General features: G+C 70.8%; 49 protein-coding genes (2 of these 49 running past the window's edge). 27 read left to right on the top strand and 22 right to left on the bottom strand.

Features of this window, described 5'->3' with window-relative positions; translation table 11 throughout:
- The 4 genes from ACFVSU_RS09180 to ACFVSU_RS09165 form a co-directional block, all read left to right on the top strand.
- On the top strand, window positions 1-1669 hold the 3' portion of the coding sequence (locus ACFVSU_RS09180; RefSeq protein WP_387141197.1) for an ABC transporter ATP-binding protein. The gene continues 455 nt to the left of window position 1, outside the view; only the last 1669 of its 2124 coding nucleotides appear in the window; its start codon lies beyond the left edge, outside the window; its stop codon occupies window positions 1667-1669.
- 54 nt (window positions 1670-1723) lie between these two features.
- Window positions 1724-2737, top strand: coding sequence for an aldo/keto reductase family protein (locus ACFVSU_RS09175; protein WP_387141194.1), 1014 nt, complete (start codon window positions 1724-1726; stop codon window positions 2735-2737).
- 3 nt (window positions 2738-2740) lie between these two features.
- Window positions 2741-3220 (top strand): NUDIX domain-containing protein, encoded by a 480-nt coding sequence (locus ACFVSU_RS09170; RefSeq protein ID WP_387141191.1) that lies wholly within the window; start codon window positions 2741-2743, stop codon window positions 3218-3220.
- 149 nt (window positions 3221-3369) lie between these two features.
- Window positions 3370-3732 carry a VOC family protein gene (locus ACFVSU_RS09165; RefSeq protein WP_387141188.1) on the top strand — a complete coding sequence of 121 codons (363 nt, stop codon included), beginning with the start codon at window positions 3370-3372 and terminating at the stop codon, window positions 3730-3732.
- A 43-nt stretch (window positions 3733-3775) separates the two neighbouring features.
- Here the strand turns inward: ACFVSU_RS09165 and ACFVSU_RS09160 are convergent, their stop codons facing one another.
- The gene (locus ACFVSU_RS09160; RefSeq protein ID WP_387141185.1) at window positions 3776-4162 is read right to left on the bottom strand and encodes a hypothetical protein; all 387 of its coding nucleotides are present in this window, start codon (window positions 4160-4162) and stop codon (window positions 3776-3778) included.
- A 19-nt stretch (window positions 4163-4181) separates the two neighbouring features.
- Here ACFVSU_RS09160 and ACFVSU_RS09155 point away from each other — a divergent pair, with 19 nt between their 5' ends.
- A complete protein-coding gene (locus ACFVSU_RS09155; protein ID WP_387141182.1) occupies window positions 4182-5648 on the top strand; it encodes a PLP-dependent aminotransferase family protein in 1467 nt (488 codons plus the stop codon).
- A gap of 3 nt (window positions 5649-5651) precedes the next feature.
- Here ACFVSU_RS09155 and ACFVSU_RS09150 read toward each other — a convergent pair whose 3' ends face one another.
- From ACFVSU_RS09150 to ACFVSU_RS09130, 5 genes are all read right to left on the bottom strand, one after another.
- Window positions 5652-6182 carry a ribonuclease H gene (locus tag ACFVSU_RS09150; protein WP_387141179.1) on the bottom strand — a complete coding sequence of 177 codons (531 nt, stop codon included), beginning with the start codon at window positions 6180-6182 and terminating at the stop codon, window positions 5652-5654.
- 10 nt (window positions 6183-6192) lie between these two features.
- Entirely contained in the window at window positions 6193-6678 is a 486-nt protein-coding gene (locus tag ACFVSU_RS09145) for a GbsR/MarR family transcriptional regulator (protein ID WP_387141175.1), read from the bottom strand.
- A 9-nt stretch (window positions 6679-6687) separates the two neighbouring features.
- A complete protein-coding gene (locus tag ACFVSU_RS09140) occupies window positions 6688-8307 on the bottom strand; it encodes an ABC transporter permease (RefSeq protein WP_387141172.1) in 1620 nt (539 codons plus the stop codon).
- Complete coding sequence (locus ACFVSU_RS09135) at window positions 8304-9227, bottom strand: ATP-binding cassette domain-containing protein (RefSeq protein WP_387141169.1); 924 nt, start codon at window positions 9225-9227, stop codon at window positions 8304-8306. The genes ACFVSU_RS09140 and ACFVSU_RS09135 overlap by 4 nt, the downstream gene beginning before the upstream one ends.
- A 78-nt stretch (window positions 9228-9305) precedes the next feature.
- Entirely contained in the window at window positions 9306-9875 is a 570-nt protein-coding gene (locus tag ACFVSU_RS09130; RefSeq protein ID WP_387141167.1) for a hypothetical protein, read from the bottom strand.
- Window positions 9876-10058: 183 nt separating this feature from the next.
- On the opposite strand from ACFVSU_RS09130, the gene ACFVSU_RS09125 reads away from it, so the two are divergent.
- Genes ACFVSU_RS09125 through ACFVSU_RS09105 form a run of 5 tightly spaced genes read left to right on the top strand, consistent with a single transcriptional unit; the run spans window position 10059 to window position 14879 of the window.
- Window positions 10059-10769, top strand: coding sequence for a GntR family transcriptional regulator (locus ACFVSU_RS09125; protein ID WP_387141319.1), 711 nt, complete (start codon window positions 10059-10061; stop codon window positions 10767-10769).
- A gap of 10 nt (window positions 10770-10779) precedes the next feature.
- Entirely contained in the window at window positions 10780-12306 is a 1527-nt protein-coding gene (locus tag ACFVSU_RS09120) for an MmgE/PrpD family protein (protein ID WP_387141164.1), read from the top strand.
- Complete coding sequence (prpB, locus tag ACFVSU_RS09115; protein ID WP_387141161.1) at window positions 12306-13205, top strand: methylisocitrate lyase; 900 nt, start codon at window positions 12306-12308, stop codon at window positions 13203-13205. Before ACFVSU_RS09120 ends, prpB begins: the two co-directional genes overlap by 1 nt.
- Before the next feature lie 23 nt (window positions 13206-13228).
- Window positions 13229-14419 (top strand): bifunctional 2-methylcitrate synthase/citrate synthase, encoded by a 1191-nt coding sequence (locus ACFVSU_RS09110; protein ID WP_387141158.1) that lies wholly within the window; start codon window positions 13229-13231, stop codon window positions 14417-14419.
- Window positions 14420-14423: 4 nt separating this feature from the next.
- Window positions 14424-14879: a hotdog fold thioesterase gene (locus tag ACFVSU_RS09105; protein ID WP_387141155.1), complete on the top strand. Its 456-nt coding sequence runs from the start codon at window positions 14424-14426 to the stop codon at window positions 14877-14879.
- A gap of 166 nt (window positions 14880-15045) precedes the next feature.
- Here the strand turns inward: ACFVSU_RS09105 and ACFVSU_RS09100 are convergent, their stop codons facing one another.
- The 3 genes from ACFVSU_RS09100 to ACFVSU_RS09090 all read right to left on the bottom strand — a co-directional run bounded on the left by ACFVSU_RS09100 (window position 15046) and on the right by ACFVSU_RS09090 (window position 19152).
- Entirely contained in the window at window positions 15046-15858 is an 813-nt protein-coding gene (locus ACFVSU_RS09100) for a hypothetical protein (protein ID WP_387141152.1), read from the bottom strand.
- A gap of 114 nt (window positions 15859-15972) precedes the next feature.
- A complete protein-coding gene (locus tag ACFVSU_RS09095; RefSeq protein ID WP_387141149.1) occupies window positions 15973-17571 on the bottom strand; it encodes an alcohol dehydrogenase catalytic domain-containing protein in 1599 nt (532 codons plus the stop codon).
- 3 nt (window positions 17572-17574) lie between these two features.
- Window positions 17575-19152: a long-chain-fatty-acid--CoA ligase gene (locus ACFVSU_RS09090; RefSeq protein WP_387141146.1), complete on the bottom strand. Its 1578-nt coding sequence runs from the start codon at window positions 19150-19152 to the stop codon at window positions 17575-17577.
- Between the two features lie 194 nt (window positions 19153-19346).
- On the opposite strand from ACFVSU_RS09090, the gene ACFVSU_RS09085 reads away from it, so the two are divergent.
- Window positions 19347-20576 carry a TetR/AcrR family transcriptional regulator gene (locus ACFVSU_RS09085; RefSeq protein ID WP_387141143.1) on the top strand — a complete coding sequence of 410 codons (1230 nt, stop codon included), beginning with the start codon at window positions 19347-19349 and terminating at the stop codon, window positions 20574-20576.
- A 15-nt stretch (window positions 20577-20591) separates the two neighbouring features.
- Here ACFVSU_RS09085 and ACFVSU_RS09080 read toward each other — a convergent pair whose 3' ends face one another.
- On the bottom strand, window positions 20592-22082 hold the full coding sequence (locus ACFVSU_RS09080; RefSeq protein ID WP_387141140.1) for an aldehyde dehydrogenase family protein: 1491 nt from the start codon (window positions 22080-22082) through the stop codon (window positions 20592-20594).
- A gap of 150 nt (window positions 22083-22232) precedes the next feature.
- Between ACFVSU_RS09080 and ACFVSU_RS09075 the strand changes: the two genes are divergently transcribed.
- Entirely contained in the window at window positions 22233-22844 is a 612-nt protein-coding gene (locus tag ACFVSU_RS09075) for a TetR/AcrR family transcriptional regulator (RefSeq protein ID WP_310286134.1), read from the top strand.
- Between the two features lie 112 nt (window positions 22845-22956).
- Here the strand turns inward: ACFVSU_RS09075 and ACFVSU_RS09070 are convergent, their stop codons facing one another.
- From ACFVSU_RS09070 to ACFVSU_RS09050, 5 genes are all read right to left on the bottom strand, one after another.
- Complete coding sequence (locus ACFVSU_RS09070) at window positions 22957-23724, bottom strand: endonuclease domain-containing protein (RefSeq protein ID WP_387141137.1); 768 nt, start codon at window positions 23722-23724, stop codon at window positions 22957-22959.
- Window positions 23725-24060: 336 nt separating this feature from the next.
- Window positions 24061-25059, bottom strand: a complete 999-nt coding sequence (locus ACFVSU_RS09065) for an NAD(P)H-dependent flavin oxidoreductase (RefSeq protein ID WP_387141134.1) — start codon at window positions 25057-25059, stop codon at window positions 24061-24063.
- Complete coding sequence (locus ACFVSU_RS09060; RefSeq protein ID WP_387141131.1) at window positions 25052-27262, bottom strand: 3-hydroxyacyl-CoA dehydrogenase NAD-binding domain-containing protein; 2211 nt, start codon at window positions 27260-27262, stop codon at window positions 25052-25054. The genes ACFVSU_RS09065 and ACFVSU_RS09060 overlap by 8 nt, the downstream gene beginning before the upstream one ends.
- Window positions 27263-27304: 42 nt before the next feature.
- Window positions 27305-28507, bottom strand: a complete 1203-nt coding sequence (locus ACFVSU_RS09055; RefSeq protein WP_310249275.1) for an acetyl-CoA C-acetyltransferase — start codon at window positions 28505-28507, stop codon at window positions 27305-27307.
- 11 nt (window positions 28508-28518) lie between these two features.
- On the bottom strand, window positions 28519-29664 hold the full coding sequence (locus tag ACFVSU_RS09050; protein WP_387141316.1) for an acyl-CoA dehydrogenase family protein: 1146 nt from the start codon (window positions 29662-29664) through the stop codon (window positions 28519-28521).
- A gap of 198 nt (window positions 29665-29862) precedes the next feature.
- Between ACFVSU_RS09050 and ACFVSU_RS09045 the strand changes: the two genes are divergently transcribed.
- The 5 genes from ACFVSU_RS09045 (at window position 29863) to ACFVSU_RS09025 (ending at window position 35225) form a co-directional block, all read left to right on the top strand.
- Window positions 29863-30624 carry an SDR family oxidoreductase gene (locus ACFVSU_RS09045; protein WP_387141127.1) on the top strand — a complete coding sequence of 254 codons (762 nt, stop codon included), beginning with the start codon at window positions 29863-29865 and terminating at the stop codon, window positions 30622-30624.
- Window positions 30621-31829, top strand: coding sequence for an acyl-CoA dehydrogenase family protein (locus ACFVSU_RS09040; protein ID WP_387141124.1), 1209 nt, complete (start codon window positions 30621-30623; stop codon window positions 31827-31829). Before ACFVSU_RS09045 ends, ACFVSU_RS09040 begins: the two co-directional genes overlap by 4 nt.
- Window positions 31826-32914, top strand: a complete 1089-nt coding sequence (locus tag ACFVSU_RS09035; RefSeq protein ID WP_387141121.1) for a phosphotransferase family protein — start codon at window positions 31826-31828, stop codon at window positions 32912-32914. The genes ACFVSU_RS09040 and ACFVSU_RS09035 overlap by 4 nt, the downstream gene beginning before the upstream one ends.
- 132 nt (window positions 32915-33046) lie before the next feature.
- Window positions 33047-34225, top strand: a complete 1179-nt coding sequence (locus ACFVSU_RS09030) for a thiolase family protein (protein WP_387141118.1) — start codon at window positions 33047-33049, stop codon at window positions 34223-34225.
- A 172-nt stretch (window positions 34226-34397) separates the two neighbouring features.
- Window positions 34398-35225 carry a hypothetical protein gene (locus tag ACFVSU_RS09025; protein WP_387141115.1) on the top strand — a complete coding sequence of 276 codons (828 nt, stop codon included), beginning with the start codon at window positions 34398-34400 and terminating at the stop codon, window positions 35223-35225.
- A 3-nt stretch (window positions 35226-35228) separates the two neighbouring features.
- Here the strand turns inward: ACFVSU_RS09025 and ACFVSU_RS09020 are convergent, their stop codons facing one another.
- A complete protein-coding gene (locus ACFVSU_RS09020; protein WP_387141112.1) occupies window positions 35229-35459 on the bottom strand; it encodes a DUF1232 domain-containing protein in 231 nt (76 codons plus the stop codon).
- 255 nt (window positions 35460-35714) lie between these two features.
- On the opposite strand from ACFVSU_RS09020, the gene pulA reads away from it, so the two are divergent.
- The gene (gene pulA / locus ACFVSU_RS09015) at window positions 35715-41729 is read left to right on the top strand and encodes a pullulanase-type alpha-1,6-glucosidase (RefSeq protein ID WP_387141109.1); all 6015 of its coding nucleotides are present in this window, start codon (window positions 35715-35717) and stop codon (window positions 41727-41729) included.
- A 45-nt stretch (window positions 41730-41774) separates the two neighbouring features.
- Here pulA and ACFVSU_RS09010 read toward each other — a convergent pair whose 3' ends face one another.
- Genes ACFVSU_RS09010 through ACFVSU_RS09000 form a run of 3 tightly spaced genes read right to left on the bottom strand, consistent with a single transcriptional unit; the run spans window position 41775 to window position 42724 of the window.
- On the bottom strand, window positions 41775-42122 hold the full coding sequence (locus ACFVSU_RS09010) for a hypothetical protein (RefSeq protein WP_387141106.1): 348 nt from the start codon (window positions 42120-42122) through the stop codon (window positions 41775-41777).
- Window positions 42119-42505, bottom strand: a complete 387-nt coding sequence (locus tag ACFVSU_RS09005; protein WP_387141103.1) for a bleomycin resistance protein — start codon at window positions 42503-42505, stop codon at window positions 42119-42121. The genes ACFVSU_RS09010 and ACFVSU_RS09005 overlap by 4 nt, the downstream gene beginning before the upstream one ends.
- Window positions 42506-42544: 39 nt before the next feature.
- Entirely contained in the window at window positions 42545-42724 is a 180-nt protein-coding gene (locus tag ACFVSU_RS09000) for a hypothetical protein (protein WP_387141100.1), read from the bottom strand.
- Between the two features lie 205 nt (window positions 42725-42929).
- On the opposite strand from ACFVSU_RS09000, the gene ACFVSU_RS08995 reads away from it, so the two are divergent.
- The gene (locus ACFVSU_RS08995) at window positions 42930-43262 is read left to right on the top strand and encodes a YciI family protein (protein ID WP_387141097.1); all 333 of its coding nucleotides are present in this window, start codon (window positions 42930-42932) and stop codon (window positions 43260-43262) included.
- A 52-nt stretch (window positions 43263-43314) separates the two neighbouring features.
- On the opposite strand, the gene ACFVSU_RS08990 is transcribed toward ACFVSU_RS08995, so the two are convergent.
- Window positions 43315-47151 carry a choice-of-anchor I family protein gene (locus ACFVSU_RS08990; protein ID WP_387141095.1) on the bottom strand — a complete coding sequence of 1279 codons (3837 nt, stop codon included), beginning with the start codon at window positions 47149-47151 and terminating at the stop codon, window positions 43315-43317.
- Window positions 47152-47358: 207 nt separating this feature from the next.
- Between ACFVSU_RS08990 and ACFVSU_RS08985 the strand changes: the two genes are divergently transcribed.
- The 3 genes from ACFVSU_RS08985 to ACFVSU_RS08975 all read left to right on the top strand — a co-directional run bounded on the left by ACFVSU_RS08985 (window position 47359) and on the right by ACFVSU_RS08975 (window position 50296).
- Window positions 47359-48531 (top strand): acyl-CoA dehydrogenase family protein, encoded by a 1173-nt coding sequence (locus tag ACFVSU_RS08985; protein WP_387141091.1) that lies wholly within the window; start codon window positions 47359-47361, stop codon window positions 48529-48531.
- Between the two features lie 25 nt (window positions 48532-48556).
- A complete protein-coding gene (gene mmsB, locus ACFVSU_RS08980) occupies window positions 48557-49456 on the top strand; it encodes a 3-hydroxyisobutyrate dehydrogenase (protein WP_387141088.1) in 900 nt (299 codons plus the stop codon).
- Between the two features lie 63 nt (window positions 49457-49519).
- Window positions 49520-50296 carry an enoyl-CoA hydratase-related protein gene (locus tag ACFVSU_RS08975; RefSeq protein ID WP_387141085.1) on the top strand — a complete coding sequence of 259 codons (777 nt, stop codon included), beginning with the start codon at window positions 49520-49522 and terminating at the stop codon, window positions 50294-50296.
- Between the two features lie 94 nt (window positions 50297-50390).
- Here ACFVSU_RS08975 and ACFVSU_RS08970 read toward each other — a convergent pair whose 3' ends face one another.
- Window positions 50391-50927 (bottom strand): MarR family transcriptional regulator, encoded by a 537-nt coding sequence (locus ACFVSU_RS08970; RefSeq protein ID WP_310286104.1) that lies wholly within the window; start codon window positions 50925-50927, stop codon window positions 50391-50393.
- Between the two features lie 181 nt (window positions 50928-51108).
- Between ACFVSU_RS08970 and ACFVSU_RS08965 the strand changes: the two genes are divergently transcribed.
- From ACFVSU_RS08965 to ACFVSU_RS08955, 3 genes are all read left to right on the top strand, one after another.
- Complete coding sequence (locus ACFVSU_RS08965; RefSeq protein ID WP_387141081.1) at window positions 51109-51885, top strand: electron transfer flavoprotein subunit beta/FixA family protein; 777 nt, start codon at window positions 51109-51111, stop codon at window positions 51883-51885.
- Between the two features lie 9 nt (window positions 51886-51894).
- Window positions 51895-52860, top strand: a complete 966-nt coding sequence (locus tag ACFVSU_RS08960) for an electron transfer flavoprotein subunit alpha/FixB family protein (protein WP_387141078.1) — start codon at window positions 51895-51897, stop codon at window positions 52858-52860.
- A 264-nt stretch (window positions 52861-53124) separates the two neighbouring features.
- Window positions 53125-54663 (top strand): cytochrome b/b6 domain-containing protein, encoded by a 1539-nt coding sequence (locus ACFVSU_RS08955; RefSeq protein WP_387141075.1) that lies wholly within the window; start codon window positions 53125-53127, stop codon window positions 54661-54663.
- Window positions 54664-54673: 10 nt separating this feature from the next.
- On the opposite strand, the gene ACFVSU_RS08950 is transcribed toward ACFVSU_RS08955, so the two are convergent.
- Entirely contained in the window at window positions 54674-55354 is a 681-nt protein-coding gene (locus ACFVSU_RS08950; protein ID WP_387141072.1) for a pentapeptide repeat-containing protein, read from the bottom strand.
- Window positions 55355-55482: 128 nt separating this feature from the next.
- On the opposite strand from ACFVSU_RS08950, the gene ACFVSU_RS08945 reads away from it, so the two are divergent.
- Window positions 55483-56748, top strand: coding sequence for a histidine kinase (locus ACFVSU_RS08945; RefSeq protein WP_387141069.1), 1266 nt, complete (start codon window positions 55483-55485; stop codon window positions 56746-56748).
- Window positions 56736-56832, top strand: the start of a protein-coding gene (locus ACFVSU_RS08940) for a response regulator (protein ID WP_387141066.1). It continues 614 nt past the right edge of the window; the window shows 97 of its 711 coding nt (coding positions 1-97); the start codon lies at window positions 56736-56738; its stop codon lies beyond the right edge, outside the window. The genes ACFVSU_RS08945 and ACFVSU_RS08940 overlap by 13 nt, the downstream gene beginning before the upstream one ends.

Genomic DNA, 56832 nt, shown 5'->3' with positions numbered 1-56832 from the left:
CCGCGTGCTGCTCATCGTGCTGGGGCTGTACTTCGCCTCGTCGCTGCTGATGTGGCTGCAGGGCTACGTCATCAACGTGATCATGGTGCGCGTCATGTGGCGTCTCCGCGAAGAGGTCGAGGCGAAGATCAACCGCCTGCCGCTTCGCTACTTCGACCGCGTGCAGCGCGGCGAGCTGATCTCGCGCGTCACGAACGACATCGACAACATCACGCAGATGATGCAGCAGTCGCTGTCGCAGGCCCTCACGAGCGTGCTGACCGTGATCGGCGTGCTCATCATGATGCTGACGATCTCGTGGCAGCTGACCCTCGTGGTGCTGGTGAGCTTCCCGCTCATGGGCATCCTGTTCGGCGTCATCGGGCCGCGCTCGCAGAAGGCGTTCGGCATCCAGTGGCGCAAGGTCGGCCGGCTCAACGCGCGTGTCGAGGAGTCGTTCTCGGGGCATGCGCTCGTCAAGGTGTTCGGCCGCGAGCAGGCGTCGCGCGAGGCATTCCGCGAGGAGAACGAGGAGCTGTACCAGGCCTCGTTCAAGGCGCAGTTCCTGTCGAACATCATGATGCCGGCGATGATGTTCATCGGGAACCTCACCTACGTGGGCATCGCGGTCTTCGGCGCGCTCATGGTCGCGGGCGGCCAGCTGCGCCTCGGCGACGTGCAGGCGTTCATCCAGTACTCGCAGCAGTTCACGCAGCCGCTGGCGGAGCTCGGCGGCATGGCGGCGGTCGTGCAGTCGGGCACGGCCTCGGCCGAGCGCGTGTTCGAACTGCTGGACGAGCCCGAGCAGGAGCCCGACGCCGAGGACGCCCCGGCGCTCGTCGAGGGCGACGGCACGATCGAGTTCCAGGACGTCGCGTTCTCCTACTCGCCTGACCGGCCGCTCATCCACGACCTGTCGTTCCGGGTCGAGCCGGGGCAGACGGTCGCGATCGTGGGTCCGACCGGCGCAGGCAAGACGACGCTCGTCAACCTGCTGATGCGCTTCTACGAGCTCGACGGCGGTCGCATCCTCCTCAACGGGCAGAACATCGCCGACCTCACGCGCCGCGACATCCGCGCTGAGACCGGCATGGTGCTGCAGGACCCGTGGCTGTTCGCCGGCACGATCCGCGAGAACATCCGCTACGGCCGGGCCGACGCCACCGACGACGAGATCCTCGCCGCCGCGCGGGCGACCTACGTCGACCGGTTCGTGCACTCGCTGCCCGACGGGTACGACACGCTCCTCGACGAGGACGCGTCGAACATCTCGGCGGGCGAGAAGCAGCTGATCACGATCGCGCGCGCGTTCGTGGCGCAGCCCTCGGTGCTCATCCTCGACGAAGCGACGAGCTCCGTCGACACCCGCACCGAGCTGCTGCTGCAGCACGCGATGGCGGCGCTCCGCGAAGGACGCACGTCGTTCGTGATCGCGCACCGCCTGTCGACGATCCGCGACGCCGACCTCATCCTCGTGATGGAGAACGGCGGGATCGTCGAGAAGGGCACGCACGACGACCTCATCGCGGCGAAGGGTGCCTACTTCCGCCTCTACAACTCGCAGTTCGAGCAGGCCGCGGCCGATCTCGACGAGGAGGCCCGAGCCCTGTCCATCGACGCGGAGTCCGGCGAGCGCACCGAGTCCGCTGAGGACGACGCCACCGAGGACGAGACCGCACCGGTCGTCTGATCCGAGCGACGCTGCCCGTCCCGATGCACCCATCGGGGCGGGTAGCGTTTTCTCATGGTCAATTACCGGTACCTCGGAAACAGCGGTCTCAAGGTCAGCGAGATCACCTACGGCAACTGGGTCACCCACGGCTCGCAGGTCGGCGACTCGGCCGCGATCGCGACGGTCCACGCGGCGCTCGACGCCGGCATCACCACGTTCGACACCGCGGACGTCTACGCCAACACGGCCGCCGAGGAGGTCCTCGGCAAGGCGCTCTCGGGCCAGCGCCGCGAGTCCCTCGAGATCTTCACGAAGGTCTACTTCCCGACCGGCCCGCAGGGGCCGAACGACACCGGCCTCAGCCGCAAGCACATCTTCGAGTCCATCAACGGGTCGCTCACGCGCCTCGGCACGGATTACGTCGACCTCTACCAGGCGCACCGCTTCGACTACGAGACGCCGCTCGAAGAGACCTTCCAGGCCTTCGCCGACGTCGTGCGCCAGGGCAAGGCGCTCTACATCGGCGTCTCGGAATGGACGGCCGAGCAGCTGCGTGAAGGCCACGCTCTCGCCAAGAGCTACGGCGTGCAGCTCATCTCGAACCAGCCGCAGTACTCCGCGCTGTGGCGCGTCATCGAGGGCAAGGTCGTGCCGGCGTCGGAGGAGCTCGGCATCTCGCAGATCGTGTGGTCGCCGATGGCGCAGGGTGTGCTCTCGGGCAAGTACCTGCCGGGTCAGCCGGTGCCGGAGGGCTCGCGCGCGACCGACGACAAGAGCGGCGCCCGTTTCATCCAGGGCTTCCTCCGCGACGACGTGCTCGAGGCGGTCCAGCGCCTGAAGCCCGTCGCCGAGCAGGCGGGCCTGTCGATGCCGCAGCTCGCGATCGCGTGGGTGCTGCAGAACAAGAACGTCGCGTCCGCGCTGGTGGGGGCATCCCGTCCGGAGCAGCTCGCCGAGACCGTCAAGGCCTCGGGTGTCGTGCTCGACGCCGACACGCTCGCGGCGATCGACACCGCCCTCGGCGACGTCGTGTTCAGCGACCCCGAAGACACCTACACGGTGTCGCCCAAGACCCGTATCGTCTGAGCCGTGATCACCAGCGCCGGCATCCTGCTCTACCGGATCGCGCCCGAACCCGAGGTGCTCATCGCACACATGGGCGGGCCGTTCTGGGCCAGCAAGGATGCCGGCGCGTGGTCCGTCCCCAAAGGCGAGTTCACCGAGGGGGAGGAGAGCGCGCTGGATGCTGCGCGCCGCGAGTTCCGCGAAGAGCTCGGTATCGACCCGCCTGAGCCGCCCTACGCCGAGCTCGGCACGTTCGCGTATTCGTCGGGCAAGCGCGTGACCGTGTTCATCGCCGACGGCACCGGGTTCTCGCTCGACGGCCTCGAGTTCGGCGAGTTCGAGCTCGAGTGGCCGCCGCGCTCCGGCAGGACGGCGCGCTTCCCCGAGGTCGACCGCGCGGAGTGGACGCCCCTCGGCACCGCGCGCGACCGCCTGGTGAAGGGTCAGCGTCCCGCGATCGACGCCCTCGAGCGCCATCTCGCCGAGGCCGCGTCCGCCGGCTGACCCGCCTTTCCCGCGAGAGTGCAGCTGGTCGCCGAGAGGGTGGGTGCTTCCCCACCTCTCGTCCACCAGCTGTACTCTCGCGGTCTCTTGCGGGCCGGGCGAGCGCGGCGGAGACTGGCCGGGTCCGAACCCGAACGAGAGGAACCCCCATGGCTCACGGCGACATCACGCACATCGACATCCCGGTCAGCGACTTCGGCAAGGCGACCGCGTTCTACTCCGACCTGTTCGGGTGGCAGATCGCCGAGGTCCCCGGGTTCGAGGGGTATCCGATGTGGCAGGCGCCCAACAAGGTCTCGGGCGGTGGCCTCGCCCCGCGCGAGGACGGCTTCACCCAGCCCCGCTCCTACGTCGAGGTCGACTCGATCGACGACGCCGTCGCGAAGGCGAAGGCCGCCGGCGGAGAGCTGCTGCGCGAGAAGGGCGAGATCACGCCGACCAGCTGGTGGGCCGTCATCAGCGACCCCGACGGCAACGCGGTCGGTCTCTTCGAAGGCACGATGGAGGGCTGACACCGGTCCGTCCCGCCGCGCTCTCGTGAGATCTCGCGGCGGGTCAGCTGACGCGGAGCCGCGGTGCGCGGAGGGATGCTGCGCCCCGCACGCCTGCGCCGCGAGCGTCGTCACCCCGCACGATCACGGCGGGGTGTGGCGACCCGACCTCGACGACGTCGCCGACGCGCGCGTCGCGCAGCGCGGGCTCGGTGCGCAACCGCGTGGTGAGGGAACGGACGAGCGGCACCGGCGAGGTCGGCGCGAGGACGGATGCCTCTGCCCCCGACCGCGGCGCGAGCGCCTCGTCGATCTCGGCGAGCAGTCCGACGAGCGTCGCGTCGTGGCAACGCGCGTCGTCGTCCCCGATCCACTCCAGAAGCTCTCCAATGGTCCAATCGGAGAGAACTGGACTGCTGTCGTGGGCAACGGTGGCGAGTGTGCGGAACATTGGACCAGAATGCGGTGCTATGACGACCGTCGACAGGGCCAATGAGCGGCTGGTGGACCACAGGGTGGCCCTCGGCGGCACGGTGGAGGCATCCCGCCTCGCCGGACGCCTGGGCCGGTGGGCGCACGGCGACGGCACGCTGACGGTGCGACTGGCGCAGGCGATCGCCGCGCTCATCGAAGGTGGCGAGCTGCGCCCGGGCGATCGGCTTCCCGCCGAGCGGGCCCTCGCCGGTGCGATCGCCGTCTCGCGCGGAACCGTCGTCTCCGCCTACGGGCTGCTCAGCGACGACGAGCTCGTCGAGCGACGGCAGGGCAGCGGCACGCGCGTCGCGGGACCGATCGGCGCCGCTGTCCCCTCCCGGGAGCGGACGGCGCGCGGCGAGGGCCTGTTCTCTGCCTCGCCCTCCGGCATCGACCTGCTGCGCGCCGTGCCCGCGATGCCCCAGCTCGTCATCGATCTCGTCCGCGCCCACACGCCCACGCTCGACCCGGTCACGCTGGCCGAGACCGACCCGGCGGGCCTGCCCGTCCTGCGCGCCCGGCTCGCCGCGCTCTTCGAGGAGGAGGGCACGCCGGCGACGCCGGCGCAGATCCTCGTGACCCACGGCGCCCAGCAGGCGATCAGCCTCGTCGTGGACGAGCTCGTCTCGCCCGGCGACGTCGTGCTCACCGAATCGGTGACGTGGCCCGGCCTCGCAGACTCGGTCCGGCGACGGGGTGGCCGTGTGCACGGTGTCTCGATCGGTCCTGATGGGATCGACGTCGACGAGCTCGAAGCCGCGATCGTGGCGCTGCGGCCGGTTCTCATCGCCGTCAACCCGCACCACCACAATCCGACCGGCACGCGGCTGCCCGCAGCATCCCGTCAGCGCATCGCCGACCTCTCGGCGGAGTACGGCGTGCCGGTGCTCGAAGACCGGGTGCTCGCCCACGTCTCGTTCGACGGGGTGGTGCCGCCGACGCTCGCCGCACTGCGGCCGGATGCGCCGGTGATCGTGGTCGACTCGCTGTCGAAGTGGTCGTGGTCAGGACTGCGCATCGGGTGGGTGCGGGCCGACCCGGTGCTGGTCCGGCGCCTGCGCGGCGTGCGTCAGCTCGTCGACCAGTCGACCAGCGTTCCCGCCCAGCTCCTGGCGCTGGATCTGGTCGACGAGGCCCGTGCGCTGCGGCTCGACACGTCGCAGACGCACGCGGCGGCGTCGGCGCACCTCCTCGAGGCGATGGCCGAGCACCTCCCCGACTGGGACGTGACACCGCCTCGCGGCGGTCTCGCGTTCTGGGCACGCCTTCCGGTGGGGTCGGCGACCGCCCTCGCGCGCGTCGCCGCGATGCGCGGCGTCGCGGTCGCAGGCGGCACCGAGTTCACGGCATCCGTCGTCTACGACGACCACATCCGCGTGCCGTACACCGCGCCGGAAGCCGTGCTGCAGGAGGGCGTGCGCCGCCTCGGCGAGGCGTGGCGCGACTACCGGGCGCAGCTGTAGCGGTCAGCGCCCGTTCTTCGGGCGGGTCGAGACGTCGATGCGGTCCTGCGCACCGAGCGACGACCATGCGCTCGCGGTGCCCTTGGCCGCGTGCTCGGAGGCGCGCACTGCGCGCTCGTCGGCCCAGGCGTTGAGCACGTGGCCGGAGTGTCCGCGCACGTGCTCGAGCTCGACGTCGGGAAGCCCGGCGGCCCGCCGCGCGTCGCGCGCGACGATGAGCTGCTCGAGGATGTCGACGTTCTTCGTGGGCGCGCCCGTCGATGTCTTCCAGCCGCGGCGGCGGTGGCCGTCCATCCACTTCGTGTACGTGTCGATCGCGTACTTGGAGTCGGCCTGGATCACGAGGTTCGCGACGTCGCCGTGGTCCTCGATGGCCTTGAGCAGGCCCATGAGCTCGCCGACGTTGTTGGTGCCCGAGGGGATCGCGCCGGCTGCCCAGTGCCCGTCCTCGCCGACCCACGCCCACCCCGTCGGTCCGGGGTTGCCCTTGCAGGCTCCGTCGGTGGCAACGATGTAGCGGGTCGCGTCGGTCACTCGGGCAAGGCTACCCGGCCGGGGTCCCCTCCTCCGACCCGTCGCGCCCCGCCCGCCACTCGGCCGCGAGCTGCGGCATCCGTTCCGCGAGGTAGCGGAGGAAGTCCGCGATCTCGTGCGCCCGCGCGGCTGACGCCGGAGCCCCGGGGTTCTCGTCGGCGATCCGGTCGAGCGACGCCGCCAGGGTCCCGTACAGCGGTGCGTTCGCCGTGATCATGCCCGACCACGAGTCCTCGGCGAGATCGTAGCGGTCGCGCCGATCGCCGGGGCGCGAGAGCCGGTGGATGAGGCGCATCGAGACGAGGTAGCGCACCGCGCCCGACACGGCCGCCGCCGACACGCCGAGGCGGTCGGCGAGGTCGGCGGCGGTGTACCCCTCATCGGGCGAGCCGGCGAGGGCCATCATGACCCGCGCCGGCATGCGCGGCATGCCGACCGCGGTGAGCATCGCCGCAGCCTGCTCCGCCGCCTCGGCGCCGGGGTGCTCGTTCGTCATCGCGGTCGCCTACCCGGCCGAGGCCAGCTCGCGCCGCCGCATGAGGGCGAGGGATGCTGCCGCCCCGACTCCGACGGCGAGCACGAGCCACCACATCCCGCGCAGGTCCACTTCGCTGCCGCTCGGCACCGGCGCGACCGAGAACGGCGACAGGTTCGTCACCCATTCCGGGAGGCCGAGGAGCGGACCGAAGAGGCCGAAGACGATCGCGGCGGTGACGAGGGTCCACCCGAGCGGGATCGTCCACCGCGGGGCGATCGCGAAGACGAGAGCGGTGAGGACGAGGAACACGGATGCGGCGATCACCTGCCCCCACGCCGCGACGAACGCATCGCCGGTCAGGGCGGCACCGTTGTCGAGGTTCGCGGCGCCGGCCCACGCCCCGACGAACGCGGCGGCGCAGGTCAGGACGATCGCAATGAACCCCACCACGACGTAGTCGGCGAGCCACCGCACCCGCTGTACGGGGGTCGCGAGGACTGGCTCGGCCGTGCCGTGCGCCTCCTCCTGGCGAGCGCGGGCGACGGTCTGCACGCCGGCGCAGGCGGCGAGGAGCCCCACCATGGTGAAGAAGACGACGATGACCGCCTGCTCGAGGTCGGCCTCGGCCGAGAGCGCCTTGAGCATGTCGGCGACGGCCGGGTTGTCCGACCCCATCTCGTTCACGACCGCGCCGAGCGAGGTCGAGAGGGCCCCGGCGAAGAAGGCGCCCGCCATCCAGCCGATCGTCGATCCGGTGGCGAGGCGCGTGACCAGCGCCGTCGGCGTCGACAGGGTCGCGCCCGCGGCGGCGCGCCCCCGCCGCTCGGGCACGATGCTCGCGCCGAGGTCGCGCACGGTCTGGAGCGCCAGGGCCACCCCCGCCAGCACGACGAACGCGGCCAGGCAGAGGAACGCGGGCCACCACAGGTTCTCGTCGAAGGCGCGGGTGTTCTCGGCCCAGCCGAAGGGCGAGAGCCACGTCAGCCACGAGCTCTGCATGTGGGTGAGGTCGTCGCTCGGGGTGCCGAGGGCGTTCCCGATCCCGGCGATGAAGTAGGTGACGACGAGCACCCACACCGCCAGAGAGTTCGCTCCCCGCGACGTCCGCATGAGCTGTGCCGCCAGGAGCGCGACGCCGAGGTACGTCAGCCCGCCGCACGCGGCCGTGAACCCGGCGAGCCACGACCCCTCGGCGGGCGAGCCGCCGGCGAGGAAGGCGGCGGCCACGAGGATGCCCAGCACGACGTTGGCGAGCACGCCGTGGACGATCGTCGCGACCGTCGGCACGGCCCTGCCCGCCGTCGTCGCCGCGACGGGTTCGAGCCGCCCCGCCTCTTCGTCGCCACGCGTGTGACGCACGGCGAGGAACGTGCTCATGAACGCGGGCATCATCACAAGGAAGGGCATCAGCAGGAAGACGATGAACGCCTGCTCGCCCGGCCCGGAAGGCAGCCCGCGGAACAGCAGGATCACCGGGTTGGCCATGACGGTGGCGAGCAGCGCCGTGCGCTCCTGCTCGGTGCCGTAGGTGTTCGCCGCGCCGGAGAGCCCGGCGAACGCGAGCGCCATGGTGCCGAAGATCCACAGCGTCAGCTGCAGCCAGTCCCGCCGCAGCCGCTGCGCGAGCAGCGTCGACAGTCGCCTCATCGTCCGTTCCTCTCCAGCACGGCGAGGTCGTCGCCGTAGTGGCGCAGGAACAGCTCCTCGAGCGACGGCGGCGCGACGCGCAGCCCCGCCACCCCGAGGCGCGAGAGCTCGGGGAGGACACCCGAGACCTGATCGCTGTCGACCGTGAAACGCACGCGGCCGTCTTCGACCAGCGCGTCATGGGCCGCCGCGAGCGTGGCCACGGGCGCAGCATCCGTCCCCTCGAACGAGACCTCCGTGCGCGTGAGGTGACGCATGTCGGCGAGGGTGCCCGATTCGACCACGCGCCCGGCGCGGATGATCGAGACGCGACCGCACAGCTGCTCGACCTCGGAGAGGATGTGGCTCGACAGCAGCACGGTCGCCCCCGCGGCGTGGACGCGCGAGACCTCGCGGCGGAACATCACGTCCATCAGCGGGTCGAGGCCACTGGTCGGCTCGTCGAGGATGTAGAGGTCGGCGGGCACCGCGAACGCGGCGATGAGCGCCACCTTCTGCCGGTTGCCCTTCGAGTAGGCGCGGCCCTTCTTGCGCGGATCGAACTGGAACGCCTCCATGAGGCGCGCCTTCTCGTCGGCGTAGGCCTTGTCGTGGCGCGCGGCGCCGCGCAGGCGCGCGAGGAGGTCGATCGCCTCGCCGCCCGACAGGTTCGGCCACACGCTCACATCGCCGGGGATGTACGCGACGCGCCGGTGGATCTTGACGGCGTCGCGCCATGGCTGGAGACCGAAGACGGATGCCTCGCCCCCGGTCTTGCGCGCGAGTCCCAGCAGGATCCGGATCGTGGTGGACTTGCCCGCCCCGTTGGGTCCGAGGAACCCGTGCACCTGGCCCTCGTCGACGGCGAGGTCGAGTCCGTCGAGGGCGTGGACGCGGCCGTAGTGCTTGGTGAGGCCGCTCGTGCGGATGACTGTGGTCATGGCGCTGAAGCTACGCCGATTTCACAAAGTTATGAATACTCCTCACGCTTTCCTCACGGTGTCCCGTGCGGAGGCTGTTCAGGGCGTCGTGAATTCGATGAGATCGGCGCAGAAGTCGCGGCCCATCGTGTCGCTGCGCCCACGCGGGTGGTCGCCGATGAACTCGACGAAGTCGCCGTTCTCGTCCACCTCTACGGTGGCGGTGTTCGCGCCGGCGTCGTGGAACGCGACCCGGCCCAGATCGTCGGTCCAGAAGACGTTGAAGCGGTCCATGAACGTGACGGTGAGCCCTCCGATGTCGTTCGGCACGAGCCTCTGGTCCTTGCTGTTGACCCGCTGGTCGTAGTGGTACGCGAGGTCGGTGTCGACGTTCGTGTACGAGCCGACAAGCGTCGCGTTGTATCCGCCGTACTCCTGTCCCTGCCGCTCGGTGAGCCGGAACGAGCCGACCTCGTGCTCGACCCACTCCACCGGGAAGTGGAGCATGCCGTCGCAGAGGTCGGGATCGTGTGCGGTGAAGCTCTCCTGATGGAGCTCATCGAAGTGATCCACGTGGCCAGGTGCGGCGGACGCGGTGGCGGTCGCGCCCAGGCCGAGGATGACTCCCGATACGGCTGCGATCGTGGCGGCCGCCCGCATGTGCTTCATGGCAACTCCTTCGTTCAGCGCCCCGGTGATGCGGAAGCTACACCTGTCGGCCGCGCGCCGACATCGGGCGAAATCCCTACGGAGGTCGTTTGTATACGCATAACGCCGGAATGGCATCACCAGTAGGTGTGCGAGACATTTATGTATACACTGGCCGAGGTGTCGAACGAGGAGGTGATGCGAGTGCGGGCCAGTGACCGCGCATACGCGACCCTCCTCGACGAGATCCAGTCCGGCGTCCTGCGGCCCGGCGCCGTGCTCGGCGAGGTCGAGCAGGCCGCTCGTCTCGGCGTCAGCCGCACGCCGCTGCGTGAAGCGCTCGGCCGACTCGCGGCCGACGGGCTCGTCGCGCAGCAGTCGCCACGCGTCACCGTCGTCACCGCGATCGACGCCGACGACATCCGCGAGATCTTCGAGGTGCGCCGCGCTCTCGAGGAGTCCGCCGCGCGGCTCGCCGCAGAACGCGGAGAGGCCGCGGCCTTCGCGGAGCTCGCGCGCGAGTTCGCCCGGGTCGATCTCGACGGCCACGATGCGGGCGCGGACGGACGCGACGCCTACTACGCCCTCATCGCAGATTTCGACCTCGCCCTCGACGCCGCCGTCGCGAACGACTACCTCACCGCAGCCCTGCGCACGGTGCGCACGCATCTCGTCCGGGTGCGACGGCTCGCACGCGACAATCCCGCCCGGCTCGCCGCATCCGTCGCCGAGCACCGGCTGATCGCGGCGGCGATCTCTGCGCGCGACGCGGATCTCGCCGCCCACGCGACGCACGTCCACCTGCACAACGCGCTGCACAGCATCCTCGAATCCCTCACCGCCTCGACAAGCTCCGCGACCGGTGCACCCGCTGCCCCGGTCGCCGAGCCTGTCGAAGCGCGCCCCCGACTCTGAAAGGCCGGCCATGACCGTCATCCACCACCTCCGCGTCCACCGCAGCGACGAGCACCTCGCGCGCGAGGGGCAGCTCGCGTGGCACATCGCCGAAGTCGCCGCCGACCCCGTCGAGGTCGACGCGGATGTCGTCGACATGATCATCAACCGCGTCATCGACAACGCGGCGGTGGCGGCAGCATCCCTCACCCGTGCTCCCGTGAGCGCCGCACGCCAGCAGGCTCTCGACCACGCGGTGTCGGTCGGCGGCTCGGGGGCCACGGTGTTCGGCTGCGCGCTCGACCGCAAGACGAGCCCGGAGTGGGCGGCGTGGGCGAACGGCGTCGCGGTGCGTGAGCTCGACTACCACGACACGTTCCTCGCGGCCGACTACTCGCACCCGGGCGACAACATCCCGCCGATCATCGCGGTCGCGCAGCACGTCGGCGCCGACGGCGCCGCGCTCGTGCGCGGCCTCGCGACGGGCTACGAGATCCAGATCGACCTCGTGCGCGCCATCAGCCTGCACAAGCACAAGATCGACCACGTCGCCCACCTCGGCCCGTCGGCCGCGGCCGGCATCGGCACCCTCCTCAGCCTCGACGTCGAGACGATCTACCAGGCCGTCGGCCAGGCGCTGCACACCACGACCGCAACGCGCCAGTCCCGCAAGGGCGAGATCTCGACGTGGAAGGCGCACGCCCCCGCGTTCGCGGGCAAGATGGCGGTCGAGGCCGTTGACCGCGCGATGCGCGGCGAGACCTCGCCGAGCCCCATCTACGAGGGCGAGGACGGCGTCATCGCCTGGCTGCTGGACGGACCGGATGCCGCGTACGAGGTGCCGCTGCCCGGTCAGGGCGAGCCCAAGCGGGCCATCCTCGACTCGTACACGAAGGAGCACTCGGCCGAGTACCAGGCGCAGGCGTGGATCGACCTGGCGCGCAAGCTCCACGGCGAGCACCCGGAGCTCACCGACCCGGCACGCGTCGAGGAGATCGTGCTCCACACGTCGCACCACACGCACTACGTCATCGGCTCGGGCGCGAACGACCCGCAGAAGTACGACCCCACCGCATCCCGCGAGACGCTCGACCACTCGATCCCGTACATCTTCGCGGTCGCGCTCCAGGACGGCGGCTGGCACCACGTCGACTCGTACCTGCCCGCGCGGGCAGGGCGTGAGGACACGGTCGCGCTGTGGCACAAGATCACGACGGCCGAGGATGAGGAGTGGACCCGCCGCTACCACTCGGAGGACCCGGACGAGAAGGCGTTCGGCGGCCGCGTCGAGATCCGCCTGACCAACGGCGAGACGATCGAGGACGAGATCGCCGTCGCCGACGCGCACCCGCTCGGCGCCCGGCCCTTCGTCCGCGAGGACTACGTCCGCAAGTTCCGGCTGCTGGCCGAGCCCGTGCTCTCGGCCGACGAGATCGAGCGCTTCCTCGACCTCGCGCAGCGCCTGCCGGAGCTGACGGCCGAAGAGGTGCAGCAACTCTCGATCGTCGCCGAGTTCGGCGTGCTCGCCGCAGCGCCGGCCCCGAAGGGCCTCTTCTGATGCTGTACTCCCCCATCCCCCCGCACGAGAAGCGGCGGCTGTTCCGCGAGCGGCTCGCGAGCGGTGAGCTGCTGCGGTTCCCCGGCGCGTTCAATCCGCTGAGCGCCCGGCTCATCGAGCGCAAGGGCTTCGAGGGCGTGTACATCTCGGGCGCCGTGCTCAGCGCCGACTTGGGCCTGCCCGACATCGGCCTGACGACCCTCACCGAGGTCGCCGCGCGCGGCCAGCAGATCGCGCGGATGACCGACCTGCCCGCGATCATCGACGCCGACACCGGGTTCGGCGAGCCGATGAACGTCGCCCGCACGATCCAGACCCTCGAGGACGCGGGCCTGGCCGGCACGCACATCGAAGACCAGATCAACCCGAAGCGGTGCGGTCACCTCGACGGCAAGGCCGTGGTCGACGAGGACACCGCGATCAAGCGCATCCGGGCGGCGGCCGACGCGCGCCGCGACCCGAACTTCCTCATCATGGCCCGGACGGACATCCGCGCCGTGGAGGGGATGGATGCCGCGATCGACCGTGCGAAGGCGCTCGTGGACGCGGGGGCCGATGCGATTTTCCCCGAGGCGATGCGCACGCTCGAGGAGTTCGCCGCGATCCGCGCCGCCGTGGACGTGCCGATCCTCGCCAACATGACCGAGTTCGGGAAGTCGGAGCTCTTCTCGGTCGACCAGCTGCAGAGCGTCGGCGTCAACATCGTGATCTGGCCGGTCTCACTCCTGCGGATCGCGATGGGCGCAGCATCCCGCGCTCTCGATACGCTCATCGACGACGGACACCTCACGTCCAAGCTCGGCGAGATGCAGCACCGCGCCGACCTCTACGACCTCATCGACTACGAGCACTACAACCACTTCGACCAGGACGTCTTCAACTTCCAGATCCAGCGCTGAGTCACTGACCCGAAGGAGCAGTCATGACCGAACCCGACATCAAGAAGGGCCTCGCCGGCGTCGTCGTGGACTACACGGCGGTCTCGAAGGTCAACCCCGAGACGAACTCGCTGCTGTACCGCGGCTACCCCGTTCAGGAGCTCGCCGCGACCCAGCCGTTCGAGGCCGTCGCCTACCTGCTGTGGCACGGCGAGCTGCCGACCGACGTGCAGCTCGCGCAGCTGCGCGCGACCGAGCGCGCCTACCGTCACCTGCCCGCCGACGTGCGCGCCGCCATCGACCTCGTGCCGATCGACGCGCATCCGATGGACGAGGTGCGCACCGCGGTCAGCCTCATCGGCGCGCGCGACCTCTCCGGCACCGGCTCGGTGCTCGAGGTGAGCGGGAGCGAGGAGGAGAACCTGGCGCGCAGCATCCGACTCTTCGCCATGCTCCCCGCCATCGTCGCCTACGGTCAGCGCCGCCGTCGTGGCCTGCAGCCCGTGGCACCGCGCGACGACCTCGACTACGCCGCGAACTTCCTCTGGATGACGTTCGACGAGACGGCCGACGACGTCGTCGTCGACGCCTTCAACCGCTCGATGATCCTGTACGCCGAGCACTCGTTCAACGCCTCGACGTTCACGGCGCGCGTCGTGACGTCGACCCTCAGCGACCTCTACTCGGCGGTCGTCGCGGCGATCGGCGCGCTCAAGGGCCCGCTGCACGGCGGGGCGAACGAGGCCGTGCTGCACATCTTCGACGAGATCGGCACCGCCGACAACGTCGGGCCGTGGCTCGATCAGGCGCTCGCCGAGAAGCGCAAGATCATGGGCTTCGGACACCGCGTGTACAAGAAGGGCGACTCGCGGGTGCCCACCATGAAGGCGGCGCTCGACACCCTCGTCGAGCACTACGACCGACCCGATGTGGCCGCGCTCTACGAGACGCTCGAGAGCGAGTTCGTGAGCCGCAAGGGCATCTACCCGAACCTCGACTACCCGTCGGGCCCGGCGTACAACCTCATCGGGTTCGACACGCTCACCTTCACGCCGCTGTTCGTGGCGGCGCGCGTCACCGGCTGGACCGCCCACATCATGGAGCAGCTCGCCTCGAACGCGCTCATCCGCCCGCTGTCGGAGTACAACGGCCCGGACGAGCGCCACATCGAGGGCTACGTGGCGGATGCTGCGCACCTGGCCGCCGCCGACCGTGAAGAGGAAGCCGCGGGGTGAGGCCGTGAGCCTCTGGTTCGGCGACATCGCCGCGATCGACCTTTCGGCGATGGCGCCGGGCACACTCATCGAGAACCTCGGCATCGAGATCGTCGAGATCCGCGACGACGCGCTGGTCGGACGGATGCCGGTGGACCACCGCTCCGTGCAGCCCGCGGGTGTGCTCCACGGCGGGGCATCGGTCGCGCTCGCCGAGACGCTCGCGTCGTGGGCCGGCTACCTCGCCGTGGACCGTGAGCGGTTCCACGTCGTGGGCATGGAGATCAACGCCAACCACCTTCGCCCGATCTCGTCCGGCTGGGTCATCGGCACGGTCACGGCGATCAACGTGGGGCGTCGCGTGCACGTGTGGGAGATCCGGATCGCCGACGAGGCCGGGCGCCTCGTGTGCGTCTCCCGCTGCACGCTCGCGGTCATCGAGCAGCGCAGCACCTACACGACTCCCGACGCGCGCGCCTGATTCCGGATGCCTCGATCCCCGCGCGTGCGGTGGGTCGAGGCATCCGTCATCCGTGCCTTGCCGCCCCCGGCGAAACTCGGAGATCCGGTGGGAATCGGACGGAACACGGGCGCATCGTCCGAGTCCCGCGGGATCACCGATCCTCGCAGGTCGCCGCGTGGCAGGGTCAGAACGGCGGGCTCGTGTACAGGGACGTGGAGCAGCCGACCTCGCCGGGTTCGAGCGAGATCCGCCGGAAGTCGGGGTACGTGATCGCACCAGACGCGTCGCGGAAGACCAGGACGCACTCGCGCTCGGCGGGAATGCCGACGGCCGCCACGATGCCGCCGTCTGCAGCCTCGGTCTCGATGCGGACGTGCTCCTGCGGGTAGGCGTCACGGAGTGACCGATCGACCTCTTCGGCCGTCGCGCCGGCGGCGACGATCGCGGCGATGCGTTCTGCGTCGGCCTGAGTGAGCTCGGGACGGGGTGCCGGGGTCGGCCGGGGCGGCGCCGGACCGTCGGGACACGGGATCTCCGACCGGCGCGCCTCTTCGTACTGCTGCCACTCCAGCCGGAAGCACCGCGTCGTCGATCCGGCGCTCCACGACTCGCCGAAGAGCTGCGTCGACGACGTGGCATCGACCTGGGCGGTGACCCTGATGTCGATCGTGGCGCTGCTGCCGGCCGACTCGCCCGACCAGGCGAGCGGTTCGACGACGGCTGTGCCGGAACCGGCCGGCACAGGTCCTTCCGGCACCCACCACGCGACCATCTCGAGCAGCGTGATCTCGGGGGAGTTGGCGGAGTGCGACCCGATCTCGGCCGCGGCTGCTTCCGCGGCGTGCTGGGCGCGGGTATCGCCACTGCTCAACGGCTCCGCGGCGCAGCCGGCGAGCGCGATCGACAGCCCGACCGCGAGGACGGCGGAGGCGCGCACCCGCTGCGCAGTGGCCGGTGTGGTCGGCGAACCGGGAGTGCCGGGGCTGCGGTCGATCATCGGCCCGATTCTGTCGTGCCGTCGACCGAGGCGGCCAGATCTCTGTCGAGTATCGACAATCAGCATCCCGCGTGACGTCGCCGGCGCGGCGCGCAGCATTCCTCCTCGAATGCGTCAGGTGCTGTGTGTTGTTGCGGGAGTGGTGCCGCGCGCGGCGACGGGGCGGTCCTCCACGTGCTCGAGGACGAAGTAGAAGGCGCGGCCGCGATCGTCGGTGTCGCGGCCGGTCATGACGCCGAACACGACGCCGGGCCCGAGCCGCACGAAGTGGTCGATGATCGGCTGGCCGTCGTAGACCATCGACGCCGTGGTGACGCCGTCGTGCACGATGGTGCGCAGCGTCGCGCCGCCGCGGGCGAGGCCCGCGTCGGCGACGAGCGTGCCGTCGTCGGTTCCGCACACGATGGGCGCGACGTCGTCGTCCGAGCGGAAGAGCTTGCCGTACCACCGGCTGCGCTCGAGCAGCCTCCCGGCGCGATGGTCGCGGGTCGCGGCCCAGCCGCGCCAGAGCCCGCGCAGCTCCGCCGTCCGGACCGGGGGGAGCGAACGCCACAGCGCCGCGAGGTCGTCGTCGGGCACGCCGTCGCGGAGCCGCTCGACCAGAGGGCGGGCGGATGCTGCGGCCGCAGCATCCGTCACCATCTCCATCTCGAGCACGGGCTTGATGACCCGTCCTGCGCGGGCGTCGGCGATCGCGGCCTGCGCGTCGGCGAACGCGTACGTGCCGATGAGGCGCTCGACCGGGAGCCGGCCCGCGCGCCACAGCGCAGCCAGCAGCGGCACGTCGCGGGCGACGTCGGCGTCGCCCTCGATCACACCGGTGAGGGTGCGGCCCCACAGCAGGCGCGACTGCGACACGGTCACCGGGTTGGCGCCCGGCTTGAGCGCCACGGTGGCGGCGATGCCGCGCGGCGCGACGACGGCGAGAGCGGCGTCGATCGAGGACTGCGTGCCGGCGGTGTCGAGCACGTGGCTGAACGACGGGGCGGGACGCTGCGCCGCGAGGTCATGGGGGGAGAGCGCCTCGGTCGCGCCCACCTCGAGGGCGAGAGCGCGGCGCGCCCCGACCGGGTCGCTCACGACGATGCGCGTGACGCCCCGGTGCGCCGCAGCCATGACCGCCGCGAGCCCGGTGGTTCCGGCGCCCAGCACGAGAAGCGTGTCGCCGGGAGACGGGCGCAGCACGTTGAGCACGGTGCCGGCGCCGGTCAGGATGCCGCAGCCCAGCGTCGCGGCCACCGCCCAGGGCACGTCGTCGCCGATCGGCACCGCGCTCGACTCGTGCACGACGACGCGCGTCGCCCAGGACGACTGGGCCATCCACCCGGTGGTGACGCGCTCGCCGCCCTCGGCGGCCGCATCGGAGCGCGGGGCGTAGTTGAGCTCGGCGAAGCGGTCGCAGTACGCGGAGTGGCCGTCGCGGCACGGGCCGCACGCGCCGCACGAGCCGAAGCCGAGCACGACCCGGTCGCCGGGCCGCACGCGCGTGACCTCCGCGCCGACGGCTTCGACGATGCCCGCGCCCTCGTGGCCGAAGACCGCGGGGAAGCGGTCGCCTGCCCCGCCGTCGATGCCGAACAGGTCGGTCGGGCAGACACCCGACGCCATCACTCGGACGACGAGTTCGCGCGGGTCGGGGGAGCGCAGGGTAACGTCCGCGAGCGCGACGGATCCGCCGCGCTCACGGACGAGCGCGGCCACAGCAGCTGTCATGGCCTACGCGGGGGTCAGCTCGCGGTCGGCTGCGCGCAGCGCGACCTTGTTGACCTTGCCGCCGGCGTTGCGCGGGAGGGCCGGCACGACGACCAGCGCCTTGGGCTGCTTGAAGCGCGCGAGCTTGTCGCTCAGCCACGCCTGCAGCTCGTCGATCGTGAGCTCCTCGCCCGGTGCCAGCGCGACCGCCGCGACCGGGACCTCGCCCCAGCGCTCGTCGGCGCGACCGTAGATCGCGGCGTCGAGGATCTTCGGGTGGGCGAACAGCACGTTCTCGACCTCGGCGCAGTAGATGTTCTCGCCGCCGGAGATGATCATGTCCTTCTTGCGGTCGACGACCCACACGAAGCCTTCTTCGTCCTGGCGGACGAGGTCGCCGGAGTGGAACCAGCCGCCCTCGAAGGCCTCCGCGGTCTCGGCGGGCTTGCGCCAGTAGCCCTTCATCAGGTTGGGCCCGCGGTACAGGATCTCGCCCACCTCGCCGCGTTCGACGTCGTTCATCTCGTCGTCGACGACGCGGTACTGCAGCGTCGGGATCGGCCGGCCGACGGATCCGAGCTTGCGCAGTGAGTCCTCGCCGCTGAGCGCGCAGGTGATGGGGGTCATCTCGGTCTGGCCGAACACCGCGACGTTGATCGCTCGTGGGAAGCTGTCGCTCATCTGGCGCAGCAGGGTGTCGGAGGCGGGCGCCGCGCCCCAGCTGATGATGCGCAGGTGCAGGTCGCGGTGGGCGATCGTCGGGTCGGCGCAGATCACTTGCCACTGCTGCGGCACGTTGAAGACGATCGTGGCCTTCTCCTGCTCCCACGCGTCGAGCAGTTCCGTCGGGTTGAACGCGCCGAGCGGGTGGATCACGGTGACGATGCCGATGACGAAGTTCGGCGCGATCGACCCGAGGCCCGCGATGTGGAACAGCGGGGCGGTCATGAACGAGATGTCGTCTTCGCCGAACACCTGGTTCACGCGCAGCAGGGTGAGACTCTGCGCGAAGAGGTTGACGTGATCGAGCATCGCGCCCTTCGGGCGGCCCGTGGTGCCGGACGTGTACATGATCAGGCAGGTGGTGTCTTCGGGCACGTCGGGAGCCTCGAAGCCGGCCGGGTCCTCGGCGACGAGGTCGGCCCAGGCCTCCTGGCCCTCGCCCGGGTCGCCGATCACGATGACCTTCTTGATGCGGTCGGTGATCTGGGCGACCGCCCCGACGAGGGGAGCCAGGGGTGCCTCGACGATGAGCACGTCGGCGTCGGCGTCGTCGACGATGTAGGCGATCTCGGGGGGTGTGAGGCGGATGTTGATCGGCACGGCGATGGCGCCGAGGCGGTTGACGCCGAACACCGAGAGCACGACCTCGGGCCGGTTGAGGGTCAGCAGCAGCACGCGGTCGCCGAAGCCGACGCCGCGTCGTGCGAGAGCGGCGGCGAACGCGTCCATGCGCTCCGCGGCCTGGCGCCAGGTGGTCGTCTCGCCGAGGAAGCGGAAGGCTGCGGCCTCCGGCTTCATCTGGGCGTGCGTCGCGAGCTGGTTCATCCAGTGGTTGCGCCGCGCGGATGCGGGGATCGCGGTGGGGGCGGAGTCGTTCATCGGGTGGCCTCTCGTCACGTCATCGTCAACGGATGCCGCGACCCTGCGGCACCGGTGGCTCGTGTCGAGTATGGCAGGCGTGGCGCCCGTTGTCACCACTTTTGTTAATCAAGATTCACATCGGTCCGTCCGGAGGAAGTGAACAGCGCCTCGCGTTCGGGACCCGAGCCCGAGGCCGCGAGTAGGCTGTCCGCATGCCCGCTGCCGCGCCACCCGCCTCACGCACGAGGCCGCGGGACCGCAAGCGCCGCATCGAGGAGGCCGCCGCCCTCGCCTTCGCGCAGAACGGCTATCACGCCGTCGCCATGCAGGACATCGCGTCAGCGGTCGGCATCTCGGCGCCCGCCCTGTACCGGCACTTCCCGAACAAGTACGCGCTGTTCGTGCAGACCGCGTTCACCATCGCGCATCGTCTCATCGAAGACACCGACGCGGCCGCCGCGCTCCCGCTCGACTCGCCCGACGAGGCGCACGCGGCCCTCGACGCCCTCGTCGACGCGGTCATCGCGACCACCGTCGAGCTCCGCGCGACCGGCGGGATCTACCGGTGGGAGGGGCGCTACCTCGAGCACGACGACCGCGAGCTGCTCACCTCCGAGTTTCGCCTCCTCCGCCAGCGGTTCGAGACGGCGCACGTCGTCTACCGACCCGACGTCGACGAGACCGACCGCCGGCTGCTCGTCCTCGGCGCACTGAGTGCGGTCGCGAGCATCACGGCGCATCGCACGGTGGTCGGCGCCAGGGCCTTGCGCAGCCTCCTGGCGGGCGCCGCGTGGCGCGCGCTCGACGGCTCGCTTCCGGCTCCCGACGCGGTGACCGCGACGGATGCTGCGCCCCCGCCTCCGCCCGACGACGAAACCGCCTCCGAGCAGGGCCGCCGGGCGCGCCTCATCGACGCCGCGATCCGCCAGTTCGCCGCGCGCGGCTACAACGAGGTCACCATCGAGGACGTCGCGGTCGAGGTCGACCTCACGCCGTCGGGCGTCTACCGCCACTTCGACGGCAAGTCCGCGCTGCTGCTGGCCGCGTGCGATCGGGCCGCGGTGGAGCTCGAGCGCGCAGCGCTGCACGCACGGGAGTCGGCCTCCTCGCCCGAGGATGCGCTGCGCCGCCTCTGCCGCGCGTACGTCGACCACACGTTCTCGCACCTCGCGCTGATGCGCATCTACTTCTCCGAGATCGGCAACCTTGCGCCCGAGGAACAGCGGCGCCTGCGCGCGATGCAGCGGGCGCACATCGCGGATTGGGCGGCGCTGCTGCAGGCCGTGCGTCCCGAACTCGGCGGGCGCGAGGCATCCGTCCTCGTCCATGCCGGGCTGGGCGTGGTCGCCGACCAGGCGCCGCTGCTCACGGTGCGCGACGACGCCGCCGCTGCGCGGCTGACGCGCCTGGTCGAGATCGTGCTGGGCATCGACGCACGCTGACGCCCCGCGGTCGGGTCAGCGCGCCTTGCCGTGGAGCATCGGGATCATGCGCTCGACCATGTGCATGTCCTTGGGGGAGCGCTCGAGCGTCAGCAGGTTGAGCGCCGCCTTGCGGGTCTGGCGCGCGATCGACTTCGGCACGCTGAACTCGCGCAGGCCGTCGGCGCCGTGGATGCGGCCGAAGCCCGACCCCTTGACGCCGCCGAACGGGAGTGCGCCGATCGCCGCGAAGCCGAGCACCGAGTTGATCGTGACGACGCCGGCGCGCAGCTGCGCGGCGACGCGCTCGCCCTTCTTCGCGTCCTTCGTGAAGACGGCGGCGCCGAGTCCGTACTCGGTCGCGTTGGCGCGCGCGACGGCTTCGTCGAGGTCGGCGACGGCATTGATGACCACGGTCGGTCCGAAGGTCTCTCGCTGCACGGCGTCGGAGTCCTCGGGGACGTCGACGAGCACGATCGGCGACACCGTGCGGTCGGTGACCGACTCGGGGCCGCCGAACACCGCCGTGCCGCCGCGCGCGAGGGCGTCCTCGACGTGGGCGGAGACGACATCCGTCTGCGTGGCGAGGGTCATCGGCCCGTACGTCGGGGCGTCGCCGGTCACGACGATGCGCTTCGCTCGTTCGACGACCTTGTCGACGAGTGCATCGCGCACGCGCTGCTCGACGTAGACGCGCTCGACGCCCACGCACGTCTGACCCGCGTTGCCGAGAGCGCCGAACGCGATGAAGTCGGCCGCGGCGTCGAGGTCGGCATCCGTCGCGACGATCAGCGCGTCCTTGCCGCCGCACTCGGCGACGAGCGGGGTGAGGGTCTCAGAGCATGCCGCCATGACCTTCTTCGCGCTGGCGGTCGAGCCGGTGAACGCGACCTTGTCGACACCTGCCCGCACCAGGTCCGCGCCGGTCGCCCTGCCGCCGGTGACGACCTGGAGCACCGGGCGGTCGCACACCTCGCGCCACTTGTCGGCGACCCACACGGCGGTGCCGGGCGTCAGCTCGCTCGGCTTGAAGACGACGGCGTTGCCCGCTGCGAGCGCATACGAGATCGAGCCCATCGGCGTATAGAACGGGTAGTTCCATGGGCCGATCACGCCGACCACGCCGTAAGGCACGTACCCGAGCGTCGCGTGCTGGTTGTAGTTGACGAGCCCCGCCTTGACCTTGCGCCTCTTGAGCACCGGCTCCGCGTTCTTCGCCGCCCAGTCGAGGTGGCCGAGCGTGAGCATCACCTCGAGGAGGGCATCGCCGTCGGGCTTGCCGGTCTCGCGCGCGATCATCGCCGCCAGCGCCTTGGCGTCACGCGCGATGGCGGCCTTGAACGCGATCAGCACGCGCCGGCGCTCGGAGAACGAGAGTCCCGCCCACCACGCCCCTGCTTCGCGGGCGCGATCGACGGTGCGCCGCACGTCGTCGGCGGACGCTACGGGGTACGAGGCGATCGGGCTGCCGTCGCGGGGATCGGTGGTGGTGAGGACGGACGTGCTGTCGTCGTGCAGGAGGGTCATGTCGGGTCATTTCCATCTCGTCGCCGAGACTCGTCATTGAGGGCGGGAAGTGAATGGTGATTCACAGTATCGTCGCCGTGTTCGCGCCGCAAGGGTCCGCGCGAAGATTTTCGAATCCTGGTTAGAATGTGAGGAACGAGAGGGGTCCGGGTGTCGCAGAGCAGCGAGGACGGCGCGACGGCGAAATCGCAGCGCACGCGTCAGCGCATCCTCGACGCCGCGGCCCAGGTGCTCAGCCGCAAGGGCTACGCCGGGACGCGGCTCACCGACGTCGCCGACGTCGCCGGCGTGCAGGCCCCCGCGATCTACTACTACTTCGGCTCGCGCGACGACCTCGTGGAAGAGGTCATGTGGGCCGGCGCGCACCGCGTGCGCGTGCACGTCGAAGAGGTGATCGCCGCGCTGCCCGACGACGCGACGCCCCTCGACCGGATCCTCGCGGCGGTCGACGCGCACCTGCGCTACGAGCTGCAGATCTCGGACTACACGACGGCATCCGTGCGCAACGCCGGGCAGGTGCCCGAGCACCTCCGTGTGCGCCCCGCCGCCGAAGAGGCGTCCTACAGCCGCATCTGGCGCGACCTCTTCCACGCCGCGCAGGATGCCGGCCAGCTCCGCGCCGACCTCGACATCAACATCTTCCGCCTGCTGCTGCTGGGCTCGATGAACTGGGCCGTGGAGTGGTGGAACCCCCGCACCCGCAGCCTCGACGACCTCGTCCGCCAGACCCAGGACCTCGTCCGCCACGGCGCCGGCGCCTGACCCGCCCCGTCGTCCTCGCAGCCCTTCTCAACCTCGCCCGCGAGGATCGGAGATCCCGCGAGAATCGGCCGGATGCGCAGCATCCATCCGGCTTCCGCGGGATTTCCGACTCTCACGCGACCCGGTGCAGCCCCTGGGCGACGGCCCGCATGATCAGGTCCTGCACTTCATGCCAGCGGTTCACGACCTGCCCGCGGCCGACGCGGATCACGTGGTAGCCCAGCAAGGCGAGTTCGGCGTCGTGGCGGATGTCCTCCTCGCGCTGCGGGCCGACGTGAGTGCCGCCGTCGACCTGCAGGACGAGACGGTCGCCGATGAGGAAGTCCACGCGGTGGCCGGCGATCCAGATCTGCTGCCGGATGGGCAGCCGCAACCAGCGCAATCGGGGGATGACGGGCGACTCGAGCCCCGAATCCGACCACGCGCTCGCTTCGGCACACAGCCTCCGCGCCGCGGGCGGCAATGCCAGCCTTTCCAGAGCCTGCTTCGCGACCATTCCACGCCGCAGCGCGGACTCCCAGATCGCCAGCGCTTCCTCGTACGGCCGGCACTGCGCGACGAGCACCAGGACGTTCTCGATGGGGTCGACGAGGGTATCCGGATGCCTCGGCACAGCGGGGCTCGCCCAGTGCAGGTGAGCCCGCGCGATGCGGCGTCGCCCACCCGCCGGCACCGCGAGGTGCGGCATGAGCTCGGTGACCTGCCAGAGCCCGAGCCGCCGCGCGGCGGTGATGCAGGTGAGCACTGCTCCCGCCTCGGTGGCAGCGCACAGTTCTGGATCCGTCCCGGGAAGAGTCAGCCAGCTGCGGCCGACCCGCTCGAGCACACCGTCCGCCACCAGACGCGAGCGCGTGTGCTCGCTGATGCCGTGCGTCTCCAAGGTGCGAGTGCGGGCTATCCCGCCCAGGGAACGAAGGATCTCCACGGCCTGATGCACGATGCGAGCCTGATGCGTCCGGCCCGGCCGCGCGCGGTGGGTCGCCGCATCTGTGAACAGATCGTCGTGAGGGCGGCCCGGGGAGGACAGGCCAGCGTGACTGTGTCGGTGGTGAGACGCGGAGTTCCCGCGAGATTCGGCCGGGGACGCGGCATCCGTCCGATCTTCGCGGGATCTCCGATCGTCGCCTGCCCCGGTCCGCGCGGGGGGAGACACGGATCGGGACAGGCGGGCGGGACGGATGCTGCGGCCCGCAGCATCCGGGTCGGAGAGCGTCCGTCAGGCGAACAGCGACAGGCGCTGCGACAGCACCTCGTGGGCCTGCGACACCGTGCGGCGGACGACCTCGCCCGCGGGCGGGATGTCGTGGATCAGGCCCTGCACCTGGCCCACGGTCCAGATGCCCGCGTCGAGGTCGCCGTTCTCGAAGACCTTGCGGCCGCGGGCACCGGCGACGAGGTCGCGCACGTCGGGGAACTGGCCGCCGTCAGCGAGGATGCGCACCACCTCGTCCGACACCGCGTTCTTCGCGACGCGCGCGGTGTTGCGCAGCGACCGGAAGATGAGGTTCGTGTCGAGCTCGCTCGCCTCGACGATGCGCTCCTTCACCGCCTGCGAAACGGGCGACTCCTCGGTGCACATGAACCGCGAGCCCATGTTCACGCCGTCGGCGCCGAGCACGAGCGCCGCCGCGAGACCACGGCCGTCGGCGAACCCTCCGGAGGCGATGAACGGGATGCTGAGGGCATCGGCCGCGGCCGGGATCAGCACGAGCCCCGGCACGTCGTCTTCACCAGGATGTCCGGCGCACTCGAACCCGTCGATGGAGACCGCCGTGACCCCGACCTTCTCGGCCTTGAGGGCGTGCCGCACCGACGTGCACTTGTGGATGACCCGCACTCCGTGGTCGCGGAACATGTCCATGTGCGGCTCGGGGTTCGCGCCCGCCGTCTCGACGATCGTCACGCCCGCGTCGATGATGGCGCGGCGGTACTCGTCGTACGGCGGCGGGCTGATCGACGGCAGGATCGTGAGGTTCACGCCGAACGGCTTGTCGGTCAGCGTCCGCGCGCGCTCGATCTCGTGCACGAGATCGGCCGGCGTCGGCTGGGTCAGGGCGGTGATCATGCCGAGGCCGCCCGCTTCCGAGACCGCGGCGGCGAGTTCGGCGCGGCCGACCCACATCATGCCGCCCTGCACGACCGGGTGCTCGATGCCGAGCGCCTCGGTGAACCGCGTCCGCAGCTTCGGGGCTGTCGCCACCGTCGACTCACTCATACGTCTCACCCGCCTCCGCCTTGGCGATGAGCGATGCCGGCGGCAGGAACCGGTCGCCGTACCGCTCGGCGAGTTCGCGGGACCGGGCGATGAAGCCGTCCAGTCCGCCCTCGTACTGGTTCACGTACTGCAGCACGCCTCCCGTCCACGCCGGGAACCCGATGCCGTAGATCGACCCGATGTTGGCGTCGGGCACCGAGGTGAGCACGCCGGCGTCGAGGCACGCGATGGTGTCGAGGGCCTCGGCGAACAGCATCCGTTCCTGCAGGTCCTCGAAGGGGAGCACCGTGCGCCCCGAGCCGTACTTCTCGCGCAGGCCGGGCCAGATGCCCACTCGCCTGCCCGACTCGTCGTACTCGTAGAAGCCGCCGCCGGCGCGCCGCCCGGGGCGTTCGGCGTCGACGACCATCCAGTCCATGACGGCCTCCGACGGGTGCTCGACCCAGGTGCCGCCCTCGGCCTCTTCGGCCGCGCGCGTCTCGAGGCGGATCTTCCGCGAGAGCGAGATGGTCAGCTCGTCGAGGAGCTGCAGCGCGCCCGCCGGGTATCCGGCCTGCAGCGCCGCCTGCTCGACGGACGCGGGCTCGACGCCTTCGCCGACCGCGGCCACCGCCTCGGCGATGAACCGGCCGATGACGCGGGACGTGAAGAAGCCGCGGGCGTCGTTGACGACGATCGGCGTCTTGCGGATCTGCTGGACGTAGTCGAACGTCTTCGCGAGCACCTCGTCGCTGGTGCGCTCGCCGCGGACGATCTCGACGAGCGGCATCTTGTCGACGGGGGAGAAGAAGTGGATGCCGATGAAATCGTCGGTGCGCTCGACTCCCTCGGCGAGCAGCGTGATCGGCAGCGTCGAGGTGTTCGAGCCGAGCACCGCGTCGGGCTCGACGAGGTGCTGGATCTCCTGGAACACGCCCTGCTTGACGGGCACCGATTCGAACACGGCCTCGATCACGAAGTCGACGCCGGCGAAGTCGGCGGGGTCGGCGGTCGGCGTGATGCGCGCCAGCAGCGCCTCTGACTTCGACGTCGTGGTGCGCCCTCGCGCGAGCGCCTTGTCCTCCAGCGCCCGGGAGTAGTCCTTGCCCTTCTCCGCCGCCTCGAGCGTGACGTCCTTCAGCACCACGTCGATGCCCGCCTTCGCCGACACGTACGCGATCGCCGCGCCCATCATGCCTGCCCCGATGACACCGACCTTCTTCGCCTGGTACTTCGGGAGCGGCTGCCCGGTCCCTGAGCTCGTCGAAGGGCGCGACCCCCCGGCGTTGATGTGCCCGAGATCGAAGAAGAACGCCTTGATCATGTTCTTCGCGACCTGGCCGTGGGTGAGCTCGACGAGGTAGCGGGTCTCGACCTTCGACGCCGTCTCGAAATCGACGTAGGCGCCCTCGACCGCCGCGGCCATCGCGGCGCGCGGCGCGGGCAGCGGTGCGCCCTTCAGCTGCTTGCGCAGCGAGGCCGAGAACGCCGGCAGTGCGCCCGCGAGCGACGGCGAGTTCGGCGCACCGCCGGGGATGCGGAAGCCCTTCAGGTCCCACGGCTTCACGGGCGCCGGGTTCGCGGCGATCCACAGCTTCGCGGCGGGCACCAGCTCCTCGGGAGTCGCGACGAGCTCGTCGACGATGCCCACCGCGAGGGCGTCCGACGGCGAGAACTTCGTCGCCGGCAGGATGACGTCGGTCAGCGCCTTCTGCAGTCCGAGCATGCGCACCAGGCGTGTGATGCCGCCACCGCCCGGCAGGAGGCCGAGCGACACCTCGGGCACGCCGAACTGCGCGCCGCGCACGTCGGCGGCGATGCGGTGGTGCGCCGCGAGGGCGACCTCGAGGCCGCCGCCCAGCGCCGTACCGTTCATGGCCGCGACCACGGGCTTGCCGAGCACCTCGAGCCGGCGCATGTCGGCCTTGACGGCGTCGATGTGGGCCGTCTCCTCCGCTGCCCGGGAGGGGTCGGCGGCGCGCAGCAGGTTGAGGTCGCCGCCGGCGAACCAACTCTTCTTCGCCGACACCAGGATGACGCCGCGGATGTCGTCGCGCTCGGCTTCGAGCCGGTCGGCGGTCGCCTTCAGCGCCGCGACGAAGTGCGGATTCATGGTGTTGACGCTGCTGCCGGGATCGTCGAGGGTGATGACGACGTCGCCGTCGGCATCCTGCTCCCACGCGTACCCCTGGTACACGGTCGTGTCGTCGATCGTGGTGCTCATAGGTGTTCTCTTCTCAAGTCGGTTCAGACGGATGCCGCGGGCTCAGACCCGCTCGATGACGGTGGCGATGCCCATGCCGGCGCCGACGCACAGCGTCGCGAGACCGCGCTTCTGGTCGCGGCGCTCGAGCTCGTCGAGGAGGGTGCCGAGGATCATGGCGCCGGTCGCGCCCAGGGGGTGGCCGAGCGCGATGGCCCCGCCGTTGACGTTGACCTTGTCGTGCGGGATGTCGAGGTCCTTCATCCACTTCATGACGACGGCGGCGAACGCCTCGTTGAGTTCGAAGAGATCGATATCGGATGCTGCGAGCCCCGCCCGCTCGAGCGCCTTGAGCGTCGCCGGGGTCGGGCCGGTGAGCATGATCGTCGGCTCCGAGCCGGTGACGGCGGTAGACACGATGCGCGCACGCGGGGTGAGTCCGAGCCGCTCGCCGGCCTCCTTGCTGCCGATGAGCATGAGCGCGGCGCCGTCGACGATGCCCGACGAGTTGCCTGCGGTGTGGACGTGGTCGATGCGCTCGACGGCGTGGTACTTCTGCGTCGCGACGGCGTCGAAGCCGGCGTTCTCGCCGAGCGCGGCGAAGGCGGCGGGCAGGTTGCCCAGCCCGGACGTGTCGGGGCGGCGGTGCTCGTCGGTGTCGAGCAGCGTCACGCCGTTCTGGTCCCGCACCGGCACGACGGATCCTTCGAACCGTCCCTCGCGCCACGCGGTGTCGGCACGGCGCTGCGACTCGGCGGCGTACGCGTCGACGTCGTCGCGCGAGAAGCCCTCGAGGGTCGCGATGAGGTCGGCGCCGATGCCCTGCGGCACGAAGTAAAGGTCGTAGTTGGTGGTCGGGTCCTGCGCGTAGGCGCCGCCGTCCGAGCCGATCGGCACGCGCGACATCGACTCCACGCCGCCGGCGAGCACCAGGTCCTCGAAGCCGGAGGCCACCTTCTGCGCCGCCACGTTGACGGCCTCGAGGCCCGACGCGCAGAAGCGGTTGAGCTGCACGCCGGCCACCGTCTCGGGCAGTCCCGCGACGAGGGCCGCCGTGCGGGCGATGTCGCCGCCCTGCTCGCCGATGGGCGACACCACGCCGAGCACGATGTCGTCGATGAGCGCGGGGTCGACCCCGGGGTTGCGCTCGAGGACCGCGTGGATGAGCCCCACGACGAGGTCCACGGGCTTGGTGCCGTGCAGCGCGCCGCCGCGGTTCTTGCCGCGCGGGGTGCGCACGGCGTCGTAGATGTATGCGTCAGCCATGTGGCCTCTCCTCACAGTCCGAGGCCCCGGCCGACGATCTCTTTCATGATCTCGGTCGTGCCGCCGTAGATGGTCGTGATGCGCGCGTCCTCGTAGTCGCGCGCGATGCGGTACTCCCGCATGTACCCGTAGCCGCCGTGCAGCTGCAGGCAGCGGTTCACCACCTGCACGAGCTGCTCGGTGGTCCAGAACTTGGCGGCCGCCGCGTCCTCGGCCGAGAGCTGCCCGTCCGAGTGCAGGCGGATGCAGCGGTCGATGTACGCGCGGCTGACGTCGGTCGCCGTCACCATGTCGGCCAGCTCGAACCGGGTGTTCTGGAAGGAGCCGATCGGCTTGCCGAACGCCTTGCGGTCGGTGACGTAGGTGAGCGTGCGCTCGAGCACACCCTCGCTGGCGGCGACCGCGGCGGCCGCGATCGACAGGCGCTCCTGCGGCAGGTTGCGCATCAGCCCGATGAAGCCGGCACCCTCGGCGCCGAGCAGGTTCGCGGCCGGCACACGGACGTCTTCGAAGACGAGCTCGCTCGTGTCCTGGGCATGCAGCCCGACCTTCTCGAGGTTGCGGCCGCGCGAGAACCCGGGGGTGTCGGTCTCGATCACCAGCAGGCTGAGTCCGCGGTGGGGGTCGTCGCTCGTGCGCACGGCGGTCACGACGAGGTCGGCGTTCTGTCCGTTCGAGATGAAGATCTTCGTGCCGTTGACGATGTAGTCGTCGCCGTCGCGCACGGCGGAGGTGCGCATGCCCGCCAGGTCGCTGCCGGTGCCGGGCTCGGTCATCGCCACCGCGACGATGAGCTCGCCGGCCGCGATGCCGGGCAGCCACCGCTGCTTCTGCTCGTCGTTCGTGAGGTCGGTGAAGTACGGGATCACGATGTCGTTCGACAGTGCGATGCCCGCCATCCCGTCCGACACCGGGTTGTGCGCGAGCTCCTCGCCCATGATCGCGTGGAAGCGGAAGTCGTCGGCTCCGCCGCCGCCGTACTCCTCCGGGATCGCGAAGCCCAGGATGCCCGCCTCCGCCGCCTTCGTGAACAGCCACCGGTCGACCTTGCCCTCGGCGCTCCAGCGGTCGGCGTTCGGTCGCGCGTGCTGCTCGACGAACGCCCGCACCACCTCGCGGAACTGCTCGTGGTCCTCGTCGTAGATGTCTCTCTTCAGCGTCATCGCCGAACCTCCGTGTCGCGGATGCGGCGTCCTCGCCGCGAAGCATGTTTTTATTATGCATTAGAAACTGGATGCTGCAACCCAGCGCTTCCGCCGGATCACAGGGTTGTGCCAGTGAGATTTCTTACGCACGATTAAACGCAGGCGCCGTAGCCCCATCGGCGAAGACGCCGCCCGAGAGTGAGGACGACGATGACCACACCGCTGAGCGGACGCACCGCGATCGTGACGGGGGCGAGCCGTGGGATCGGCCTCGCGATCGCGTCGCGGCTGGCTGCCGAGGGGGCGCGCGTGTGCCTGACGGCCCGCCACCCCGAGGAGCTCGAGGGGGCCGTCGCGACGCTCCCGACCGGCTCCGCGATCGGCGTCGCGGGCGGTGCCGACGACCCCGATCACCGGGCCGAGACGCTCGACCGCGTCGTCAGGGAGTTCGGCGGCATCGACATCCTGGTGAACAACGCGGGCATCAATCCGGTCTACGGCCCGCTGGCCGAGCTCGACCTCGGCGCCGCCCGCAAGATCCTCGAGGTCAACGTCGTCTCGACGCTCGCGTGGACCCAGGAGGCGGTGCGCCGCGGCCTCGGCGAGGGCGCCCACGGCGGCAGCATCGTGAACCTCTCGTCGGTGACGGGTGCGATGCCGTCGCCCGGCATCGGCTGGTACGGCGTCACGAAGGCCGCCGTCGCGCACCTGACGACGACGCTGTCGGTCGAGCTCGCCCCCCGGGTGCGCGTGAACGCGGTGGCCCCCGCGGTGGTGAAGACGCGGTTCGCCCGCGCGCTGTACGAGGGGCGCGAGGAGGAGGTCGCGGCCGGCTATCCGCTCGGGCGTCTCGGTGTTCCCGAGGACGTCGCCGGCGCGGTCGCGTTCCTGGTGGGCGACGATGCGTCGTGGATCACCGGCCAGGTGCTGACCCTCGACGGCGGCCTGCTCGGCGCGGGAGGCACGGCATGAGCCCGACGGCAGTCGACGACCTGCGCGACCGAACGCGGGCCTTCATCCGCGAGGTCGTCCTCCCGGCGGAGCCGAAGCCCGGCGCTCCGCTCGACGATGCGACCCTCGACAGGCTGCGCGCGCAGGCCCGCGAGGCCGGGGTGTTCGCACCTCACGCACCCGTCGAGTACGGCGGTGGCGGCATCCCGATCGATCAGTGGTCGCCGATCTTCCAGGAGGCCGGGTACTCGCCCATCGGCCCGGCGGTGCTCAACATCATGGCGCCCGACGAAGGCAACATGCATCTCCTCCACGTCGTCGGCACGCCCGTGCAGCACGAGCGCTACCTCGCGCCGCTGGTTCGCGGCGACATCCGTTCGAGCTTCGCGATGACCGAGCCCCACCCGGGTGCGGGCTCAGACCCTCGCGCGCTCTCGACCACCGCGGAGCGGGTCGACGGCGGTTGGCGCATCACCGGACAGAAGCGCTTCATCAGCGGGGCGAACGGCGCAGCCTTCGCGATCGTCATGGCGCGCACGCCGGCGGTCGAGGGTTGGGACGAAGGGGCGACGATGTTCCTGCTCCCGCTCGACGCGCCGGGCGTCACGGTCGGCCCCGACGTCCACACGATCGAGGGCGCGATCGCGGGCGGGCACCCGTATGTGAGCTTCGACGGATGCCTCGTTGCCGACGACGACGTGCTCGGCGAACCGGGCCAGGGGTTCCGGTATGCGCAGGTGCGCCTCGGCCCCGCACGGCTCACCCACTGCATGCGCTGGCTCGGCCTCGCGCGTCGCGCGCACGACACCGCCCTCGACCGGGCCAACGCCCGCGAGCTCTTCGGCTCGCGCCTGCGCGACCTCGGCGTCGCGCAGGCGCTCCTCGCCGACAGCGTCATCGACCTCGAGACCTCCGACGCGATCATCGACAAGACCGCACGGATGCTGCGCGCCGACCCCCGCGCGGGAGAGGCGCTGTCGTCGGTCGCCAAGGTGCACTGCTCCGAGGCCGTGTTCCGCGTGATCGACCGGGCGGTGCAGTTGTGCGGCGGTGATGGCGTCACGGACGCGCTGCCCCTCATCCAGTACCTGAACGAGGTGCGTCCCTTCCGGATCTACGACGGCTCGAGCGAGACCCACCGCTGGGCGATCGCGCGGCGCGCAGCATCCGCTCGCTCCCGCGAGGTCGAGGCAGGCGCGGCCCGGCTCGACGAGGTGACCCTGTGATCGCGGTGCCCGACGGCGTCGAGGCGGTGGCGACCTGGACGGAAGCCGCTGGGCTCGAGCGCCCGCCCCTGCTCGTCGTCGACGCGGTCGAGGAGTACCTGCGAGGTCTCGGGTTCGGCGACGGAGCGCTCGCGTGGGAGCGGATCGGCGAGGGGCATTCCAACGTCACCTATGCCATCGCGTACGCGGGCCGCGACCTCGTGCTGCGGCGCGGGCCGCGCCCGCCGCATCCGCCGTCCACCCACGACATGGCCCGCGAGGCGCGCGTGCAGCGCGTGCTCGGCGCGGCGGGCGCGCCGGTGCCGGTGATCGTCGCCGAGTGCGACGACCCCGCCGTGCTGGGCGTGCCGTTCTACGTCATGGAGCGCGTGGACGGGGAGGTCGTCACGGATGCTGTGCCCCCACCACTCGACGACGCCGACGGTCGTCGCGGCATCGGCTTCGCCGCCGTCGACGCGCTCGCCGACCTGCACGCCGTGCCCGTCGACGCCGGCGAGGTCGCCGCGCTCGGACGACCCGACGGCTACCTCGCCCGCCAGGTCGGCCGCTTCGCGGCGCTGTGGGACGTGAACTCGCGGCGCTCGTTCCCCGCGGTGGGCGAGCTCGCCGGGTGGCTGGGCGACCGGATGCCCGAGACCCAGCGCGCCGCCGTCGTGCACGGCGACTTCCGCATCGGCAACCTCATGTACGCGCCCGGAAGTCCGGCGCGCGTCGCGGCGATCCTCGACTGGGAGATGGCGACCCTGGGCGACCCGCTCGCCGACCTCGGCTACTTCACCGCCACGTACGCCCGCCCCGGATCCGCGCCCACGCCGCTCGAACTGACGCCCGTCACACGGCTCGACGGGTTCCCCGACACCGCGGAGCTCGTCGCGAGGTATGCGGCGCGGCATCCGCTCGATCTGTCGATGCTGCCCTGGTACGAAGCGCTCGCCTTCTTCAAGGCCGCCGTGTTCTGCGAGGCGCTGTACACCCGGTGGCTCGACGGCCAGCGCCCGGGTGACACGTTCGGCCCGACCCTTGAGGACGGGGTGCCGCGGCTGCTCGACGCAGCGCAGGACAGGGCCGCCGCCCTTCACGGCTGACCGCCGGAATCGGAGATCCCGCGGGAGTCGGACCGATGCGCTCAGGCCCTCCGCGTCTCGCGGGATCGCCGACTTTCGCGGGACGGCGCCGGTGCTGAGGCAGCGGCATAGGCTCGAGGCAGGAGGTCTTCCATGCCCCACGCTGTCATCGTCGATGTGGTCCGCACCCCGTCCGGGCGCGGCAAGCCCGGGGGAGCGCTGAGTGCGGTGCACCCCGTCGACCTCGTCGCGGGGGTGCTCACGGCGCTGCTCGAGCGCAGCGGCCTCGAGTCGCGGCAGATCGACGACGTGCTGATGGGATGCGTCAGCCAGGTCGCCGACCAGTCCCTCAACATCGCCCGGCAGGCGGTGCTCGCCGCCGGGTTCGACGAGACGGTGCCGGCTGTCACCATCGACCGCCAGTGCGGCTCGAGCCAGCAGGCGGCGCACTTCGCCGCGCAGGGCGTGATCGCCGGCGCGTACGACATCGTGATCGCCGCCGGCGTCGAGTCGATGAGCCGCGTGCCGCTCGGCTCCAACGCCCACGGCGGCACCGTGTCGCAGGGCGTCGCCCACCGCTACCCCGATGGCCTCGTGAACCAGGGCGTCTCGGCCGAGCTCATCGCGCAGAAGTGGGGATTCAGCCGCGAGCAGCTCGATGCGTTCTCCGCCGAGTCGCATCGACGGGCGGCGGATGCCTGGACCCGCGGCGCGTTCGACGCGCAGGTCGTGCTGGTCTGGGGCGGCGGCCCCGAGGCCGTCGCGTTCGACGAGACGGTGCGGTCCGGCACGACCGTGGAGTCGCTGTCCGGGCTGAAGCCGGCCTTCCGCACCGACGAGCTCGCGGCCCGGTTCCCCGACCTGGACTGGCGCATCACGGCGGGCAATTCGTCGCCGCTCACGGATGCGGCATCCGCTGCTCTCATCATGAGCGAGGACAAGGCCGCCGAACTCGGCCTCACGCCCCGGGCGCGCTTCCACTCGTTCGCCGTGGTCGGCGACGACCCGATGATGATGCTGACGGGGCCGATCCCCGCGACGCGGCGCATCCTCGAGCGCAGCGGCCTGTCGATCGGCGACCTCGACGCGTACGAGGTGAACGAGGCATTCGCCTCGGTGCCGCTCGCATGGCAGCACGACCTCGCCGCCGACCCGGCGAAGCTGAACCCTTGGGGCGGCGCGATCGCGCTCGGCCACGCCGTCGGCGCTTCCGGCACGCGCCTGCTCGGCACGCTCGTGTCGTACCTCGAGGCGACCGGCGGCCGCTACGGACTCCAGACGATGTGCGAGGGCGGCGGCATGGCGAACGCGACGATCATCGAGCGCCTCTAGGGCGCACGCCCGGCGCCGATTCGTCGAGGCAAGGGATTTCCGCCGAGACCGGGGACATCGCCCTGGGTATCGGCGCCGATCCCTTCTCTCGTCGATCGAGCCCGAGCTCTTCCCGCGGCGCCGGTTTCTCACCTATCGTTATTCGATGGATTCCAATCGAGAAACGATAGGCATGAGCACGGGCGACAGGCGTCGGGTTCTGCGCACGCTGGGGCGGATCCTCGGGGTGCTCCTCGCCGTCGCGGTCGTGGGTGGCACGCTCGTGCTGTGTGCGGGGGCGTTCCTCGTCGGCGTGCTCGCCGACGACACCGGCTACCGCGAACCCCGCACCGCGGTGGACTGGATGCAGGCGATCGACCGGGCGACCTCGGCCCTGATGTTCGCGGCAGGGGCGCTCGCGGTCGCGCTCGTGGTGACGTGCCTGATCGCCGTGGCCGGCGCTTTCGCCCGGCGCACGAGCTGGGCCGTGATCGGTGTCGTCTGCAGCGCGCTCCTGGCGTTCGCCATAGTCAGCGTGAGCGTGAATGGCCAGGTCGAGTCCCTCGTCGCCCGTGCCGCATCGGCGGTCGGGAACGTCGCCGCGGTGGCGCCGGTCCCCTCACCGTCTCCCGCGCCCGAGATGCTCACCGTCGATGACGCCCGCGAGGAGATGCTCGCGATGCTCTCCACGACGATCGACGCCGCGACGGCCCCCGTCACCACAGCCGACGGCTCGCCGCCGATCGTGGACGCCGCGCACCTGCAGGCCGCGCCGTGCGGCGAGGTCGGCTCGCGCCTGGCATTGACCGCAGAGCTGGCGACCGCCGACAACGCCGCGTCGCTTGCCGCGATCCTCGCCGCCTGGGACGCCGCCGGCTACCTCCCCGACCGTGCGATGCAGGAGGACATCCGCTACAGCACGACCCTTCCGGTCGAGCGCCTGAGCATCCGCGACAAGACCACGATCGACGGGCTCCTCCACCTGAGCGTCCAGAGCGCGTGCGCGGTCGCCGGAGGCTGACGGCTACGGCGCCTGCAGCCGGGACTGCCAGCGGTGGTGCTCGCGCACCAGGAGCAGGGCGAGGATGCTCCAGACGCCGAGATCGTCGGCGAATCCGAGGGGCCCGAGGACGAGCTCGGGGATCAGGTCGATCGGCGAGACCGCATAGACGACCGCAGCGGTCGCGGCGATCCACGTCGTCGGCGCGACGCGGTGCTCACCGCCCTTGAGTGCCTTGAGGAAGCTCCACCACATGCATCGAGTGTGCGCCGCGATCGACCGATGAAGGCCCGGCGAGATCAACTCGTGATGCTGAGCATTCGCTGATCGCCTCTGCAAGCGATTGCGTGAACGGGAGGAGAACGGATGCCTCTGCCCGCAGCATCCGCTCCATTAAGGCCTTCTCATGATGTAAGCGCTTGCAGTTCTTATGAACCTGCTGTTAGTGTCGGCCGCACAACTGCACCGCGGGCACGTCGGCGTGCCCACCGCCCCACCCCAGGAGCTCCCGTGTCGAAGTCGACCTCAGGACGTGCCCGCATCCTCACCGCCAGCCTTGCCGCGGCGGCGCTCATCGTGACGGGGGGAGTGGTCGCCATCGCGCCCGCAGCCGCCGCCGAGCGCACGTTCGCGCTCGTCGGCAGCCTGCAATCCGAGCTCGGATGCGCCGACGACTGGAAGCCGGACTGCGCGGCGACCGAGCTCGCCGCCACCGACACCGCGGGCGTCTACGCCGCCGAGTTCGACGTGCCGGCAGGCTCGTACGAGTACAAGGTGGCCGTCGACGACGCGTGGGACGAGTCGTACGGACTCAACGGCGGGGGCGACAACATCCCGCTGACGATCGACGGCCCGTCGACGCTGCGCTTCGTGTTCGACGACAACACGCACCGCGTGGGCCTCGAGGCGAAGAGCCTGCGCGCCGGGTACACGGCCGACGACGATGCGCTCGTCGCCGCGCCGGTGCGGCAGCCGGGAAGCCAGGAGCAGTTCTACTTCGTGATGACCGATCGCTTCGCGAACGGCGACACCGCGAACGACCAGGGCGGGCTCGCCGGCGACCGTCTCACCACCGGCTTCGACCCGACCGACAAGGGCTTCTACAACGGCGGCGACATCGCGGGCCTGCGCGAGAAGCTCGACTACATCGACGGCCTCGGCACGACCGCGATCTGGCTGACCCCGAGCTTCAAGAACAACCCCGTGCAGGGCGAGGGCGCGAACGCGAGCGCCGGCTACCACGGGTACTGGATCACCGACTTCACGCAGATCGACCCGCACCTCGGCACCAACGCCGAGCTCGAGGCGCTCATCGCCGAGGCGCACGCCAAGGGCATCAAGGTCTACTTCGACATCATCACGAACCACACGGCCGACCTGATCTCGAACACGCAGGGCCAGTACTCGTACATCGACCAGGCGACGAGCCCGTACAAGGACGCCTCGGGCACGCCCTTCGATCCGGCCGACTACGCGGGCACCGACACCTTCCCCGAGCTGGACGCCGCGACCTCGTTCCCCTACACGCCCGTCGTGAACGACGCGACCGCGAAGGTGCCGGCGTGGCTGAACGACCCCACGCTGTACCACAACCGCGGTGACTCGACCTGGTCGGGCGAGTCGGTCACGTACGGCGACTTCTCGGGCCTCGACGACCTGATGACCGAGCACCCGACCGTCGTGAACGGGTTCGTCGACGTCTACCAGAAGTGGGTCGACCTCGGCATCGACGGCTTCCGCATCGACACCGCCAAGCACGTGAACTTCGAGTTCTGGCAGACCTGGACCACCGAGGTGCTCGACTACGCGCACTCGCTCGGCAAAGACGACTTCTTCATGTTCGGCGAGGTCTACGACGCCGACCCGGTGAAGCTGTCGCCGTACGTCCGCGACACCGACATGAACTCGGTGCTCGACTTCACCTTCCAGTCCTCGGCCGTCAGCTACGCCGCGGGCAACAGCGCGAAGGGACTGCAGTCGCTGTACGCGGGCGACGACTGGTACACGACGACCGACACGTCGGCGACGGCGCTGCCGACCTTCCTCGGCAACCACGACATGGGCCGCGTCGGCTACATGCTGGAGTCCACCCCGAACGCGCTCGAGCGCGACCTGCTCGCGCACGAGCTGATGTTCCTCGGCCGCGGCCAGCCCGTCGTCTACTACGGCGATGAGCAGGGCTTCGCGGGCACCGGCGGCGACAAGGACGCACGCCAGACGCTCTTCGCGACCGAGGTCGCCGAGTACCAGAACCAGAAGCTGATCGACGGCACCACCGCCGGCTCGGTCGACCGCTACGACACGAACGCGCCGGTCTACGAGCGCATCGCCGACCTCGCCGCGCTGCGCGAGGCCCACCCGGCCCTGGTCACCGGCGCGCAGATCGAGCGCTACGCCGACAACGGCGCCGGCGTCTACGCCTTCTCGCGCGTCGACCGCGACGAGAAGGTCGAGTACCTGGTCGCGCTCAACAACACGACGGCGGACAAGACCGTGAACGTCCCGACGCTCACCGCGAACGCCTCGTTCGCCCCGGTGTACGGCACCGCCGCGGGCCTGTCGACGGATGCCTCGGCCGAGGCATCCGTCACCGTCCCGGCACTTTCGGCCGTCGTCTACCGCGCCGGGACGACGGTGTCGGCTCCGGAGTCGCCGCTCGCCATCTCTGTGAGCGCACCCGGCGCGGGCGCCGCTCTCACGGGCTCGGTCGCCGTCAGCGCCGACGTCGACGACACGACGTGGCAGGAGACGAGCTTCTCGTGGCGCGTCGCCGGGTCCGACGAGTGGCACGCGCTCGGCACCGCCGAGGACACCGACCCGCGCGTCTTCCACACGGTGAAGGGCCTCGCGGACGGCACGCTCGTCGAGTACCGCGCGGTCACGACCGACGCCGCCGGGCACCACGCCGCCGCCTCGACCTACGCGTCGGTGGGCAACTCCGTGTCGCTCGTCGTGGAGGAGGAGCCCGAGTCGCCGATCGACATGGTGACCGTGCCCGGAAGCCTCAACTCCGAGATGGGCTGCGCCGGCGACTGGACCCCCGGCTGCGAGGCGGCGAAGCTCACGCTCCGCGCCGACGGCATCTGGGCCGGCACGTTCGACCTTCCTGCGGGCGACTACGAGTACAAGGTCGCGATCAACGGCACGTGGGACGTCAACTACGGCGCGAACGGCGCCCCGGGCGGCGGGAACATCACGATCTCGCACGCCGGCGGCCCGATCACGTTCTACTTCGACCCGCGCTCGAACATCGTGCAGTCGACGGCGGAGGGCCCCATCGTCACCCTGCCGGGTTCGGCGCAGAGCGAGCTGGGCTGCGCCGGCGACTGGGCGCCCGAATGCCTCGCGACGCTCATGGCCGACGGCGACAAGGACGGCGTCTACGAGTTCTCGACCGACAAGATCCCCGCGGGCGCCTACGAGCTCAAGGTCGCGCACGGCCTCAGCTGGAACGAGAACTACGGCGTCGGCGGAGCCCCGGGCGGCGCGAACTACTCGTTCAGCGCGAGCGACGGCAAGCTGATCGTCTTCCGCTACACCCTCGCCACCCACGTGCTCGAGATCGAGGTCACCGACCCGCCGCTGGCCGGCGTGGGCGAGCAGCGCGCGCACTGGATCGACGCCCGCACGATCGCGTGGCCGGCCGACCTCGGCGCCGTGCCCGCCGACGCCTCGTGGCAGCTGCACGCCTCGGCCGATGCGACGATCGCCCTCGTGGACGGCGAGGTCACCGGCGGCGACGCGATCGACCTCACGGTCGTCGACGGCGGCCTCACCGCCGAGCAGAAGGCCGACTTCCCTGCTCTCGCGAACTTCGTCGCGCTGCGCGTGCCGGACGGGACGGATGCTGCCGCCCTCGTCCGCGGCCAGCTCGCGGTGTCGCAGCGCGACGCCGAGGGCGTGCTCTCGGGCTTCACCGGCATGCAGATCCCGGGTGTGCTCGACGACCTCTACGCGGACGCCGTGGCCGATGCCGCGCTCGGCGTGAGCTTCACGGCCAACAAGCCGACGTTCCGCCTGTGGGCGCCCACCGCCCAGAGCGCGACCCTCCTCACGTGGGACGCGGGCGCCGGCGGCGACCCCGTGCGGCACGAGGCGGCGTGGGACGCAGCATCCGGAATCTGGACCGTCGTGGGCACGAAGGCGCTGAAGGGCGACGAGTACCTGTGGGAGGTCGTGGTCTACGCACCGACCACCGGAGCGATCGAGACCAACCAGGTCACCGACCCGTACTCGGTCGCGCTCACGACGAACTCCGAGCGCTCCGTCGCGATCGACCTCGCCGACAAGCAGTGGCGCCCCAAGGGCTGGGAGAAGACGAAGGCGCCCGTGATCGACCGCCCGGTCGACCGTGCGATCTACGAGCTGCACGTGCGCGACTTCTCGATCACCGACGAGTCGGTGCCCGAGGCCGAGCGCGGCACGTATCGCGCCTTCACCCGTGACAGTGCGGGCACGAAGCAGCTGCGCCAGCTGGCCGACGCCGGCATCAACACGGTGCACCTGCTGCCGACCTTCGACATCGCCACGATCGAGGAGGACCGCTCGAAGCAGGCCGTGCCCGACTGCGACCTGGCGTCGTACGCGGCCGACAGCAACGAGCAGCAGGCGTGCATCGAGAAGATCGTCGACGCCGACGGCTTCAACTGGGGCTACGACCCGTTCCACTACACGACACCCGAGGGCTCGTACGCCGTCGACCCCGAGGGCGGGGCGCGCGTGGGCGAGTTCCGTGAGATGGTCGGCGCGCTGCACGGCATGGGCCTGCAGGTCGTGCTCGACCAGGTGTTCAACCACACCTCGGCGTCGGGTCAGGCTCCGACGTCGGTGCTGGACCAGGTGGTGCCCGGGTACTACCAGCGCCTCAACCTCGCGGGCGGCGTCGAGACCTCGACGTGCTGCCAGAACGTGGCGACCGAGCACGAGGTGGCGCAGAAGCTGATGGTCGACTCCGTCGTGACGTGGGCCCGCGACTACAAGGTCGACGGCTTCCGCTTCGACCTCATGGGCCACCACTCGAAGGAGAACATGCTCGCGATCCGCGCGGCGCTGGACGAGCTGACGCTCAAGAAGGACGGCGTCGACGGCACGGCGATCTATCTCTACGGCGAGGGCTGGAACTTCGGCGAGGTCGCGAACAACGCCCTCTTCGAACAGGCCACGCAGGGCCAGCTCGGCGGCACCGGCATCGGCACGTTCAGCGACCGGCTGCGCGACGCCGTGCACGGCGGCAGCCCTGTCGCGGGCGAGACGATCCAGCAGCAGGGCTTCGGCACCGGCCTCGGCACCGACCCCAACGGAGCGCCGATCAACGGCACGACCGAGCAGGCCCTCGCGGACCTCGCGCACCAGACCGACCTCGTGAAGCTGGGACTCGCGGGCAACCTCCGCGATTACACGCTGACCGATCACACGGGCGCCGTGAAGGCGGGCGACGAGCTCGACTACCGCGGCTCGCCGGCCGGCTACGCCGACCAGCCCGACGAGATCATCACGTACGTCGACGCGCACGACAACGAGACGCTGTACGACCTGTCGGTGCTGAAGCTCCCCGCCGACACGACGATGGCCGATCGCGTCCGCATGAACACGCTGTCGCTCGCGACCACGGCGTTCGGGCAGACCCCGTCGTTCTGGCACGCCGGCACCGAGCTGCTGCGCTCGAAGTCGCTCGACCGCAACAGCTACAACTCGGGCGACTGGTTCAACCGCATCGACTGGACCGGCCAGGAGTCGACCTTCGGGTCGGGCCTGCCGCGGGCCGCCGACAACGAGACGTCGTGGGCGATCAAGCAGCCTCTGCTGGCGAACCCGGCGAACAAGCCGGCAGCATCCGACATCGCCACGGCCGAGGCATCCGCTCTCGATCTCCTGCGCGTGCGTGAAGAGGTCGGGCTGCTGCGCCTCGGGTCTGCCGAGCTGATCGGCGAGAAGGTCACGTTCCCGAACAGCGGGCAGGATGCTGCACCCGGCGTGCTCACGATGCTCATCGACGACCTGGTCGGCGAGGATGTCGACCCCGAGCTCGAGGGCGCGCTGGTCGTGTTCAACGCGGGAGTCGACCCGACCACCCAGACGATCTCGTCGCTCGCCGGCCGCTCGTTCTCGCTGACGCCGGCGCTCGCGAACGGCTCGGACGCGGTCGTGAAGACGACCACGTGGGATGCCTCGACCGGCACCGTGACGGTGCCCGCGCGGTCCGCGGTGGTGCTGGTCGACCGCGAGCCGGTGGCCACGACGACGCTCGTCGCGCCGACGAAGCTGCTGGTCAAGGCGGGCGGCAGCGTGACCGTGGCGGGCAAGGTCACCGCCGCCGACGGGTCCGCGCCGGTCGGCACGGTGACCGTCACCGACAACGGCAAGGTCGTCGCGAGCGTCGAGCTCACCGCGGCGGCGAAGGGCAAGGTCGCGGTCGACGTGAAGCTCTCGGGCCGGGGCGTGCACCTGATCCGCACCGCGTTCACCGGTGCCGGCGACTACGAGGGCTCGCGGGCCGCGATCCCCGTCCCCGTGCTCGTCTACTGACAGGTCCTGCCGGGCGGGCGCATCCCGCCCGGCAGGACGCTGCGGTCAGAGCGCGAGCCGGGTGAGCAGGAGGTCGGCGGTGCGGGAGACCGCCGACAGCTGCCACGGCACCACGACGAGGGCGATGACGGCGAAGATCGCGATCGTCGACAGGCTCGCTCGGCGGACGATGCGGTCGACGAGCAGTCCCAGGACGGTGATGATGGCAACGGTCGCGCCCGCGACGCTCGCGAATGCCATGCGCACGGAGGCGGCGTCGTCGGGAGCTTCGTAGCCGGTGGTCATCAGCGCGAGCCCGATCGGCACGAGGACGAGGCCCCCGAGGAGGATGAGAGGCGCGGAGAAGCCGCGCAGGCTCGTACCGGGGCGGGGCTTCGTCGCGACGTCCGTCATGGCGCGAGCCTAGGGGAGCGGGGGGACCCGATGCGCAGCAGGTTCCCGTTGCGGTCGACGACGGCGAACTCGCACATGCCGTAATCGGTGTCGACCGGCCCGGCGATGCGGCTGCCCGTGGGCGGATCGGGCTCCACCAGATCGGCCCACGCGGCGTGGAGCTGCCGGGCGTCGTCGACGTAGAGGTAGCACATCGACGCCGTGGACAGCGGGTCCACCGACGGATCCTCCGTGAAGTGCAGCTCGATCGCGCCGCGCCCGATGATGAGGTACTGCCACACCTCGGGCGGCGCGCCCCGATTCTCGAACCCGAGCCGTTCGTAGAACGACAGGGTCTCGGCGAGGTCGCGGCTGAGAAGGATCGGGACGGCGCGCTCGCTCATCCCCGCAGGCTAGCGTGCGCGCCGGTGGCGGCGACAGAGCTAGAGGAGCTCCATCAGCTGCGGGCCGAACACCGCGACGGCGGCCGCGGCGACGCCTGCCACTCCGATCGCGGCGATCGTCACGACGACGATGTTGCCGCCGATCGTGAGGAGCAGTGCGGCGGCGGTGGACAGCTCGCGGTGGCGGGTGACCGGGACGGTGGACGTGGTGCTGGTCATGTCTTCGACGCTACGGAGCCGGATGCGGCGCCGCGTCGGCCCAGAGTCCCATCCGGGTCCATCCGGAGGATGATCTCTCCGTTCGAGACCGGGGGCACACTCACGTCGAAAAAACTTCTTGGTCAAACTGTCGACATCGTCGCCGGTCAGGCGACGACCGGAGTGAGGCTGGCGGACAGCCGCCCACAACCGGAAGGATCACCCCATGAAGTACATGATGTTCGTCGTCACGTCGCTCGAGCCCGATGCCGAGACCGACGAGTCCGACGTCGACCTGTGGGTCGACCCGCTCGACGCCAGCGGCAAGCGCGTCATCGGCGAGGTGCTCGCGCCGCAGGCCGACTCCACGGTGGTGAAGGTGCGCGGCGGCAAGGTTCTCACGAGCCGCGGTCCGTACGTCGAGACGGCGGAGGTCATCTGCGGCTTCGACATCCTCGAGGTGGAGAGCCTGGAGGAGGCCATCGAGATCGCGTCGCGGCATCCGATGGCACGGAACGGCCAGCTCGAACTGCGCCCGTTCATGGTCTGGGACCAGTGACACGAAGAGACGGCCCCCACCCGGAGTTGGGGGCCGTCTCGTGTGCGGTGTGTCAGTCCGTGGTGCTCTCGCGACGCTTGCGGATCACGAAGAGGGCCGCGCCGGCGACCATCAGCAGCGCTGCGCCGCCGACCGCGATGCCCCACGGGAACTCCGAGCCGGTGGCGGCGAGGGCTCCGGGAGCCACGACCGTGACGCCCACCTCGATCGGGTCGAGACCCGCCGACGTGATCACCAGGCGGTGGTCGCCGAGCGCGATGTCCGACGGGATCGCGACGGTGAAGCTCAGACGGCCCTGCGCGTCGGCGGCCGGGATGCCCGAGACCACGACCGGGTCGCTGAAGAGCGTCGCGGCCACCGTCTGGCCAGGCTCGAGGCCCGAGAGCGAGACGCGCAGCGTGCCGCCCTGCTCGACACGGCCTGAGCCCACGTCGACCTTCGCCCAGTCACCGCCGCGCTGCACGCCCGCCGCCGGCGGGTTGCCGCCGGGGTTCACGGGCGTGGGCGGGGTGGTGGTGCCGGGGTCGGTACCCGGGTCGGTGCCCGGGTCCGTGCCGGGGTCGGTGCCCTCGACCGGGGGCTGCTCGCCGATCAGGTACGCGCGGTTCGCGGGCGACGGTGCGACCGGTGCACCGGCGGCGGCGAAGAAGTCCACCGTCGCCTGCAGGTCGATCTGGCCCGAGTCGAGCACGTTCGTGCCGTCGGCGAAGGAGAAGAAGTTGTCGCCACCGGCCGAGAGGAACGAGTTCGTCACGACGCGGAAGGTGTCCGTCGGGTCGATCTTCTCACCCTGGTACTGCATCGACACGACGTGCGCATCGCGGGCGGCCGCCGGGTCGTACTCGAACGTGAAGCCCTTCGAGACGCCGAGGGCGAGCTTCGGGCGCGACGCGCCGTCGGGCTGCCACTGCTGCTCGAGGATCTCCTTGATCTGCGCGCCGGTCAGGTCGAGCGTCACCAGCGTGTTGCCGAACGGCTGGACGTTCGCGACCTCGCGGTACGACATCGCGCCGTTGTCGTCGCCGAACAGCAGGTCGTTGCGGAGGCCGCCCGGGTTCATGAACGCGATCTGGGCGTTCGCGCCGCCGTAGTTCGGGTTCGCGCTCGTCGCCCACAGGTAGACGTCGGCGACGGTGTTGCCGAGCGTGGAGTGCACGCCGCGGTCCTCGCTGCCGGTCGAGGTCTTGCCCCGGAGGATGTCGGCCGTGATCGCGCCGACCTGCACCTGGCCCTTTTCGTTCGCGACCTTCACGGCCTCGTCGACGATCGACTTCGTGTCGGTCTGCGGGTACGCGACGTGCTGGCTCACGACCGAGTCGTACAGCGAGACGGTGCCGCCGGTGATCGACTCGAGCTCGCCGGTCTCGGTCAGCTCGATGTCGAGCGTGCCGAGAGCGGTGCCGTACTGGTGCGCCTGGATGACCGGGCGACCGCCGATCTCGTGCGCGTACCGCTGGTGCGTGTGCGCCGAGACGATGGCGTCGACGTCGTCCGACGCGTTCTCCACCAGGTCGCCGAACGCGTCGTCGGCCTGGCTGGCCTCGAGCGCCGAGCTCGCGGCGCCCTCGTGGGCGAGCAGGATGACGACGTCTGCGCCTTCGTCCACAGCATCCGCCGCCGCGTCGTTGGCCGAGTCGACCAGGTCGCGGAACTCGATGTCGGCGATGCCGTCGGGGCTCACCATGCCGGCCGTCTGCGTCGTGACGACGCCGACGAACGCGATCTTCGTGCCGTTGACCGTCTTGATCGTGTACGGCTGCAGCGCGTGCTCGTCGGTGCCCTTCGTGAAGACGTTGGCGCCGAGGGCGAAGTCGCTCATCGCGTCGGCGTTCTGGTCGCCCTCGTAGCTCGGGATGACGTCGTTCACCAGGTCGTCGAAGCCCTGGTCGAACTCGTGGTTTCCGACCGCGCTGGCGTCGAGGCCGGCCGCGATCAGCGCGTCGATCGTCGGGTCGTCGTCGTCGATGAACGACTCGAACGCCGAGGCGCCGATGTTGTCGCCGGCGGAGACGAACAGCGTGTTCGGGTTCTGCTGACGGTACTTGTCGACAGCGCCCGCGAGCACCGCCGCACCCGCGACTCCGCCGGTTTCCTGCACGAGGCGCCCGTGGAAGTCGTTGATCGTCAGCACGCGCACGTCGGGCTGCGAGGCGGTGAGCTGCTCGACGTCCCACACGGTGGTGGTGCCGGAGACCTCGCTGCCCACGACGAGCTGCGGAGTGCCAGTCGACGAGCGCAGCGCCGAGATGAACTGGATGCCCTCGGGGCCGAGGTCGCCGGCCGCGGACGTCTTCACGTCCTTCGTGAAGTCGCGGTTGTTGACGTAGGTGACGTACTGCGCCGCCGCGGGGTCGGTGATGTCGTAGACCATCACGCCGCCGACGCGCTCCAGACCGACGAAGGCGTAGGTCTTGCCGCCGACGACGCCGACCGTGACATTCTCGGGCTCGGGGCCCTTGTCGTCGCTGCGGTCGTTGCTGTTGTTGTTGTCGTTGCTGGCGTTGAAGACCAGCCCCGGGATCTGCGACGTGATCTGCTCGAAGTCGTCACCCGAGTCGAACACCAGGTTGCCCTTGGTGTCCCAGATCGAGAACGAGCGACCGCCGTAGGCATACAGCTCGCTGTAGCAGTCGGCGCCGTCGGCCTTGCCGAGGTCGGTGACCACCTTCAGGCGACCGAGGACATCGTCCTTCTGGATGTTCGCGATCTCCGAGAGCGGGCCGGTCGCGCAGATGCCGGCGAGGCCGTCCTTGCCGAGGTCCTTGATGCGGGCCTCGTCGATGAAGTACGAGTCGGTGTCTTCCACACCCCACTCGCGCGCGTCGCCCTCGTTCGCGGTGACGAGGTACGTCGCAGTCTTGCCGCCGACGGTCGCCTGGAACGACTGGATGCCGTCGGGCATGTAGAGGCCCTGGAGACCGGGGTAGGTCTTGATGTTGACGGTCGGAGCGCCCTGCGGGTCGCGGTCGCTCGCGTCGAGACCGTTGCCCGCGATGCCGTAGTCCTTGTACCCGAGCGGGAGGATCGAGGTGATCTCGGGCTTGGTGAGGTCGATGACCGCGATCGCGTTGGCCTCCTGCAGCGCCGCGTACGCGGTGGTGCCGTCGACCGTGATGTACTCCGGCTCGAGGTTGCGGCTCACGCGGTTGGCCGTGAGCGGCTTGTCGCCCTGGTCGGGTGCAGCGACGTCCGGGCCGAACACGCGCACCTTCGGGTCGAGCGTCTTGGTGCCACCGGCTTCGAAGGCGCCGAAGCCCGCGGTCTTGACCGCACTCTGGGCCGGAGCGGCGACGCCGGCCGGAAGCGTCACGACGCTGATCGAGCCCTCGGGGTCGAGCGAGAAGTCGTCGGCGGGCTCGCCCTCGTTCGCCACGACCGCGTACTTGCCGTCCTTCGAGACGGTGACCATGTCGGGGAGGGCACCGACCTCGACCTGACCGAGCACTGCGGCTTCGGCCGAGTCCTTGTTCGCGTCGAAGAACACGAGGTGACCCTTGTCGGTCTTCTCCTCGGCCTCGAAGGCGACGACGCCCAGGCCGTCGTCGCGGACGGCGAGGGAGTTGGCGACACCCGTCGAGGCGATCGAGAACAGTTCGGTCGGATGCTCGGGGTCGGTGTTGTCGAGCACGACCACCGTGCCGGCCTGCGCGTTGACCACGAACAGGCGGTCGCGGTAGGCCTGCACGATCTCGGCGGCGGACTCCCCATAGACACCGGACTCGTGCGTGCCGAGCGGGGTCAACGAGACGGCGGCGTTCGGGGCGGAGTCGCTGAAGTAGTCCGGAACGAGCGCGGCGGATGCCGCGGTGCTGCTTGTCAGCGCGAGCGTGCAGACGGCCGCGGTCGTCGCGGTGAACGCGACGGCGCGGCGGAGAAGATGCGAAGGCATGCGTGTCCTCGGTAAGGGGGTGACGGGTGCGACACGGAATGGAACCCAGCGTCCAGACCGAATCGGTTCGAGCCTCTCTAGCGAAGGTGACCCCAGGGTGAACGGCACAAGACCACTCGGGTGCACGGATTACCGAGCAACTACATGGATGTCCTAGTATTCTGGAAGTCGTGACGAAGCCGTCACCCTGACTCACCGGAGAGACGTATGGACGCCACCCCTGTCCCCGTGCTCGCTCCCGTCGCCATCAGCGAAGACGAGCGCGCAGCCATCATCGAAGCCGTGCGCGATTTCGCGCAGTCCGAACTCGCGCCGCACGCGCTGGAGTGGGACGCGACATCGCACTTCCCCCGCGAGACGCTGCAGCTCGGCGGCGAACTCGGTCTCGGCGGCATCTACGTCCGCGAGGACGTCGGCGGCTCAGGTCTCTCGCGCTCCGACGCGGCCGCGATCTTCGAGGAGCTGGCGAAGGGCGACCCCGCCATCGCCGCCTACATCTCGATCCACAACATGGTGGCGTGGATGATCGACACGTACGGCACCGACGCTCAGCGCCAGGAGTGGCTTCCGCTCCTGACGTCGATGCAGGGCTTCGGCAGTTACTGCCTCACCGAGCCGGGTGCCGGGTCCGACGCCGCCGCCATCGCGACGAGCGCGATCCGGTCGGGCGACGAGTATGTGCTGACCGGCGTCAAGCAGTTCATCTCCGGCGGGGGCGAGGCATCCGTCTACATCGTCATGGCCCGCACGGATGCCGATGCCGGCGCGCGCGGCATCACCGCGTTCCTCGTGCCGGCCGACACCGCCGGGCTGTCGTTCGGGCAGCTCGAGCACAAGATGGGATGGAATGCCCAGCCGACGCGGCAGGTGATCCTCGACGAGGTGCGCGTGCCCGCCGCGAACATCCTCGGCGGCGAGGGCCAGGGCTTCAAGATCGCGATGTCGGCGCTCGACGGCGGTCGCATCAACATCGCCGCCTGCTCGCTGGGTGGCGCGCAGTGGGCCCTCGACCGCGCGGTGACCTACGTGCACGAGCGCTTCACCTTCGGCGAGCCGCTGGCCGAGAAGCAGGCCGTGGTGTTCGCGCTCGCCGACATGGCCACCGAGCTGCGGGCGGCGCGCGCGCTCGTGCGCGATGCCGCCGCCGCCCTCGACGCGAAGGCGCCCGACGCCTCCATGCAGTGCGCGATGGCCAAGCGGTTCGCCACGGACGCGGGCTTCACCGTCGCGAACCAGGCGCTGCAGCTGCACGGCGGCTACGGTTACCTCCACGAGTACGGGATCGAGAAGGTGGTGCGCGATCTGCGTGTGCATCAGATCCTGGAGGGGACGAACGAGATCATGCGCGTGATCATCGGCCGCCAGCTGCTCGCGCACTGACGATCTCAGGACGAGGAGGTCCGACATGAAGGTCGCATTCCTGGGGCTCGGCCATATGGGCCTGCCCATGGCACGGAATCTCTCCGGCAGCGGACACGAGGTGGTCGGCTTCGACGTCTTCCCCGCCGCGGTCGACGCGGCGCGAGAGGCGGGGCTGACCGTCGCGGACTCGGGAACGGATGCCGCCACCGCCGCGGACGTCGTCATCACGATGTTCCAGTCCGGCGCGCAGGTGCTGGAGGCCTATCGGGGCTCCGGCGGGGCTGAAGGGCTCCTCGGGGTCGCAGCATCCGGAGCACTGTTCATCGACTGCTCGACGATCGCCGTGGACGAGGCGCGCGCCGCGCACGCGCTCGCCGAGGCGGCCGGGCATCGCTCGCTCGACGCCCCGGTCTCGGGCGGGGTGGTCGGCGCCGAGAACGCCACGCTCGCGTTCATGGTCGGCGGCACGGACGACGACTTCGAGGCGGCACGGCCCCTGCTCGAGGCGATGGGCCGCCGCGTCGTGCACTGCGGCGGCGCCGGGCTCGGCCAGGCCGCCAAGGTGTGCAACAACATGATCCTCGCGGTGTCGCAGATCGCCGTCGCCGAGGCGTTCGTGCTGGGGGAGCGGCTGGGGCTCTCGCACCAGGCCCTCTTCGACGTCGCCTCGAACGCATCGGGCCAGTGCTGGGCGCTGACGACGAACTGCCCCGTGCCCGGGCCCGTTCCGACGAGTCCCGCGAACCGCGACTACCAGCCGGGATTCGCGGGCGCCCTCATGAACAAGGACCTGGGCCTCGCCGAGCAGGCGATCCAGCTCACGGGGGTGGATGCCCGCATGGGCATGCTCGCGCGCGAGATCTACGCCCACTACGCGGACGGCCCCGGTGCCGGCCAGGACTTCTCGGGCATCATCAACTCGATCCGCGAGTTCTCGGACTGACCCGCCTTCCCGGCGCATCTACGATCGAACGGACCGCACCGATGCGGCCGGGACGGAGCACGCATGACCGAGTACGAGACGATCCTCGTCGAGACCCGCGGCCGGGTCGGGTGGATCACCCTCAACCGGCCGGAGGCGCTCAACGCGCTGAACTCCCAGGTGTGCCGCGACGTCGTGGCCGCGGCATCCATCTTCGATGCCGACGAGGGGATCGGCGCGATCGTCGTGACCGGCTCGGAGCGCGCGTTCGCCGCGGGTGCCGACATCAAGGAGATGGAGTCCAAGAACGGGCTCGAGATGCTGATGGGCGACCACTTCGGCGGCTGGACGCAGTTCGCCGCCGTGCGCACGCCGGTGATCGCGGCCGTCTCGGGCTACGCGCTCGGCGGCGGGTGCGAGCTCGCGATGATGTGCGACATCATCCTCGCGGCCGACACCGCGAAGTTCGGGCAGCCCGAGATCAACCTCGGCGTCATCCCCGGCATGGGCGGCTCGCAGCGCCTCATCCGTGCGGTCGGCTACTACAAGGCCGCCGAGCTCATCCTCACGGGACGGATGATGGATGCTGCGGAAGCCGAGCGGTCGGGACTCGCCTCGCGCGTCGTGCCCGCGGCCGACCTGTTGGCCGAGGCGCAGAAGACGGCCGAGGCGATCGCGTCGAAGAGCCTCCCGTCGCTGTACGCCGCGAAGGCCGTGCTGGACGCCGCGCAGGAGACCTCGCTCTCCGAGGGCCTGCGCCTCGAGAAGCACGTGTTCGCGAGCCTCTTCGACACCGCGGACCAGAAGGAGGGCATGGCCGCCTTCCGCGAGAAGCGCGCTCCCGAGTTCACCGGCCGCTGACTCCTCCCGCTGATCCCCGCCCTTCTTCTCCGCTCGTTGAGCGAGCGAGGAACGGGCGAGACGAAACGCCCTGGACGCGGTCGCGACCCAGGGGTCAGAGCGGGTCGGGCATCGGGCGGGGCTCGGTGAAGTCGCCGGCGTCCTTGCGGAAGCGTGCGATGATCCGCACGAGCTCGGTCGTGTCGGCGTCGGTGAGGCCCGGGTCCTCGAAGACCTCGGTGTTCAGCGCCGTGGTCGCGCGCTCCACGAGCTCGCGCCCGGTGTCGGTGAGCACCAGCATCGCCGCGCGGCCGTCGCCGGGGTGCGGCTCGCGCGAGACGAGGCCGTCGCGGGCGAGGCGGTCGACGGTGTTCGTGACACTGGTCGGGTGCACCTGCAGGCGGGCGATGGCGCTGGCCATCGGCATCCGTCCCTCTCTGGTGAAGCCGAGCAGGCGCAGCATCTCGTACCGGGCGAACGACAGGCCGAACGGCTTGAGCGCGGTGTCGATGCGCGCGAAGAGGAGCTGCTGCGCGCGGATGATCGACGTCACGGCGGTCATGCCCGCGGCCGCGTCCTCCCAGCCATGGGCGATCCACTGGCGCTTGGCTTCAGCGATCGGGTCGACCGGAAGACGCCTGGGTGCTGCCATGTCGACCTCCTCGTCCCCACCGTACCGGTGGACCGGGCCGACAACGGACACGCGGATGCCGCGAAACGGCCGCTTATGTATACACACGGCGGGTCACGGGTCGGTCATCGCCGGTTCATTTCGCGGGATTGGGTACATTGCGGCGCGAGCCATAGACTCGTGCCCAGCGTGAGGAGATCGTATGAAGATCGTCGTCCTGGTCAAGGAAGTCCCGGATACCTATGGGGATCGCAAGCTGTCGCTGGAGACGGGACTTGCCGATCGCGGCGCGAGCGAGACGGTGCTCGACGAGATCGGTGAGCGGGCGCTCGAGGTCGCGTTGTCGTACGCCGACAAGACGCCGGGCACCGAGGTGGTCGTCCTCTCGATGACGCCGGAGTCGTCGGCGGCGACGGTGCGCAAGGGGCTGGCGATGGGTGCCGCGTCGGCGGTGCAGGTCGTAGACGAGGGACTGCTCGGCGCCGATCTGGGGCTGACGGCCGAGGTGCTCGCCGCGGCGCTGCAGCGCACCGGGTTCGACCTGGTGATCGGCGGCAACCTGTCGACCGACGGGGTGGGCGGGATCGTCCCCGCGATGGTGGCCGAGATCCTCGACGTGCCGTCGGCGACGTATCTGAGTTCGGTCGATATCCGCGAGGGCGAGGTGCTCGGCACGCGTGCCTCGGACGGGGCGACGCTGCAGGTGACGGCGGCGCTGCCGGCGGTGATCTCGATCACCGAGGCGCTGCCCGACGCGCGCTTCCCCAACTTCAAGGGCATCATGGCGGCGAAGAAGAAGCCGTTCGAGACCCTGTCGCTCGCCGAGCTCGAGATCGACCCGCACGATCCCGATGCGTCGCGCTCGATCGTGATCGCGCTGAGTGAGAAGCCGCCGCGCGAGGCCGGCGTCAAGATCGTCGACGAGGGGGATGCGGGCCAGAAGCTCGCGGACTTCCTCATTCAGAACCGGCTCGCGTGAGGTGCCCCGATGACGTTTGCAGATGACTCGATCCTGGTCCTCCTCGACACCACGCCCTCGGGCGGCCTCGCCAAGACGGCGGCTGAGCTGCTGGGCGCTGCTGCCTCGGTGGGCACGCCGGTCGCGGTGATCGTCGGCGATGCCGCATTGGCGGCGGATGCTGCGGCTCTCGGTGCCGCGTCGGTGCTGGTCGCGCCGGCCGGCGAGGGCCTGTCGGTCCCGCGGGTGGACGCTCTGACGGAGGCCGCCGACCTGGTGCGCCCCGACGCGATCCTCGTGGCGAACTCGGTGGAGGGCCGCGAGGTCGCCGGCCGGTACGCCGCCCGCACCCGCTCGGGCGTCGCGGTCGACGCGGTCGGTGTCTCGCGCGACGCGGAAGGCGTGGTCGCGCACCACTCTGTCTACGGCGGTGCGTACAACGTCGACTCGGCCGTCACCTGGGGTGCGCCGGTCATCACGATCCGCCAGGGCTCGATCGACGCCCGCGCCGACGCGGTCGACGGAGTCGAGGGGGAGCCGCTCGAGGTGCGCGCCTCGAGCCGTCGCGCTGCGACCGTGACCTCGGTCGACGAGGCCGTGGTGTCGTCGTCGCGCCCCGAGCTGCGTGGTGCGGCGAAGGTGGTCTCGGGCGGACGCGGACTCGGATCCGGCGAGAAGTTCGAGCTCGTCGAGCAGCTCGCCGACGCGCTCGGTGCCGCGATCGGCGCGTCGCGTGCCGCCGTCGACGCCGGGTACGTGCCGTACTCGTACCAGGTCGGGCAGACCGGTGTCTCGGTGTCGCCGCAGCTGTATGTCGCGCTCGGCATCTCGGGCGCGATCCAGCACAAGGCCGGTATGCAGACCGCGAAGACCATCGTCGCGATCAACAAGGACGCGGACGCCCCGATCTTCGAGATCGCGGACTTCGGCGTGGTGGGCGATCTGTTCACGGTCGTGCCGCAGCTGATCGCCGCGCTCGAGGCGAAGAAGGCGTAACCCGGTATGGCGACGTTCGGTTCCACGGTGCGCCGCGGCCTCCCGCGCGTGCCCGGCGGCGAGCCCTGGCCGCCCGCCGGCGCCGCGCCCGGCGCGAACGGCAACGGCGCCGCTGCGCAATCCCCGCTCGTTGAGCGAGCGAGGGACGACCGAGACGAAACGCCCCCGGCCGGCGCGCACCCCGACGTTCGCGAGTTTCCGGCAGCGGTCGCTGCCGCATCGGTGGCGGAAGTTGCGGGACCGGGTGCTGCGCCCCCTGCGGTCGTGACTCCCGAGGCGTCGGTGCCCGGGGCGCGGGCCGTGCGTCGTGGCCTGCCGCGCGTGTCCGGCGGGGAGCCGTGGCCGCCGGTATCCGTCGTCCCGGTCGCTGCGGCGAAGGTGGCAGCTGTCGCCGCCACCGAGACCGCCGCGCGACCAGAGGTGACACCTTCGGAGCCGGTGAGCCCCGAGAAGGTGGCACCTGTGGTCGCCACCGCCGCGGCGACCGCGCCAGAAGCGACACCTTCGGCCGCGGGCGAGGGGACGAAGGCGCTCCGCCGCGGACTTCCGCGTGTGGCCGGCGGCGAGCCCTGGCCGCCGGCGGGCTTCGCGCCGACCGCGACCGCGGCGGTGGTGACGGATGCCGCAGCCCCGCAGGCTGCGGAGGCGCCGGCCGTTGCAGCTGCCGAGGTGGCAGCTGGGCCCACGCGCCCGGAGGCTCCGGGCGACGCGCCAGCGGCGTCTGGAGGGGGCGTGGGGACCGTTCCCGTCGAGACCGTCGTTCCCGCCGCGCCGAGCACCGCGACCGGCGTCCCGCTGACGCAGCCGCTGCCGTTCCGGCGCACGGTCTGGGCCGGTGCCACCGCCCAGACCCACCCCGCGGCCAAGGCGGAGCCGAAGCGGATCGGGCCGTTCACGCGCGGCCAGTGGGCCGGCGCGGTGATCGTCGGCGGTGCCGGGCTGCTGTACGCGGCCGCCATGGCAGTGTTCGCGGTGCGCTGGCTGCTCTCGACGCAGTGGGGCGTGGACTTCCTCGCGACCTACCCGGGCGAGTACCACCTGCCCGAAGGAGCCCCGGTGGGCGTTCCGGCCTGGCTCGGGTGGCAGCACTTCTTCAACGTCTTCCTCATGGTGCTGATCATCCGCACCGGTCTGCAGGTGCGCACCGAGAAGCGCCCGACGGTGTTCTGGTCGCCGCGCAGCAACGGCCGGCGCAAGATGAGCCTGAACCTGTGGTTCCACCAGTCGCTGGACATCCTGTGGATCGTCAACGGCGTGATCTTCGTGGTGCTGCTGTTCGTGACCGGCCAGTGGATGAAGATCGTGCCCACGTCGTGGGAGGTGTTCCCCAACGCGATCTCGGCGGGCCTGCAGTACGTCTCGCTGGACTGGCCGACCGAGAACGGCTGGGTGAACTACAACTCGCTGCAGCAGCTCGCGTACTTCGCCACCGTGTTCCTCGCCGCACCTCTGGCGATCGCGACGGGCGTGCGGATGAGCCATGTCTGGCCGAAGAACGCGGCCGGGCTGAACAACGCGTACCCGGTGGAGTGGGCGCGCGCCGTGCACTTCCCGGTGATGCTCTACTTCGTCGTGTTCATCGCGGTGCACGTGTTCCTGGTGTTCGCGACCGGAGCGCTGCGCAACCTCAACCACATGTACGCCGCGCAGGGCTCGGTCGACCCGAACGCGTACGCCGACAACTGGACCGGGTTCTGGCTCTTCGTCGCGTCGCTCGCTGTCATCGCAATCGCGTGGGTGGCCGCCCGGCCGCTCGTGCTCGCGCCGATCGCCCGCCTGTTCGGCAAGGTCTCCGGCCGCTGACGCGACCGGTTTACTCGACGACGATGCCGGCGAGGTCGGCGAGGGCCGACGCCATGAGCTGCAGCTGCTCGGGGGAGATGGTCGCGCCGCGGAGGCCCTCCATCCCGACGACCTGACCCACGTCGGCCCCGCGCAGGTCGACGTCGGTGAGCCGCGCCCCGCTGGCGTTCAGCGTGCCGATGCGGGCGCCGTCGAACGCGACGCGGCGGGCCGAGGCATCCAGCAGGTCGATCTCGTCGATGGTGCAGTCGACGAAGGCGACGTCCAGGAGCTCTGCCCCGCGGAGGTTCACGTAGCCGAGCTTGCAGCGAGTGAATCGGACGCCGCGCCAGGCCACGTCGTAGGCCTCGACGGAGCCGAACCGGCTGTCGCGGAGCTCGACGTCGCGCCAGCCGCCGCGCGCGGCCGAGACCGCGGGCACGTTGGCGCCGGCGAACACGGACTCGACGAGGTGGGCACCGCGGAGCGCCCAGCTCTCGAGGTCGAGGCCGTCGAAGCGGCACGCCTCGACGGTGGCGCCGGACTCGAGCTGCCATGTGTCGCGGGCGATGCCCGCGTACGCGACGCCGTCGAGGCGCCCGGAGTCGAGCAACTCGTCGTCGCCGGGATCGAGCGCGCCCAGCGACGATTCGTCGAAGTCGAAGGAGGGCGGCTGGGTGCCCTGGGTCTTGCGGGATCTGGCAGCTGGCATCGCCGCAACCTTAGCCCGTACCGCCGACGCCGCACCTCGCAGAGCATCCGGAGAGGGGGGATAACCCGAAGAGAAGTCTCCGGGTGCCTCGGGCGCGCGACTCGGCGTGCGCGCCTAACTTTGGTGACATGACCTCCTCGGACTCTCCTCCCGTCCGCCCGGTGACGCGGCCCGCCCAGGTGGCGGGCGCCATCGCGCAGCTCGCGGCCCTCGGCGTGATCGGCGCCGCGGCCTTCTCCCTCCTCTTCACACTGCTCGGCGTCGGCATCGGCCTGGTGTTCGTGATCGGCATCGGCCTCGTCCTCCTCGTCGGCCTCGTCTACGTGCTCTTCGCGCTCGGTTGGCTCGAGACCGAGCGCGTCGACGGTCTGTACCGGTTCGGGCTTCCGCGGCTGCGTCCGCGGACCAGCGGCCGGCCCGGCTTCGGTGGGCTCCTGCGCACGATCTGGATGCAGGCCATCGACCCCGGCACGTGGCGCGCGATCGCGAACCTCGCGATCGCGACGATCCTCGGGTGGGTCGTCGTGGCCCTCGCCGGACTCCTGGTCTCGGGCGTCGTCCTCGTGTTCGCGCCGCTGTTCGCCGACGCGAGCGCCGTGCGGCTCGCGCGCACCGGCATCGAGGTGCCGCTCGCCTGGGCGGTCCCCGTGGGCATCTTCGCGGCGCTCTTCTCGGCCGCAGCGCTCATCGGCCTCGGCGTACTCCACGGCATCATCGCGCGGGCGATCATGGTCCCTTCGCGCGAGGCCCAGCTCGCCGCCGCGGCCCGCATGTCGAGCCAGCAGCACGCCGGCGCGGTGCGCGCCGCCGACGTCGAGCGCACGCGCATCGAGCGCGACCTCCACGACGGCGTCCAGCCGCGGCTCGTGTCCGTCGGAATGACGCTCGGGCTCGCGCAGCAGAAGATCGACGCCGACCCGGAGGCCGCCAAGGCCCTCATCACCGAGGCGCACACCTCGACGAAGGCGGCCATCACCGAGCTGCGGCAGCTGGCCCGAGGCATCCACACCTCCGTCCTCGACGATCGCGGTCTCGACGCCGCCATCTCGGCGCTCGTCGCCCGCTCGGTCGTGCCGGTGCACACCGACGTCCGCCTCGACGGCCGGTGCAGCCGCGACACCGAGGCGGCCGCGTACTTCGTGATCGCCGAAGCCCTCACCAACGCCGCCAAGCACTCGCGGGCGACCGAGGTGCGCGTGGTCGCACGACTGCGCGAGCCCGGCACGCTGTGGGCCCGCGTCGAGGACAACGGCGTCGGCGGCGCGCGGGTCATCCCCGGCGGAGGCCTCGACGGCATCGTCAACCGCGTCCTCGCGGCCGGCGGCGAGGCGCGCATCGACAGCCCCGCCGGCGGGCCGACGAGCGTGGAGGTGAGCATCCCGTGCGCATCCTGATCTGCGAGGACTCGGCGCTGCTGCGCGCCGGCCTGGTGCGGGTGCTCGAAGACTCCGGCCACGAGGTGGTCGCCGCCCTCCCCG

This window comes from Microbacterium sp. NPDC058062 (genome assembly GCF_042885375.1).
In the GTDB taxonomy this organism is placed as follows: domain Bacteria; phylum Actinomycetota; class Actinomycetes; order Actinomycetales; family Microbacteriaceae; genus Microbacterium; species Microbacterium trichothecenolyticum_C.
The sequence above is the reverse complement of the archived record's forward strand: the minus strand, read 5'-3'. Positions and strand labels throughout refer to the sequence as shown.

Bases quoted from the DNA above. Each gene is read 5' to 3' on its own strand.
- ACFVSU_RS09040 (WP_387141124.1), top strand. From the start codon at position 30,621: ATGAGCCCGACGGCAGTCGACGACCTGCGCGACCGAACGCGGGCCTTC.
- ACFVSU_RS09025 (WP_387141115.1), top strand. From the start codon at position 34,398: ATGAGCACGGGCGACAGGCGTCGGGTTCTGCGCACGCTGGGGCGGATC.
- ACFVSU_RS08995 (WP_387141097.1), top strand. From the start codon at position 42,930: ATGAAGTACATGATGTTCGTCGTCACGTCGCTCGAGCCCGATGCCGAG.
- ACFVSU_RS09080 (WP_387141140.1), bottom strand. From the start codon at position 22,082: ATGACCCTCCTGCACGACGACAGCACGTCCGTCCTCACCACCACCGAT.
- ACFVSU_RS09090 (WP_387141146.1), bottom strand. From the start codon at position 19,152: ATGAACGACTCCGCCCCCACCGCGATCCCCGCATCCGCGCGGCGCAAC.
- ACFVSU_RS09155 (WP_387141182.1), top strand. From the start codon at position 4,182: ATGACGACCGTCGACAGGGCCAATGAGCGGCTGGTGGACCACAGGGTG.
- ACFVSU_RS08960 (WP_387141078.1), top strand. From the start codon at position 51,895: ATGACGTTTGCAGATGACTCGATCCTGGTCCTCCTCGACACCACGCCC.
- mmsB (WP_387141088.1), top strand. From the start codon at position 48,557: ATGAAGGTCGCATTCCTGGGGCTCGGCCATATGGGCCTGCCCATGGCA.
- ACFVSU_RS09020 (WP_387141112.1), bottom strand. From the start codon at position 35,459: ATGTGGTGGAGCTTCCTCAAGGCACTCAAGGGCGGTGAGCACCGCGTC.
- ACFVSU_RS08965 (WP_387141081.1), top strand. From the start codon at position 51,109: ATGAAGATCGTCGTCCTGGTCAAGGAAGTCCCGGATACCTATGGGGAT.
- ACFVSU_RS09030 (WP_387141118.1), top strand. From the start codon at position 33,047: ATGCCCCACGCTGTCATCGTCGATGTGGTCCGCACCCCGTCCGGGCGC.
- ACFVSU_RS09065 (WP_387141134.1), bottom strand. From the start codon at position 25,059: ATGAGTGAGTCGACGGTGGCGACAGCCCCGAAGCTGCGGACGCGGTTC.
- ACFVSU_RS08945 (WP_387141069.1), top strand. From the start codon at position 55,483: ATGACCTCCTCGGACTCTCCTCCCGTCCGCCCGGTGACGCGGCCCGCC.
- ACFVSU_RS09000 (WP_387141100.1), bottom strand. From the start codon at position 42,724: ATGACCAGCACCACGTCCACCGTCCCGGTCACCCGCCACCGCGAGCTG.
- ACFVSU_RS08975 (WP_387141085.1), top strand. From the start codon at position 49,520: ATGACCGAGTACGAGACGATCCTCGTCGAGACCCGCGGCCGGGTCGGG.
- ACFVSU_RS09145 (WP_387141175.1), bottom strand. From the start codon at position 6,678: ATGACGAACGAGCACCCCGGCGCCGAGGCGGCGGAGCAGGCTGCGGCG.
- ACFVSU_RS08950 (WP_387141072.1), bottom strand. From the start codon at position 55,354: ATGCCAGCTGCCAGATCCCGCAAGACCCAGGGCACCCAGCCGCCCTCC.
- ACFVSU_RS09060 (WP_387141131.1), bottom strand. From the start codon at position 27,262: ATGAGCACCACGATCGACGACACGACCGTGTACCAGGGGTACGCGTGG.
- ACFVSU_RS09110 (WP_387141158.1), top strand. From the start codon at position 13,229: ATGACCGAACCCGACATCAAGAAGGGCCTCGCCGGCGTCGTCGTGGAC.
- ACFVSU_RS09085 (WP_387141143.1), top strand. From the start codon at position 19,347: ATGCCCGCTGCCGCGCCACCCGCCTCACGCACGAGGCCGCGGGACCGC.
- ACFVSU_RS09010 (WP_387141106.1), bottom strand. From the start codon at position 42,122: ATGACGGACGTCGCGACGAAGCCCCGCCCCGGTACGAGCCTGCGCGGC.
- ACFVSU_RS09165 (WP_387141188.1), top strand. From the start codon at position 3,370: ATGGCTCACGGCGACATCACGCACATCGACATCCCGGTCAGCGACTTC.
- ACFVSU_RS09130 (WP_387141167.1), bottom strand. From the start codon at position 9,875: ATGAAGCACATGCGGGCGGCCGCCACGATCGCAGCCGTATCGGGAGTC.
- ACFVSU_RS08990 (WP_387141095.1), bottom strand. From the start codon at position 47,151: ATGCCTTCGCATCTTCTCCGCCGCGCCGTCGCGTTCACCGCGACGACC.
- ACFVSU_RS09120 (WP_387141164.1), top strand. From the start codon at position 10,780: ATGACCGTCATCCACCACCTCCGCGTCCACCGCAGCGACGAGCACCTC.
- ACFVSU_RS09140 (WP_387141172.1), bottom strand. From the start codon at position 8,307: ATGAGGCGACTGTCGACGCTGCTCGCGCAGCGGCTGCGGCGGGACTGG.
- prpB (WP_387141161.1), top strand. From the start codon at position 12,306: ATGCTGTACTCCCCCATCCCCCCGCACGAGAAGCGGCGGCTGTTCCGC.
- ACFVSU_RS09135 (WP_387141169.1), bottom strand. From the start codon at position 9,227: ATGACCACAGTCATCCGCACGAGCGGCCTCACCAAGCACTACGGCCGC.
- ACFVSU_RS09095 (WP_387141149.1), bottom strand. From the start codon at position 17,571: ATGACAGCTGCTGTGGCCGCGCTCGTCCGTGAGCGCGGCGGATCCGTC.
- ACFVSU_RS09160 (WP_387141185.1), bottom strand. From the start codon at position 4,162: ATGTTCCGCACACTCGCCACCGTTGCCCACGACAGCAGTCCAGTTCTC.
- ACFVSU_RS08970 (WP_310286104.1), bottom strand. From the start codon at position 50,927: ATGGCAGCACCCAGGCGTCTTCCGGTCGACCCGATCGCTGAAGCCAAG.
- ACFVSU_RS09005 (WP_387141103.1), bottom strand. From the start codon at position 42,505: ATGAGCGAGCGCGCCGTCCCGATCCTTCTCAGCCGCGACCTCGCCGAG.
- ACFVSU_RS08985 (WP_387141091.1), top strand. From the start codon at position 47,359: ATGGACGCCACCCCTGTCCCCGTGCTCGCTCCCGTCGCCATCAGCGAA.
- ACFVSU_RS09055 (WP_310249275.1), bottom strand. From the start codon at position 28,507: ATGGCTGACGCATACATCTACGACGCCGTGCGCACCCCGCGCGGCAAG.
- ACFVSU_RS09175 (WP_387141194.1), top strand. From the start codon at position 1,724: ATGGTCAATTACCGGTACCTCGGAAACAGCGGTCTCAAGGTCAGCGAG.
- ACFVSU_RS09045 (WP_387141127.1), top strand. From the start codon at position 29,863: ATGACCACACCGCTGAGCGGACGCACCGCGATCGTGACGGGGGCGAGC.
- ACFVSU_RS09100 (WP_387141152.1), bottom strand. From the start codon at position 15,858: ATGATCGACCGCAGCCCCGGCACTCCCGGTTCGCCGACCACACCGGCC.